Origin of the sequence: Pseudoalteromonas sp. NGC95, from assembly GCF_015864705.1 — a bacterium.
Taxonomy (GTDB): domain Bacteria; phylum Pseudomonadota; class Gammaproteobacteria; order Enterobacterales; family Alteromonadaceae; genus Pseudoalteromonas; species Pseudoalteromonas arctica.
In genome coordinates this window covers 1-56,090 of record NZ_JADYWR010000016.1, presented here as the reverse complement: position 1 = coordinate 56,090, position 56,090 = coordinate 1, and the positions used below count along the sequence as shown (strand labels likewise).

The following is a 56,090-nucleotide window of genomic DNA, read 5'->3' as shown; positions in this document are numbered from 1 at the left end:
CACCACTTTGAATTTATAAAATCTGAGCTTGTACCTGCTCTCTTAAAGGCAAATAAAAATAGTAAGCGAGTAAGAATCTGGTCTGCAGGTTGCTCAACAGGAGAAGAACCCTACAGTTTGGCGATGATTTTAAATAATGCATTTCCGAGCAATTGGGATGTAAAAATACTAGCAACCGATTTAGATTCTAATGTATTGGCAAAAGCACAAAAGGGTATTTACACCGCAGCGAATGTTAACGGCTTAGATGACGTGCAACTTAAGCGTTGGTTTTTAAAAAGTAAAGACGGTGAAAACTATAAAGTTAAAGATAGGCTAAAAGAGTCTATTTCATTCAAGCGTTTAAACTTATTGCAAGATTGGCCAATGAAAGGATCATTTGATCTTATTTTATGTCGTAATGTTGTTATTTACTTTGATAAAGAAACAAAAGATCAGCTTTTTAAACGTTACGCCAATATATTAAATGAACAAGGTTATTTGTTTTTAGGTCACTCAGAAAGTATGGGAAAAGAGCATACGCAATTTAAAAATTTAGGGAAAACTATGTACCAAAAGGGACAAAATGCACGCAGAGTTTAGGCCGGTATTACCTAACTTTGAACATATTAAACGATATTGGGACTCGGGCCGAGGTAGCGTTGTTGCTAAAGTGCTTCCGGGTGAGTTTTATGTTTCTAAAAATAATGAGCTGATCTCTACAGTTCTGGGTTCGTGTATTGCGGCTTGTGTTTACGATGAAGTACTAGGGATTGGGGGCATGAATCACTTTATGTTACCAATTCAAAAGGGAGTAGAACTTAAGAATGCGCATAGTTTAAGTTGTCGGTATGGCAATTGGGCTATGGAGTATCTTATAAACGAAGTTTTAAAAAATGGTGCATCTCGCCGTAACCTAAAAGTAAAACTTTTTGGTGGGGGTAAAATTATTAGTGCGATGACTGATATAGGGCTGGGTAATATTAGTTTTGCAGCGGCGTATATTAAAGAAGAGGCATTAAACCTAGTTGCCCACGATATGGGTGGACCATGGCCACGAAAAATATTTTTTCATCCGAACACCGGTAAAGTTCATATGAAAAAACTTAAAAACCTACATAATAATACGATTGAAAAACGCGAAGTCCGTTACTTACAAAACCTTAAAAAGCAAGAAGTAGTAACTGATATAGAGCTGTTTTAGGAGTATGCATGATTAAAGTATTAATAATTGACGACTCCCCCTTAATTAGGCGTTTACTCACTGAAATATTACAGCAAGCTAAAGATATTACGGTAGTGGGGAGCGCTGAGGATCCCTACGAAGCTCGCGAAATGATAAAAAAGTTAAATCCTGATGTATTAACGCTCGACGTAGAAATGCCAAAAATGGATGGCATTAGTTTTTTAAAAAACTTAATGCGATTAAGACCAATGCCAGTAGTGATGATTTCAACACTGACCCAAAAAGGCTCTCCTATTACACTCGAGGCACTCGAATTAGGGGCTGTTGATTTTATAGCTAAGCCTACTAATAACGTAAGAGAGCAATTGAGCCAATATGCATCACTTGTTCAACAAAAGGTGCGAATAGCTGCTGGAGCAAGAGTAAGAAGCTATAAAAAAACGGTCGTCACAAATGAGCCTATTAATACCCATTCTCAATTTTTACTTAATAAAGTAATTGCGATAGGTGCTTCCACGGGGGGTACTGAGGCTATCAAAGAAGTACTTATTAAAATGCCACAAAATTGCCCGCCCATTGTAATTACTCAGCATATTCCTCCTGTGTTTAGCGCCTCATTTGCTGAGCGAATGAATCGTACATGCACGATAAATGTGAAAGAGGCTGAACATGGCGATAAGCTTAGCACTGGCTGGGCTTATATAGCACCAGGTGGTTTTCATTTAAGTATTAAAAAGCGAGGTGTTAGCTTGTATTGCCAGCTTGATGATGGCGAGCCGGTCAACAGACATAAACCTGCGGTAGATGTGCTGTTTAACTCATTAGTTGAGACAGGAGCTAAAAACGTAGTTGCAGCCATACTAACAGGGATGGGGAGTGATGGCGCAAAAGGGTTACTTGCACTAAAACAAAACGGTGCGTATACCTTGGCTCAAGATGAGTACTCATCGGTGGTATGGGGTATGCCTAAGGCTGCCGCTGAGTTAAATGCAGCAGACGAGATCGTTGCGCTGGATAAAATAACCCAGCGACTATTACATCAGGCAGTTAAGGTTTAGGCGCTTCAATTACCCAAGGCTGCGAAAACCAAAAATAATCACCAGGGCTAGAAATAGAAGGGGCCGTACAATTAAAACGAGAGCGTCCTTTATTAAGCACCTTTGGTGAGGTTATTTCGACTGTATTTTTATTTACCCATTTTAAATCTGCTTGGCCTACGCTTGATACGTAACAGGCAAATTGGCTTTTATGAAAGTCACCCATTTTAAATTCAATTGTGAGCGTGGGTGGATTTTGTTGTGTAACGCTATCTTGATAAGTTAAATTGGTGATATTAAACGCGCGTGAGTTAAGCTTAGTAATAAGAGTTTCTAGTTTGCTGTAAAAGCCTGATGCAGGAAAACGTGGTAAGCGGCTAAAATTAGAGTCTTTATTTACAGCGCCGGAGTGCTGACCAATACCCACAAAACCAAGCTCTGTCACAAGTGCTTGCAGCTCGTTATTAAACTCACCATACGGGTATGCTAAGTATTTATAGTCGTGGCCTATTTCTTCTTTTATACGCTTTTGAGAGCTAATAATATCTTGCTTAATACGTGATTGCCATTGTGCATCGGTTTCGTTTTCAAGCTTAAGGTGTAAGTAATCATGTTGTCCGCTATGATTGGCTATTAATGCCCCTTTTTTAGATAATTCTTTGAGCTTATCCCACCCCATTACGTAGCTCATGCCCTCGTCTATTAATTTAGGATTTACAAAGATAGTGTACGGGTAGCCAAACTTTTCTAAAATAGGCGCGGCTTGTTCATAGTTATTGTTATAACCATCATCAAAGGTGATGGCGACAGTTTTATCAGGTAAGGTTTCACTTTGCTGAAGTGCGTTTATTAAGTCATTAAGAGGAATAACGTTAAAGTTGTGCTCTTTTAAATAGCTCAAATGTTTAGTGAATGTATTGGCGCTAACGCTTGTTACAGCGGGTAGGGTTTCACTAACATGATGATACTGTAAAATAACGGCTGCTTGAGCCCGCACAGATACACTAATGAGGATAAATAATACTAAATGAAACAATTTCTTATACATAATAAGGCACACCATAAAAGCTTGCTGTTGTTAGCGGGTCCGATGATACTATCAAATATCACAGTGCCGTTGTTAGGAATTGTTGATACTGCTGTAATTGGGCACTTAGGAAGCGCTCATTACTTAGCGGGTATTGCCCTTGGCTCTGCAGTTATATCTATTTTATTTTGGCTTGCTGGTTTTTTAAGAATGAGCACCACGGGACTCGTGGCACAAGCATACGGAAAAAACGATTTAACCCAACTTGCCGCTTTACTTAAACGAAGCCTATTGCTTGCAAGCGCAGTGGCCGTGCTATTAATTGTGTTATCCCCATTAATAAAGCACGCTATAGCTTACCTCTCCGCCGCCAATCGCGACGTACTTACCCAAGCGTATCAGTATTTTAGCATTCGTATTTTTAGTGCTCCAGCAGCATTATGTAATTTAGTGTTACTGGGGTGGATGCTTGGTGTGCATTATGGTCGAGGTCCATTTTATTTATTACTCGTCACTAATATCGTTAATATAGTACTCGATATTTATTTTGTTGTTTATTTAGATTGGGCAGTTGCAGGCGCTGCGTGGGCTTCACTTATTGCTGATTATACGGCTTTAGTATTTGCACTGTTTTTAGTGGTTAAACTAGCTAAAAAACAAGACATTGATCTAAATGTACCGAATTGGTTGAGTATTAGCAAAATGGCTGAATTATTGAGTTTGAATAGAGATATATTTATTCGCTCTTTAATACTGCAATTATGCTTTAGTTTTATGACGTTTTACGCAGCGCGTATAGGCGAAACCACATTAGCTGCTAATGCTGTTTTACTTAACTTTCTAATGTTGGTGAGTTTTGCTCTTGATGGCGTTGCTTACGCGTCTGAGGCAAAAGTAGGGCAAGCTAAGGGCCAAGGAAGCGTTAAAAATATAGAGCTTTGGGTTAAAATAAGTGTATTTTGGGGCATGCTTTTTGGCGTCTTATATAGCGCTTTTTTTGCATTATTCGGCAGCGGTATAATCAAGCTTTTAACCAATGTGCCAGAGGTTATTCAAGAGGCAACACACTATTTACCATGGCTAATAGTGTTGCCTATTTTGGCCATGAGTTGCTTTTTGTTTGATGGTGTTTTTGTAGGGCTTACGCGAGCAAAGAACATGCGTAACAGTATGATACTTTCAGCTGGAGTTGGCTTTTTTGGTGTGTTTTGGGTGTTTATAGACTTGCAAAATAACGGGTTATGGCTGGCTATGAGCTGTTTTATGTTAATGCGCGGGCTTACATTAATAATTAAATATCACCACTTAAAAATAAATAATCAGCTATTAGATTAAACTAAATAAATGGTTTATTTCCAGAGATCGGGGTCGTGGTGTTTAGGGCCCATATCTTTTAAAACTTGTGAAAAACGATTAGCAAAAATACCGCAGTAGCCCCAACCGGCAAAAAATAATGCGGGGAGTAAAATTATAACGCCAATTATTTGTAAGCTGTAGTGAGTGTAATACCCAATAGATATGAATATCACGGCTAGCACAAACAGTGCTAAGCCGCGAAAAAAGCGCTTTAAGCTCAGCTTAGGGTTGCTCCCTAAGCGATAAATAAGCTGCTTTAGCATTTACAAGGCCTAATAGTAAGAGTGATCGCCCGCTTCGTGCTCTGTTATATCAGCAACACCGGTGATTTCTTCAAACTTAGCTATCATTTCTTTTTCAATGCCTTCTTTTAGCGTTACATCGATCATAGAACAACCGTTACAACCACCACCAAACTGAAGTATAGCAATACCTGCAGCTGTAATTTCAACAAGGCTTACTTGGCCACCGTGGTTAGCAAGTTGTGGATTTACTTCGGTTTCTAGCATGTGCTGTACACGTTCGTTTAACGATGCATCGTTACCTATTTTACGCGCCTTTGCATTTGGTGCTTTTAGCGTTAACTGAGTACCCATTTTGTCGGTAACAAAATCGATTTCAGCTTCTTCTAAAAATGGAGCACTTTCAGCATCTACAACGGCATCAAAACCGTTAAAGTTTAGGCGAATATCGCTCGCTTCTACAGCGTCTTCTGGACAATAAGACACACCACATTCCGCTTGTGATGAACCAGGGTTTACAACAAACACACGAATATTGGTTTGTTGTGATTGATCTGCTAATAGTTTAGCAAAATGCGCTTGCGCTGTTTCGGAAATAGAAATCATAAAACCATCTATACTTGACTAAATTACTCGGATACTGCGTATCATACTCCGCTCATCGTGTTGCGGCTAGTGTTGAGCGTAAAAAGTTGGCATCTATTTTAAGCAATGGTAGCGTGCAAACAACGAACATTTTTTGAGTGATTTATATGCGTTTGGTATTAACATTAATGGTGGTGTTGCTTAGCTTTTCAAGTGTAGCTAAGCCACTTTCGTATTATTTTGAACAAGATGTAAAATTTGACCCTTCAATTCCTACTCCTGAGCAAGTACTCGGTTACGAAGTAGGAGAGTGGCACGTGAGACACGATCAGCTCGTACGTTATATGGAAATACTTGCTGATAAAAGCGACCGTATAAATTTTGAGGTGATTGGCCGCACGCATGAACAACGCCCGTTAGTAATGCTAACAATTACTGCTGCTGATAAGTTATCAAGCATAGAGCAGACACGCCAAGCTCACTTAGCACGCTTAAGTAATAACAGTGGTAAAGCACAAGACGACCCTGCTGTTGTATGGATGGGATACAGTGTGCATGGTAATGAGTCATCAGGTAGTAACTCATCTTTGCTGGTGGCATATTACTTAGCTGCTGCACAAGGTACTGAAATAGATGAGCTATTAAATAACACGGTTATTTTACTCGACCCTTCACTTAATCCTGACGGGCTTGCTCGTTTTGCTAATTGGGCAAACAGTAACCGAGGCATGAACTTATCAAGTGACCCTAAAACCCGTGAACATGTTGAAAACTGGCCAAGTAGTCGTACCAATCATTACTGGTTTGATTTAAATCGCGATTGGCTACTGCTACAGCATCCTGAATCGCGTGCACGTATTGCTAAATTTCATCAGTGGAAACCAAATATTTTAACTGACTTTCATGAGATGGGTCCAAACAGCAGTTACTTTTTTCAACCAGGTATTCCAAGCCGTAAACACCCAATAACACCTGATGAAAATGTAACGTTAACTAAAGCGATTGCTAACTATCACGCAAAAACGTTAGATAAAAACAACGCACTTTATTTTACTGAAGAAAGCTTTGATGACTTCTATTACGGTAAAGGTTCAACCTATCCCGATGTAAATGGCGGCATAGGCATTTTATTTGAGCAAGCAAGTTCTCGTGGACATATTCAAGACACTATAAATGGACCTTTGAGCTTTCCTTTCACTATTAAAAATCAACTGTTAACGAGTTTATCTACCTTTAAGGCAGCAGTTGATAACCGCCAAGCATTACTTGATTACCAGGCTAAGTTTTACAATCAAGCTACAGATTTAGCCAGCGATGAAAGCTTTGAAGGTTATGTTGTTGAAGATGCAAGCGACAACACCCGTATTATGCACTTTTTAGAATTGTTAAAGCAGCATCAAATTAACGCTTACCCACTTACTAAATCATTAAAAGCAGATGGTAAGAATTTCAGTACACATAGCTATTTTGTACCATTAGCACAACCACAATATCGTTTAGTAAAAGCGATTTTTAGTGAGCAAAAAAACTTTGCCGATAATACTTTTTACGATGTATCTGGCTGGACATTAGCGCATGCGTTTAATTTGCCATTTTCTAAAGTTAAAAGTAGTTGGGGATTAAAGGTTGCTGATAAAGCATGGGAAAAAGTAGCAACCCCATCATTTTCTTCACTCACCGAAGGTTACGCATTTGGTTTTTCGTGGGATGATTATTTAGCACCTAAAATGTTAAATAGCTTATTACAGCAAGGTATAAAAGCACGTGTAGCGCTAAAAGCATTAACGGCTAAATCAACATCAGGAGAAATTAATTTTAAACCTGGAAGTATTATTATACCGGCTGGACTACAAACAAATACAGATTGGATTACCTTGCTAAATAAAGCACAAAATGAGTTTGGTATTGCAATCAAACCTATTACATCAGGTTTAACAAGCAAAGGAGCCGATTTAGGGTCGCGATCAATGGCGGTTGTTAGTGCTCCAAAAGTACTGCTTATTGGCGGGCAAGGCGCAAGCCAGTACGAAGTCGGCGAAGTGTGGTATTACCTAGATCGATTTGTAGGTGTTGCACCAACAATTGTTGAAATGAACCGCTTTAGTTCACTCGAGTTAAGTGAATACAGCCATATTGTGCTTGCTCATGGCAATTACAATAGCTTATCTGATGCCGACAAAGTGGCTATTAAAAGCTGGGTAAGAAAAGGCGGCGTTATTTGGGGTCACAAAGGCGGCGCTAAATTTTTAGCTGATCAGCAATTACTCAAAGCAAGCTATCTATCACGACAAGATGTAGCAAGTGCATTTAAAACGACAGGTTTAAGTTATGGCGATAAAGATCATTTAGCAGGACGTCAACGCATTGCAGGTGCTATTTTTAATACTAATGTAGACTTAACTCATCCGCTTACATTTTCACTTAAGCGTAATACATTGCCCGTATTCAAAAACAGTACTTGGTTGCTAGAAGCTTCCGATGCTCCGTTCGTAAATGTACTTACCTACACTAAAAATCCATTATTGGCAGGCTTTACCGATGCCGTTAATGTTGAGCAAGTTGCTGGCGGCGCAGGCTTAATTGCTCACTCATACGGACGAGGTACAGTAATAGGCATGACCGATGACCCTGTATTTAGAGGTTACTGGTATGGGACTAGTCGACTACTAAGCAACGCTTTATTTTTTGGCCATACGTTTCGTGCAAATGGCGAATAATACTAATTCGCTTAAATTAAGTGATCTATTTTGAGGATGGAAAAACGTGTTGATAGCTAGGCAAAAAATTCGCTATTTAGTTGTTCTCGGCAATTGCTCCTGCATTGCTCTACCTTCTGCATCCATGCAGTCGTAAATGAGAATTTTTTAACTCAGGTAGCGACACGTTTAGCCCCGTAAAATGATTAAGTATTATTGCGGATTGGTATAATACTTTTTAATAATTAAATAGGCGTTAAGCAAGTTGTAAAAGCCCACACTTGTTTAGCGCCTGCTTGTTTTAGTGCACTAGTAGCTGCGTTTAATGTTGCCCCTGTCGTCATCACATCATCAACAATAGCGACTGTTTTACCGCCCATATCCTCTGTACAAATAAAGGCATTTTTTAAGTTTTTAATACGCTTTGCTTTAGATAGCTCCGACTGAGCTTGTGTTTTTTTATTGCGAATAAGTACGTTACTCACTGATGCGTAATTAGCTAAACATGGTTGCCAAACTTGGCTTACCTGATTAAACCCGCGAGTAATGAATCGGCTTTTATGAAGAGGTAAAATAATAAAGGTATCTGGCAAAGTAGGGCTTTGCTCAAAAAACTGTGTTAATTGTTTTTGTATAACTTGCTGCAGTGCCTTTTTATAATGAATTTGATTATTAAATTTTAGCCTTTTAAGCCAATGTTCAAAGGGAGGTTGATAAAAAGCACAGGCAAATAATTTATCAAACTCGCAATTAGGAAACATCTCAACAATATCGGGTCGATGCAGTAAATTCTTATGCTTACTAAAATCAAACAATGGTAAATCTTCAAGGCAATAATCACAAAGCCCTAAAGAGGTCGTAATCGTATTTTGACATTGCACGCAATAAGAGGGAAATAACCAATTTAAAATGGCTTGTTTCACTGACTCGCTCCTTGCATTGCAATCGCCTTTTTAAACGTTATGATGAGCCTAAGTTTGGTAAAGGTTAGGCAAATATGCAAAATGAGTTAGTGTTATTACATGGTTGGGGAATGAATCAGGGCGTATGGCAGTTAGTACAGCCAGAACTTGAGTTTTTATATTCAGGAAGTGTACGTAGCCTTGACCTACCTGGGTTTGGTAATAGCCATGTTTGCCCAAGCCCTTATACTTTGCATGATGCAGCAGAAACTTTAAGTAAGCAGTTAAAGCCGAAGACCATTTTAATGGGGTGGTCGTTAGGTGGATTATTTGCACTTTATATTGCTAAGCATTGGCCTGAAAAAGTATCAAAAGTTATTTTAATTGCATCGACTCCTTTTTTTGCGGAGGCAGATAATTGGCCCGGAATAAAAGCGAATGTATTGGCGCAGTTTAAAGAGCAGTTAGTTAATCATCGAGAAAAAACAATAGAGCGCTTCTTAGCTATTCAAGCGATGGGTAGCGAGTCGGCGCGTGATGATATAAAGCTGCTTAAACAATTACTAAATCAGTACAGCGCACCACAAAGCGACGCCCTGAGCGCTGGTTTAGATATTTTACAAAACGACGATTTACGTGATTTATTTGCTCATTGCCCAGTACCTATCAAAGGAGTATTTGGCCGACTTGATGCCTTAGTGCCTTATAAAGCAATTAGTGAAATGTCAGTACTAAATACTGAGTTTGAATACGAAGTGCTAGATAAAGCGTCGCACGCGCCATTTATTTCTCATAAAAGTGAGTTTTTATCTGTCGTTAAATCAATGCTTTAAAATAGAGCTAAGAATAGCGCTGTTTAAAGCTTTATTTTGAGCAGAACCTGAGCGATAATTAAACAATGTTTATTTGGTGGAGGTTTTAATATGCCAATCGGATCTGTATTTAATAGTGGTGTAGAAGGGTTTAATCGAGCTAGCCAAGGTATTGAAAAGGCCAGTGCTGAGATTAACCGTGCCAGTATAGAACAGCAAGATGACGCACAATTAGCGCAGCAACGTCAGCTTACAGCAGCACGCCCTGAAGAAGCTATTACTGCACCTGTAGCACAGCCAGCTCGTGTTGATGAAGCGCTTGTTAACTTAAAAGTTGAAGAGTTTAATGCCAAGGCAAATACGCAATCAATTCAAACGGCCGATGATGTACTTGGCACGCTAATCGATATTAAAGTTTAGTATTATGAATATTGTCACGCCATTTCCGTCTATCAATATAAACACTGCAAATGTTTATACGGAAACTGCACGGCGTGACAACCAACTACGCGAAGTTATTCCTGCTCCCGCATCTAGTAGCGCAAGCAATACAGAAACCAAAGCGCAAAGTGATTCTGAAAAAGCAAAATTACCAGGCAGTAGCGATGGTGCGACGTATAACGCAACGGGAAAAATAGCAGACGAAAAGTCAGTTCAGCAGCGCGATGGAAACTCAGAAAACCCTGAGGGCTCTGAGGAAGAAAGTGAAGCAATTGAGAAAAAAGAATCTGAGCAAGAAGAGCTGCAATTAGAACAAGAACAACAACAAATTACAGAGCTAAAAGCACGAGATACTGAAGTACGAATACACGAGCAAGCGCACGCTTCTGTAGGTGGGCAACATGCTGGCTCGCCAAGCTATGAGTATCAACGTGGCCCAGATGGTACTAACTACGCAGTTGGCGGAGAAGTACAAATAGATGTGTCAGAAATTCCGGGTGACCCGCAAGCGACTATAGACAAAATGCAAACGGTACGCGCTGCCGCATTAGCGCCTGCAGAGCCTTCGGGAGCTGATCGCTCTATTGCTGCAGATGCTACGCAAAAGCTAGCAGCGGCTCAGGCTGAGCTTGCACAACCTGAAAAAGAAGACGACGAAGACGCAAAAAGTAAACTTGAAGCGTCATTCTCTAGCGATGAAAGCAGCGATACAAAAACAGCTAAAAGTGACGAGCAAACACGTGATGCCGATGTTGAGGCACGGGCGGGGCGTATTGCTAACTTTTATCAAATGGCTACATCGCCAGCGAGACAAAGTAGTTTTTCAGCGTTAAGTTAATAATTTAGTAAAACGTAACCACAAAAAAACCGCTTACGCGGTTTTTTTCGTTTTAGCTTAGCTGTACAAGTATTATTTTTTCACTTTAGCATTAGCGAACGCATCGGCAAATGCATTACCCATTAACGCATTACCGTTGTCACGTTTAGGCTTTGCAGCGCGAGGTTGCGAATTATTAGCACGTGCTTGTGGTTTTTGCGTAGCTGGCGCTGCTGACTTATTACTTGTGTCAATGTCGTCATCTAAGCGCATAGTAAAGCTTATACGTTTACGTGCAGCGTCTACTTCAACAACTTTAACCTTTACAATATCACCAGCTTTAACAACTTCACGCGGATCTGATATAAATTTATTCGTGATTGCTGAAATATGCACTAAACCATCTTGGTGAACACCTACATCAACAAACGCACCAAAATTAGCAACGTTTGAAACCACGCCTTCTAAAATCATACCTGGTTTTAGGTCACTAATTTTTTCAACACCGGCTTTAAACTCAGCTGTTTTAAATTCAGGACGAGGATCTCGACCTGGTTTATCAAGCTCAGTAATAATGTCGGTAACGGTTGGTAAGCCAAACTTTTCGTCAGTGTAATCGTTAGCAGCAAGTTTAGTTAAAAAGTCGCTGTTACCAATTAGGTTACTGACATCTACGCTATTGCGTTCACAAATACGTTTAACAACAGGGTAAGCTTCAGGGTGAACTGATGAGTTATCTAGAGGATCGCTACCATTGTTAATACGTAAAAAACCAGCCGCTTGTTCAAATGCTTTTGGCCCTAAACGCTCAACCTTTTTAAGCTCACTACGTTTAGTAAATGTGCCGTTAGCATCGCGATAATTAACGATATTTTGCGCTAATGTTTTGTTCAAACCAGATACGCGTGTAAGTAGCGGTACCGATGCCATGTTTAAATCTACGCCTACTGAGTTTACACAGTCTTCAACAACTGAAATAAGACTTTGGCCTAATTGGCTTTGCGATACATCGTGTTGGTATTGGCCAACACCAATTGATTTTGGCTCAATTTTAACAAGTTCAGCAAGAGGATCTTGAAGGCGGCGCGCAATAGAGACAGCCCCTCGTATAGAAACATCTAAATCTGGGAATTCATTAGCTGCAAATTCAGAAGCTGAGTAAACCGATGCACCCGCTTCGCTAACCATAATTTTACTAAGCTTAAGTTCGCTGTTTGCTTTCATAAGCTCAGCAACCAACTTATCTGATTCGCGTGATGCAGTACCGTTACCAATCGCAATTAGCTCAACTTTATGCTGACGACAAAGTTGCTCTAACGTACGCACTGATTTATCCCAATGATTTTGTGGTGCATGAGGGAAAATAGTTTGTGTAGCTAGTAATTTACCTGTGCTATCAACAACGGCAATCTTACAGCCAGTACGAAGGCCTGGATCAAGACCTAAAGTAGTACGAGGGCCTGCAGGTGCTGCCATTAATAAATCTTTTAAGTTTTTAGCAAATACGTCGATTGCACCAGCTTCTGCTTTTTCGCGCATTGCTGCAAAAAATTCATTCTCTAGGTGTAATCCTAACTTAATTTTCCACGCCCATTGCACAACGTTTAATAACCAAGGACTTGCCGCTTTATATTTAATATCTAAACGGTAATGGTCAGCAATCATGTTGGCACATAGTTGCGCTGAATTTTCAGCGCTAGGCTCTGGATTAACATTTAACTGAAGTACACCTTCATTTCGGGCTCTAAGCATAGCAAGCGCACGGTGAGAAGGTACTTTTTTGAGAAGTTCTTGATGCTCGAAGTAGTCACGGTATTTTGCACCCGCTTGCTCTTGGCCTTTAATTACAGTGCTTTCAATTGCGCCGTTTTGGCTTATGTGACTTCTAAATTTAGCAAGTAATTTTGCGTCTTCAGCAAAGCGCTCCATCAAGATAAATTTAGCGCCTTCGAGTACAGCTTTTGTATCTGCAAAGCCTTTTTCAGCACTTACAAATTGATCTGCTTGTTGCTCTGGGTCAAGGTTAGCATCTTTAAATAGTGCATCTGCAAGTGGCTCTAAACCTGCTTCAATTGCTATTTGGCCTTTAGTACGGCGCTTAGCTTTGTAAGGTAGGTATAAATCTTCAAGTTCAGTTTTACTTTGTGCATTAGTTATATCGGCACTTAGCTCTGGCGTTAATTTATTTTGCGATTCGATGGTCGATAAAATAAAACTACGGCGCTCTTCTAGTTCACGTAAATACGATAAACGCTGCTCTAAAAGGCGTAATTGGGTGTCGTCTAGGCCGCCGGTAACTTCTTTTCTGTAGCGGGCAATAAAAGGAACAGTTGCGCCTTCATCAAGTAATTTTGTAGCTGCAACAACCTGTTGCTGCTGTGCGTTTAACTCACCGGCTAAACGTGCAGAGATATCGCTCATGCAAAAACCTTTTTATACAATAAAATAAGACCAGAAGCGTGTTACTGGCGCCGTTAATTGCTTGAATAATATCACAGGAGGTAGTAATAAAAAGCTCTTAAAGCAAGCTATTTCACTTGCTTTAAGATGGTTGGGAGGGGAGTAAATCAATTCAACTAAAAGAGCGCCCTAGTGAGGATGCTCAATGTTTTCTAATACTTCACTGAAAGAGTGAGCAATAGGGCTAATATGTAGTGGAATATGTAATGTTTTAGCTATTTGGCGAGCTGAAATTAAACCACAAATTTCGCTACTTGCTGTTGTTACTAATAAAAACATTACACCTTGATGCTCCATTGTTTGCAGCGCATCACCAATGCATGCATAGCTTAAGCTTTGCATGCTTACACCTGTAAGTCGGCTAATTGGCGTCATAATATCGCGCAAGCTTACTTCACTTCGTGGGGTATTTAAACGCTCTGCAATAATAGTAATTTTAGAGCTTTGTAAATCGGCGCTAGAAACAAGACCAATCAATTTTTGGTTCTCGTCGGTTACTAAAACAAAATCAGATTGTTGTGCACTAACTTGTTTAAGTGCATCTGTAATCGTTGTTGTATGCTCTGCACGAATGGGCGTTTTTTGAGTAAAGTTATTTACCATTTTTAGCGCTGGAGATGATAAATCAATCAATGGTTGGTCATCTGCAAATGTGCTTGCAATAACGCCGTGAGAAACATTTTGAGTACGTAATTCTTTAAAGTTAGACATAGTAGTCACCTTAGTAATTATAAAATTTAATTAAGTTGTAAAATAATGAATTAAATTAAATAGCTAGGTGGTCCGCGTTGGTACGCAGTGCTAAAAGGTCTGTTTAGGTTGGTGCTCTTATAAAAAGAATCTACGACATTAGGAAGTGGTTGAGGCGACCTAAAGGTAATAGTATTAACGTGAGAGTCTACGTCAAAATCGAGGTTTGCTTGGTCAGGAATGTCACAAGCAATAAAGTGATTAGATAGTTTAGCGTTATCAAGGTTTACTTCAGTGTTACTGGCATGCAGCGTCAAACTTACACTCATTAAAAGTGCAAACAATACGGCATTATTTAATATGCGCTGTACTATGTTTGACATAACCACGACCTTAATTAACTGCTTTCAAATTAAACAAATCAACTTGAATAATTCAGTTATAGCTTATTGGTTTAATTTACACAATCAAAAGTTAACATGATCTGAATCAAAACTTTTTATTTCCTTTTTTGGTAATCGATACTGTTTACATACCACTGTTTTTTACCCTGAGGAGTAGGTACCTCAAAATCGTCATCTACTTGTTTTTTAATCAGCGCCCGCGCCATAGGTGAGTCTATCGATATGTAATCTTTTCGGTCGTAAATTTCATCAGGTCCGACAATTCTGAATTTTTTAGTTTCACCTTCTTCGTTTTCAATTTCGACCCATGCACCAAAAAACACTTTTCCATCTTGAACGGGAGAGTAGTCGATGATTTTTAAATCAGGTATGCGTTTGCGTAAATAGCGTACACGACGGTCAATTTGGCGTAACAAACGCTTGTTATATTGATAGTCTGCGTTCTCAGAGCGATCTCCGAGGCTGGCTGCCCAGCTAACTATTTTTGTTACTTCTGGGCGTTTAACGTTCCATAGTTGGTCGTGTTCTTGTTGTAATTGTAAGTAACCTTCGCGGGTGACTAAATTTGTTTTCATGGTGAATTCTTTATTAGCTCTAATGGTGTGCACGTTATTAAATTTGCCAAAACTTGTCGAGCGTAAAATGTAATAAAGTACGAGTAAGTAAGCTTTGAAATGTTCAGTAACAATCTAAGCAAGTAATTAGTTTTTGATTATTAAGTTTTTCATTTATATTAACTAGTAATTGGATATAAAAATAAGAAAGAGATTATGGGACACGAAACCACAAAAGTATTAGTTGTTGATGACGATATGCGCTTACGCAGTTTGCTTGAACGTTATTTAGTAGAGCAAGGCTTTATTGTTAGAACCGCAGGAAACTCGGAGCAAATGGATAGACTCCTAGAGCGAGAAAACTTTCACTTAATGGTTCTCGATTTAATGCTCCCAGGCGAGGATGGCTTATCTATTTGCCGCCGTCTACGCCAAAAAGAAAATGAAATTCCTATTGTTATGCTTACTGCAAAGGGCGACGAAGTAGATCGCATTATTGGCCTTGAACTTGGCGCTGACGATTACATTCCAAAACCATTTAATCCACGAGAGCTACTTGCTCGCATAAAAGCCATTTTACGTCGCCGCGCAAAAGAAGTGCCAGGCGCACCTGCTGCTGAAGAAAACTTAATCGCTTTTGGTAAATTTACGCTTAATTTAGCAACGCGCGAAATGAATGAAGGGGATAAAACAATATCGCTTACCAGTGGTGAGTTTGCAGTGCTTAAAGCGCTTGTTTCGCATCCACGTGAGCCACTTAGCCGCGATAAGCTAATGAACTTAGCGCGTGGCCGCGATTACAGTGCGCTTGAGCGAAGCATTGATGTGCAAGTGTCGAGACTTCGCCGCATGATCGAAGTAGATGCTGCCAATCCACGATATATTCAAACCGTTTGGGGTTTGGGGTATGTGTTTGTTCCCGACGGTGAAAAGTAATATTTATGGGCATGTTTCCGCGCAGTGCTTTTGGACAAACTGTTTTTTTAGTGGCGGCTCTGCTGCTCATAAATCAAATAGTGTCTTATGTTACGGTTAGTTTTTATGTTGTAAAACCAACCATTGAGCAGGTTAACTTGATGCTTGCTAAGCAAATTAAAACAGTATTCATTGACTGGGAAGATGGCGTTGAAATAAACGACGAAGTATCTGCAAAGTTTTTTGAAATTACTGGTATTGAAGTCATGACGCAGCGCGAAGCAATGCGCCAAGGGCTTGGGCAAAGCCGCGAATATTCTATGCTATCGCGCAGCATGACTGAGCAACTTGGTGGTTATTCTCGTGTACGTATTAGCCAAACTGATCCGTTGATTTATTGGGTTGAAGCACCGCAAGCGCCAGGTTATTGGGTGAAAGTACCGCTTAAAGGCTTTAAAGAGAACAACTTAGAGTTTTTAACTTTTTACTTATCAAGTATTGGCTTTTTAAGTGTGCTGGGTGGGTGGTTGTTTGCAAGGCACCTTAATAGACCATTAAAAGCACTGCAACAAGCTGCAGTGAAAGTGGGTAAAGGCGACTTTTCTACCAAGTTAGAAGAACAAGGCTCAACAGAAGTAATAGAAGTAACGCGCGCGTTTAACCAAATGTCGCGCGGAATTGCCGCACTTGAAAACGACCGCCGTTTACTAATGGCCGGTGTATCTCATGATTTACGTACGCCGCTTACGCGTATCCGTTTAGCCACCGAAATGATGGTTGATGAAGATGATTATCTTCGTGAAGGTATTATTTACGATATAGAAGACATGAACGGGATTATTGATCAGTTTATTGAGTATCTACGCCACCATAAACGTGAAGAACTAAGTTGCGAAGATATCAATGCTTTAGTTGCCGAGGTTGTCAATTCTGAGCTTCAGCATCAACGTACTATTACGTTTAAAAGTAATCCAAATATAGGCAATATACCGTTAAGCTCTGTGGCTATTAAACGTGTAATTACCAACATGATTGGTAATGCGCTGCGTTATTCTGAGGGCGATATTGAAGTACTTAGCTACTTTAATTCAAACAAAAAATATGTAGTTATCGCTGTAAACGATAGTGGCCCCGGCATTCCTGAAAACGAATTAGAGTCTGTTTTTGAGCCCTTTAAACAAGGCGATGCAGCTCGCGGAAGTGAAGGCAGTGGTTTAGGCCTTGCTATTATTAAACGCATTGTTGATATGCACGACGGTAAAGTAAAGCTAGAAAACCGCCCAGAAGGCGGTTTAAGTGCACAAGTATATTTGCCAATAAAGGTATCAACCCCTGCATAGTAAATGCAGGGGCTTTATTATATTAAAGTGCTTTAAAACGAATAGCTGTACCGCCACTAGTGGCTAATTTAAGCGTTAGTTTATCGTTTGCAGTTACAACACGTTTTTCGATAGCTAGATCGTACGGATTATTTTTCCACTCTGCGCTTTTACCATCTTTATAAATTTGTGCTTCAAATTTTTTGCCTTGCTCTAAAAAGTCGAGTTTCACCTCAATAGTTCTGGCTTGTTCGTCAGTAACAGCGCCTAGGTACCAATCATTTCCTGAGTATTTAGTGCTTTTACGTTCTTTACGAGCGAATACAATAAAGTCGCCTACTTCACCATCAATAGCAATACTTTGCTGCCAATCTGTTGGTACGTCTTGAATGAATTGAAACGCATCGGGCTTAGCCAAATAGTTTTTAGGTAAGTCGGCAGCCATTTGAATTGGGCTATACAAAACAACATAAAGTGCAAGTTGTTTGGCAAGTGTAGTTTGTGGGCGGTTTGTATCGCCTCCTAAACCATTAAAGCTCATATCAAAAATACCTGGCGTAAAGTCCATTGGTCCTGCAAGCATGCGGGTAAAAGCAAGCATTGGTACATGCTCTGGTGGATTAGGTGGTGAACCCCATGCATTATATTCTTGTCCGCGTGCACCTTCGCGCGCAATCCAGTTTGGATAAGTACGGCGCAGGCCTGTATCTTTAATTGGCTCGTGAGTATTAATGCTAATTTTATGCTTAGCCGCAAGTTTTACGTTATAAAGGTATTCGTTAACCATAAACTGGCCGTCATGCCATTCGTGGCGAGCAATACCGTTTTTGTCTATACGTTTTATATTTCCGCCATCGGCTACATAACCTGTTTTTACTTGGCTTACGTTTGATTTTTCGTAAAGGGCAAAAGCATCTTCCATTTGGTCACGGTAGTTGCTTACATTGCCTGATGTTTCATGGTGGCCAATGAGCTGTACGCCTTTTTCTTTGCCGTATTGAGTCAGTGCTGCTATATCAAAGTCGTCGTACGGTTTGGTAAAGTTAAATACATCGCCATTAAAATACCAATCGCCATCCCAACCAATATTCCAGCCTTCAACGAGTACGCCATCAAAACCATACTGCGCTGCAAAATCCATATAGTATTTTGTGGTTTGCGTAGTGGCGCCGTGTTTTTTACCGCTACCCCAAGTTTGCGTGTTTATATGCATACCCCACCAAATACCCACGTATTTGCCAGGCTTAACCCACGACACGTCACCGAGTTTATTAGGCTCGTTTAGGTTTAGTATTATATCTGAATTAACTAAGCCAACAGCGCTGTCGGCTATTTGAATGGTGCGCCATGGTGTTTTAAAAGCACCTTGTTTTTTAACTGCAACACCATCTGACCACGGTGTTAAATCGGCAGTGAACGTACCAGAGCGGCGTTGATTAAGCACCATGCCTGCGTAATCAACAAGTGCGGCTTCATGAATACTAATATGAGTACCGTCACTTGTTTTAAACGTAAATGGTGTGTGAGCTAGTGGAGCTTCGTTAAGTGGGGTAGTGTTGTAAACATATTCGTAGCGGTTCCAGCCACGAGCAGGTATCCACCATGCTGTTGCATCATGGCTATTGTTTATTGCAAATTCAGTTAACTCTTTGGTGATTTCTGTATGTTCGAACCCGGCTTGTTGTGGTACTTCGTATCTAAAACCTACACCACTATCAAATGCTTTAAATCGAATAGTGTAGGTACCTTTATTTGGCTCGTTTTTTGTAAAGGTAACGGCTACTTCGTTATATTCGTCAACAACGTTTTGGCGTTCGCCCCAGGGTTGTTGCCACTGCGAGTTAACGCTTTGTTGTTCAATGCTTTTAATTTTAAAGCCATCGCTAAAAGCTGCTTGTGTTTTAAATTCAAACCCCAGTAAAGATTTGTTTATAACCGCTTTGTTTTTAAATTTTATTGCGTAGCTTGGCGTGTTGTTTTCGTCAGAGATGCTTACTGTTATTTGTGTGTCTGGCGATTTTAGCTCTACGGTTTGTCCGTAGCTATTACTAGCAAAGGCTAAAAGCACAAGTGCTGGTATTCTCATGGTGTGTCCTTAGATGAGTCGGTGGTGACATTTAAGGATAATGACTGTTGATGATTAATACGACTGCTTACATACGTATTCAATGTTTTAAAAAATAGAAAGAATTTGGTGGCTTAATCGGTCTATAATGTAAACAAATTGATAATAGCGACAAGAAAATGATAAAAAGCTTACTTTATGTATTTTTACTAAGTGTTAGTACTGGAGTTTTTGCAGCAAATATTACAATTAAAAATGCTAATAATGACCCATTACCTAATGCTGTTGTATGGCTAACTGCAGGAGACACCTCTAGCGTTATTCCTCCAGAAGCACCTTATGCGATGACCCAGAAAAATCGAGAATTTAAGCCGCGTATTTTAGTTGTCCCACAAAATGCAAAGGTAGAGTTTCCGAATGCGGACTCAATCATGCATCATGTTTATTCATTTTCTAAAGCCAAAACGTTCGAATTAAAGCTATATAAGGAGCACCCAAAAGCGCCCATTACTTTTGATCAAACGGGTGTTGTTGAGCTTGGCTGTAATATTCATGATTGGATGTTAGGTTATATTGTGGTGGTAGATAGTACTATTTTTGCAATCACTGATGAAAACGGGAATGTTGATTTAAATGCCAATGCAGGCGAATACACGTTAAGTGTTTGGCATTCTGGATTTAGTGATATTAGTAAGGTTGAATCTCAAACTATTACTGTGGCTACTAACCCGATCACTTATAAAGTAAAGCAGGAAATTGCGGAGCAAATTGACTTTGCTACGGATGAATTTGATGACTATTAATCGCTTAATGAGGCTGGCATTTTTAGCCGGTGCTTTATGTTTTAGTAATGCATTGTATGCACAAGTAAAAGGCTTGATACAAATTAGAGCCGTGCAGGGGGACGATATACGTAGCTTCCAAGAGGGCGGCCTTGGGCTATATCGGCACGATACTAAAAGCGACGAACTTATTTTATCCCAAGGTATTTTAGATTTTAATGTTGATTTAGCATCTAGTTGGTCGGCTCATGGGGTGTTAAATGCGAATCAAGATCCTGACGTTGGCCTTGGTTTTACGCAGGCTTATATAAAGTATCAGCCACTATCTAACAGCAACTATAAATGGCACATGCGCGTGGGGGGCTTTTACCCACTTATGTCGCTTGAAAACCCTGATATAGGGTGGACTTCTCCTTATAACTATACAAACTCAGCTATTAATAGCTGGATTGGCGAGGAAGTACGCACTGTTGGCGCAGAGGTAACTATTAAGCGCCCAGCAAAACGTTTTAACAGCGCTCATAGCTTTAGTTTTGTAGGTGCTACATTTAAAGGCAATGACCCTGCAGGTACTTTACTTGCGTGGCGTGGTTTTGCATTACACGATAGACAAACTACATTTAACGAAAGTGTTAAATTTGCGCCTATAGCGGCATTAAATGCATACGAATTACGTTGGCAGGCTAATCAGGTTTTACCGTTTGAAGAAGTAGACGGGCGTTTTGGCTATTACGCTGGCGTACATTGGGATTACTTAAAAAAATCACAATTTCGAATTTATTATTACAACAATAATGGCGACCCAACCACACTTAATATTAGTACGGGGCAGTATGCTTGGGATACTCGCTTTACAAGCGCCGCTTGGCTTTATAAGTTTAATAGTAAAACACGTTTAATAGCACAGGTACTTAATGGTAAAACTGAAATGGGCAGTAACGCATTAATTGATAATGCTTTTTATAGCCATTATTTAATGCTGAGCCATAAAGAAGGCAAACATCGAGTTTCAGTACGTTATGATTATTTTAAAGTTACTGACAACGACACAACCGCGTTTGACCCTAATGCAAGTAATGGGGAAGGCTTAACCGCAACATGGCGCTACCAGCTCACTAATAAACTACAAATAGGGGTTGAAGGTTCTGCACTTAAAAGTGTTGCAAAAAATAGAGAGCCAATTGGATTTAATGAACGAATCTCGCAGCAGCAAATAATGCTAAATGCGCAATGGCGTTTTTAAAAGTATAAAAAAGGGAGCATTTAAATGCTCCCTTTTTAGTTTAATAAAATTGGTATAGNTAGATTATACCAACCTGCATAAATCTTTGATCAATTTAACGAATTAAATTGCACTATAACGTCGTTAAAAATTTTTTATTTAGAACAACTAGATACAAAAATTTTTGCCTAGTTCTAGCGTAATTTTCTTAACGTTAAATAGACCCTATATATAAGCAGATTGGTATTATTTTTTATCGAATGCGCGTTTCATGTAGTTAGGTGTAGCGAGTGCACCATGGTGAATACCGTTGTTATAGTACTCGCTGTGCTGTGCAATATTTGCAGCAGCGTCTTCTCTAAAACCGTCAAATGCTTGTGATTTACGCGCAAGTGTTACTGACCATAAGCCGCTTGGGTAAATTGGTTGTGGGAATGGCAGTGTTTGTAAATCCTTAAAGCCTACGCTTAGCATTGCTTCGCGCATTTCAACTAATAATGGCATGTGCATAAGTGGCGATTCACTTTGTTGTACTAAAATACCACCTGGGCGCAGTGCATCTAAACAGCTTGTGTAAAACGCATGGTTAAATAAACCCTCACCTGGACCTACCGGATCTGTGCCATCAACAATCACTACGTCGATAGATTCGCCAGCGGCTTCGCGCATGTATTTAATACCGTCGTCAAACATAACCGTTGCACGGGCGTCGTTATTAGATTCACAAAGCTCTGGGAAGTATTTTAACGACATTTGCGTTACTACTTCGTCGATATCTATTTGCGTTACAGTTTCTACGCCTGGGTGTTTTAATACTTCGCGTAAAGTACCGCAGTCGCCGCCGCCAATAATAACGACGTTTTTAGGGTTTGGATGCGCTAAAAGTGCAGGGTGGCTGATCATCTCATGATAAAAGAAGTTTTCGCGGGTTGTTACCATAGTACACCCGTCGATGATCATTAAATTACCAAAGTCTGTGGTTTCAAACATTTCTACCTTTTGAAAAGGAGACTGTTTTTCATCTAACTTTTTATTAATACGTAATGAAAATGCGCTGCCATCGCGGTCGCTAATTTCAGTAAACCACTTACTTTGATCTAAATTTGCCATAGTTACTATTACACTTTTTAGGTTGAGTATGAAAAAGGGGCAATTCTGCCAGTGCTTGGCGTTTTGCTCAATGACATTTTAACTGATTTGACGAATAAAGTTAGTTAGGAGTGAGTGAAAGTTCAATTTTTGTTAGCCTAGTGGATAGTGACGTATTAAAATGCGCCTTTATACCTAATTGACTAAAGAAGAGTTGCCATGACCTGGGGTTTAGAAACAGCACGCGCCACTTATAACGTTGCTCATTGGAGTGATGGTTATTTTGATATTAACGCACAAGGCGAACTGGTGGCTTACCCAGATGGCGACCAAACAAAACCGGCCATTTCTTTAACGCAATTAACTGAGCAGTTTAAGCAACAAGGTTTAACGTTGCCGGTTTTAGTACGCTTTACCGATATTTTAAAAAATCGTGTAGACACCCTTACTAACGCGTTTACGCAAGCGCGAGCAAATCGTGAATATAGCGGTAAATACACCTGTGTTTACCCAATAAAAGTAAATCAGCAGCGCTCCGTAGTAAGTAAACTATTAGCGCATCCAAGCGGGCTTGTTGGCCTAGAAGCAGGCTCAAAGCCAGAACTTATGGCTATTTTGGGCGTAGCAAAAGAGCCAATCACTATTGTGTGTAACGGCTATAAAGACAGTGAGTTTTTACGCTTAGCATGTATTGGTCAAGCTATGGGCCACAGCGTAAAAATTGTGGTAGAGAAGCTTTCAGAACTGACCACACTACTTGAAGAAATAGACAACCTAGGCATTGAACCGGCTATTGGTATTCGCATTCGCCTAAACTCAGTAGGCAAAGGCAAGTGGCAAAACACGGGCGGCGAAAAAGGCAAGTTTGGTTTAACAGCAGGCCAAGTACTAAGTGCTGTTGAAGTGCTTAAAAAGCATAATAAACTGCACTTAATGCAAATGGTGCATTTTCATATTGGTTCTCAAATTGCCAACATTCGTGATATTCACCGTGCTTTACGTGAATGTGCACGCCACTTTGCTGAGCTTACACAATTAAACGTACCGTTAAATACCGTTGATGTGGGCGGCGGCTTAGGCGTTGATTACGAGGGCTCTGGCTCGCGTAGTGCGTGTTCAATGAATTACACCGTAGAAGAGTATGCGCGTAACGTAGTGAATGCATTTGCAGAAGTGTGCGATCAGCATAACCTTACGCATCCGGCCATTATCACCGAGTCGGGGCGTGCTTTAACTGCTCACCATGCGGTATTAATTACCGACGTAATTGACGTAGAAAAAGCGCCTAATCATTTAAATCCAGAGCCACCGCTTGAAAATAGCGCATTAGTGCTTGATGAAATGTGGCAGTGTTTACAGCGTTTGAACCCGCGTATGGCACTGGAGATTTATCACGACGCTATGCACTTATTTAGCGAAGCGCACGATCAGTACGTGCATGGCTTAGTAAGCATGCTAGAGTGGGCGAAAATAGAGCAGCTTTACTTTACTATTTTACATCGTGTGCGGGCATCACTTAGTAATAACGCGCGCGCGCACCGTGAAGTACTCGACGATTTAAACGAAAAACTTGCAGATAAACTGTTCGTTAACTTTTCATTATTTCAGTCGTTGCCTGATGTATGGGGTATTCAGCAGTTGTTTCCGGTGATGCCAATCGAAAATTTAACTCAGCCACTTACTCAGCGCGCGATTATTCAAGATATTACCTGCGATTCTGACGGGCAAATTCGTGAATACGTTGAAGGCGCAGGTATCGAAACCAGCCTACCAATACCAGAATATAAGCATGGCGAGCAATACCACATTGCTATGTTTATGGTAGGTGCATATCAAGAAATTTTAGGCGATTTACATAACCTATTTGGTGACACTGATTCAGTGCATGTAGAGCTTAACGATGAAGGTTATGTGTTAACCAATGCCATAAAAGGTGATAGCGTTAAGGATGTATTAAAGTTTGTTGACTATGATAGCGCCATTTTAGCTGACAACTTTGCGTACCAAGTTAATAAACTTGATGTATCGACGCAGTGTAAAGAAGGTTATTTAGCTGAGCTTAATGCAGGCCTTGAAGGCTATACCTATTTTGAAGATTAATTTGTAAGCAACTGAAAGCGCAGTATTAGTGGCTGCGCAATGTTTAAAGGAATGGAAGTAATGTCAGTTATTCGCAGTGTATTTAGTATTGTTTTTTACACAATAAACACACTTTTTTGGTTTGTGCCTATTTTTGTTTGTGGGCTTATAAAGCTTATCCCTATTAAGCCTCTACAAAAGCTTATGAGCTGGGCAGCTAAGCAATTTGCAACTATTTGGGTTACCTTTAATAGCTTAAATCAAGCGTTATTTACGCCAACTAAACTTAATGTAACTGGCCTTGAAGACCTTAAACTAAAAGATTGGTACCTAGTAATTGCAAATCACCAAAGCTGGGTCGATATTTTAGTATTGCAGCGCGTGTTTAACCGTAAAATTCCATTTTTAAACTTCTTTTTAAAGAAAGAGCTTATTTACGTGCCTATTTTAGGTTTGTGTTGGTGGGCGCTTGATTTTCCGTTTATGACTCGCACGAGTAAAAGCCAATTAAAAAAGAATCCAAAGCTGCGTGGCAAAGATTTAGAAACCACACGTAAAGCCTGCGAAAAATTTAAAGAGATGCCAGTAAGTGTGGTTAACTTTGTAGAAGGCACTCGTTTTACTACGCAAAAGCATGAGCGCCAAAATAGCCCGTTCCCACATTTATTAAAACCAAAAGCGGGCGGTATTGCTTTTGTAATGCAAGCAATGGGCGAGCAAATTACTAAAGTGGTTAACGTCACCATTCATTACCCAGATGGTATTCCTACTTTTATGGATTTTGCTGGTGGTAAGGTAAAAAATATCAACGTACACGTGGAAGTAAGGCCGGTAAGCGAAGAGCTTATTGGTGACTACACAGGTGATTCTGAATTTAGAGTTCGCTTTCAAAGCGAGTTAAACCGCTTATGGGAAAACAAAGAGCAAACACTACAATCGCTCGAAAAAAACCATAAGTAAAAGGTAAAAATATGAGCTTACAGTTATGCTAAAAAAGTGGTTACCAAATTGGCTTAACGGCTTAATTGTAGGCTGCGTATTGTTTTCTAATGTAATGCTTTTTGGCTCGCTAGTATTTGTACTGGGTCTTATTAAGTTATTACTGCCTTTGCCTGTGGTTAACTCTATATTACACAGCGCTTACCGAGGTTGGTGTAACGGCAACCGTTTAGGGCTTTGGTTAGGTTGCCCTAACATTGTGGTTGATATAAGTGGCGACTTAAACTCAAAAAGTTGGTATTTACTTATTTGTAACCACGCGAGTTGGTTAGATATAACTGTACTTAGCTCATTACATGCATTGCCTGCCCCTAAGTTCTTTTTAAAAGACGGGTTAAAATACATGCCTTTTATTGGCACTGGTGCGTGGGCTATGGGTATGCCGTTTATGAAACGGGTAAGCAAAGCGCAGCTTGCTAAAAATCCAAAGTTGAAAGGGTTGGATGTAGAGCGCACGAAGCGTAGCTGTCGTAATTTTCGTCATCATCCTACTACCATCATTAATTTTGTTGAAGGTACACGCTATACGCCAGCCAAACATAATCTGCAACAAAGTCCTTTTAAACATTTATTAAAGCCCAAAGCGGGCGGCATTGCTTTTGCGCTTGAAGTATTAGCCGATCAATTTGATGCCATGCTTAATACAAGTTTAGTATATAGCGGTAAGACAGATCACGTTTGTCGTAACTTGCTAAAAGGTGAGCTAGATTCTATTTATGTTTCAATAGACGTAACGCCCATTAATGACAATATGCAGGGCAGCTATCAAAGCGATGACGTATTTAAAGTTAATTTTCAACATTATGTGAATGAGCTATGGGTTGCTAAAGATCAGCAGCTTGCCGACATTTATGCTCAACAAGATTTACCTGAACCACAAATCAGTAAGGAAATTGAAACACTATGACCAACACCCATCTTCAGGAATTAATTGCTCCTTGGTTTGAAAAAGTACCCGACGCGGATTTTCTTAGCTCAATTACCGCAGTCTCAATAGGAATATTCTCTTTATTAATTGTTTACTTATTTACTCGTAGATTAATGTTACCTGGCATTCAAAAAATAGTGACGAGGCTTTCTCCTGAGCGAATTGGTGCGCTTTCTCCTATGCTTAATAAGCTAAATAAGCGTATTGCCGGAATGCTGTGCTGCGTATTGTTTTTAGCTACGTTTGATAGCGTATACCCAGTTAATGAAATTGCAGGAGAAATACTAAAAACGATAGGACAAGCTTTGCTTATTATTTATGCTGGTTTTATTTTTAGCAGTATTGTGAGCATTGCGGGTACTATTTATAACCAGTTAGAGTTTGCCCGCGAGGTCCCTATTCAGGGCTTAATTCAGGTTGTTAAGCTAATAACCTTTATTGTGTGTGCAATTTTAATTGTGAGCATTTTTCTTGAGAAGTCACCTACTTATATTCTCTCTGGCTTTGGTGCTATTGCTGCTGTTACGTTGTTAGTATTTAAAGACACTATTTTAGGCTTTGTAGCCAGTATTCAAATAGCAGCAAATCGCCTAGTAACCTATGGTGATTGGATTCAAGTAGAAAATTACGGCGCCGATGGCGAAGTAATTGATTTGGGTTTAAATACTGTAAAGGTACGTAACTGGGATAACACCATAACAACTATTCCAACTTATATGCTAGTTGCGGGTTCGTTTAAAAACTGGCGCGGGATGCAAGAGTCGGGCGGTAGACGTATTAAACGCTCACTCAATATTGATATGCACAGCATTTGTTTAGTGGGTGATGAGTTTAGAAAGCAAATCGATGCGGCTATTCCGCTGCACGACTATATTCGAGTGACGACATTACCTGCTCAGGTTTCTAATTTAGGGTTATTTCGTCGCTATGCGGAAGGCTATTTAAAGCAGCACAGTAAAATTAATACGTCGCTTACGTTAATGGTACGAGAGCTACAACCACTAAACCATGGTTTACCTATTGAGTTTTATTGCTTTAGTGAAGACAAACGCTGGATTTCGTACGAGCATTTACAAGCCGAAATAATGGACCATTTACTTGCGGTATTACCCGTGTTTGGGCTTAGAGCGTATCAAAGTGTAAGTGGGCAATTAAGCCCACCGAGTGAGCAACAAACAGATAAGCCAACATTTAGAGTGATGGCAAATAGTGTTGTAAAAGACCCACAGCAATAAATAAAGCTAAGAGCCACCAAATAGGTGGCTTTTTAAATCGCAGCCATGCAAATGTAATTATTACTAACGCAACTTGCCAAAGGTTATGCACCGCTGATGTCCAAATTGGCGAATACAGTGCAGCCGCTAAAAAACCGACTACCGCGGCATTAAGCGCTGCTATTGAGCTTGCAAAGCGTGGCTTACTTGCCAAGTTAATCCAGCTCTTCTGAAATGCCAAAATAAGTAAAAAACCAGGCATAAATATAAGCAGTGTAGCTATAAGAGCACCCACTAAAGGTTGTTCTGTAGTAAGTTGTGCGCCTAAGTAAGTAGCAATAGTAAACATAGGCCCAGGCACTGCTTGTGCACTCGCGTAAGCACTTAAAAACTGATCATCACTCAATGCTGGCACGCCAGCTTGAAGTACCGGCAGTACTACGTGTCCGCCGCCAAACACCATTGCACCCGCTTGGTAAAAAGGGGTAAACAAATCAAACTTATGCCCTAGTGGAATAAAGCTAACACCAAGTAAGATCGCAAATAACCCCAGTGCAATCCAGTTAATATTACTTTTTGTACTGCTAACATTTTCTGTGGCTGTACCCAGTTTTAATAAAGGCCATATAGCACCTATTGTTGCAGCGGTTATTAAAATAGCGATTTGAGTACCCATCATTGGAAATAACACCAAAGCAAGCGTACTCATTACAGCAAGTAACTTAAGCGCAGCACTTGTACAAAAGCTTTTAGCCATACTAAGTGTTGCATCAGCAACTATAACAACGGCAAATAACTTTAAGCCCGCAATAATAGCAAAGTAAACAGCGTCAAACTGATGAGCACTCACCGCAAGTAGCACCATTATTAAAAACGAAGGCAGAGTAAAACCTACAAAGGCAGCTATACCGCCCAGTACTCCAGCACGCTCAACACCAATAGCAAAACTAACTTGGCTAGAGCCCGGCCCAGGCAGTGCTTGGCTTAAACTAATAAGTTGTGCGTAACGCGTGTTAGTTAACCAATTTAACGAGTCTACAAAGTGGCGTTTAAAATAACCTAAATGCGCAGCAGGGCCGCCAAAGCTCATACACCCTAGTAAAAAAAACTGTCTAAAAATAGCAATTAACATTGCGCCAATATCCTTTGTAAAATTCATTAAATTGTCACAGCGTAGTATGACATTTTTATTAAAATGGCACATTAGTTTGAGGTCTGTTTAACAATCAAGCAAGATGCGTTGCTTTTAACACTCTCTTCATAGTTTGTTCATACATGTATTTGCATACTCTTGCTAAATTCTTAATGAATAGGGTATCACCATGACTTTAACTAAATCACTTTTAAGCGTAACCGTAGTAGCTGTATTACTTTCTGGTTGTGAAATGAATAACACAGGTAAAGGAGCCGCTATAGGCGCCGCAGCCGGAGGTGTATTAGGTAAGGCTACGGGTAATCATAAAGATAAACGTATTTTTATTGGTGCAGCTATTGGTGCACTGGCGGGCGCTGCTGTTGGCGACTACATGGATAAGCAAGAAGAAGCATTTCGTGATGAGTTAGCGGGTTCAGGTGTTGAAGTAGTGCGTGAAGGCGATAACTTACGTTTAGTAATGCCATCAAACATTACGTTTGCGACTGCTCAGTCTTATATTTCATCAGGCTTTAACGATACGTTAGATGCGATTGCTAAAGTAATGAACAAGTACGAAAAAACCTACCTTAGTGTGCAAGGGCATACTGACAGTACGGGTAAAGATAGCTTCAACATGAACCTATCGCGTGAACGCGCACAAAGTGTGAAAGACTACTTAGTGAACCAACAAATTATGGCTACACGTGTTAGCACTATGGGCTATGGCGAAACACGCCCAATTGCAACTAATGATAGTGCAAATGGCCGTGCTCAAAACCGTCGCGTAGAAATTCAGATAGTGCCAAATACCGAAGAATAATTAGTCTTTATTGAACTGTAATTCACACAGTTTTTGATACAACGGGTTACTTGCTAACAACTCTTGGTGAGTACCCGTTGCTATGATTTCCCCATTTTCCATTACTACAATTACATCTGCATGTTTTACCGTTGCCAGCCTATGGGCAATAATTAACGTTGTTCTGTTTTGCATTAAATGCTCAAGTGCAGCTTGCACATGGTGTTCGCTTTGCGCATCCAGCGCGCTGGTGGCTTCATCAAGAAGAAGTATTTCAGGGTCTTTTAATATGGCACGTGCAAGCACAATACGCTGCTTTTGCCCACCCGATAACCTCACACCCTGCTCACCTAAAAAGCTGTTATAACCTTGCGGTAACTGTTTGATAAATTCATCGGCATGCGCATACTTTGCTGCGGCATATACTTGCTCATCGGTTGCACTTGGGTTGCCGTAGCGGATGTTATGCATTACGTCGGAGCTAAATAAAATAGGGTTTTGCGCTACCATGCCCATTTTATTACGCAGAGTATTAAGCGATAAATCTTTAATGTTTACATCTTTAAATTTAATAGCTCCGCTAGCCGGATCGTAAAAGCGTTGTAGTAATTCAAATAACGTTGTTTTACCTGCGCCAGAAGGGCCAACAATTGCCACGGTTTGGCCTTGATTTATATTTAGGCTTATTTTATTAAGCGCACTCACGTCTGGACGAGAAGGATAGTTAAAGCTTATATTTTCAAGTGTAATAGCAGGGCTGTTAATGTTTTGCAGTAAGCTATCGTCTTGTGGATCTAGCGGGTTTTCTATCTCACTTTTAACAGCAAGTAACTCAAGTAACCTTGCCGCAGCACCAGCTGCACGTTGTAGTTCACCATATACTTCAGCAACGGTTGCCACCGACATTGCAACCATAATAGCGTAAAACACAAACGCACCTAACTCGCCGCCGCTCATGGTGCCTGCAAGTACATCGTTGCCACCTACCCATAGCATAGCGCTAATGGCACTAAAGGTTAAAAAAATCACTACAGCTATTAAAAATGAACGTTGCTTAATGCGTTTTTTAGCCACGTTAAAGGCTTTTTCGGTCTCAAGCGCAAAAGCATATTGCTCTTGTTCCTCATGGCTATAGCTTTGCACTACTTTAATATTTTGTATGATTTCTCCGGCATAGGTACTTATGTCGGCAATGGCATCTTGGCTAGAGCTTGCTAGTTTACGTACCTTGCGACCAAATATCATCATAGGAACAAGTACCAGCGGTACACAGGCTACAACCACTAAGGTAAGTTTTAAATTAGTAAACAACAGCATAGCTAAGCCACCAATCAACATAAGTACACTGCGCAGTGCCATAGAAAATGATGAGCCGATAATTGATTGCAGTAATGTGGTGTCGGTGGTTAAACGCGACATAAGTTCGCCACTGCGGTTTTCTTCAAAGTAGCTAGGGTGTAGCGTTACAATGCGATTAAACACTGCTTTTCTAATATCGTTACTGACCCGTTCGCCAATCCACGACATTAAATAAAAACGGCTAAAGGTACCGATCGCTAATAAGCTGATTAAGCCAATGAGTACCAGTACAGCTTGTTGTAATTGATCTTTGGAGCCTGCAATAAACCCATGATCAATAACAAACTTAACCCCCTGACCTAGTGATAAGTTAACACCCGCAGTGACCAATAGCGCGGCTAGCGCAGCTACTACCATCCATTTGTAAGGTTTTATAAAAGCAAAAACAGGTAATAAACTGCTAAAAGCGGCTTTTTCGGATGCAGAGGTGTTTTTTGACATAGTAGATTCTTTTTAAAGGTTAAGGTATAGATATGGCATCATCGGATTAAAAATCAATAGTATTAAATATCATCAATAAGGAATTGTTATGACAACAAAAATAATAAGCGGTGAATTTACAGTGGCTTTAGCGCCTATTGAAGGTTATGCCAAAGGGCAGCAAGGTATTAACTTAGGACGTATGTCGATCGATAAAACATTTAAAGGTGACTTAAATGCTACAAGCCAAGGCGAGATGCTTAGCGCAATGACGCCAACCCAAGGCAGTGCGGGTTACGTGGCAATAGAGCAAGTGATAGGTGAGCTTGAAGGTAAGCAGGGCAGTTTTGTACTGCAACACTTTGGCACTATGAATAAAGGACAAGACAGCCTAATTTTAACTGTTATTCCTGATTCAGGCACAAATGAGCTAAAAGGATTAACTGGCAGTATGAAAATACGCATTGAGCAGGGCATTCACTATTACGACTTTGACTACCGCTTATAAAATGGATAACAAACAATGCAAAAAATAGTAGAATTTAAAAAGCGTGGTTTTTTTAGTAACGGCATTGATGTAGATGCTTTGAATGAGCGCATATACCACTTAAATCAAGAAGGTTGGAAAGTAATAAGTATAAATACCGCGACTGCTTTTCAAGGCCAAATAACGGCCTGTATATTATTAATAGAAAACGATGAACTATAAGGACAAAAATGACATTAGCAGCATGGTTTAGTTTAGTACTTGTATGCATGATGGGTGCAATGTCGCCAGGCCCAAGCCTTGCAGTTGTACTAAAGCATACAATGAGTGGCGGAATGAAAAACGGTATGCTTGCTGCACTTAGCCATGGCGTGGGTGTTGGGCTTTATGCGGCAGCTTCGTTACTTGGTTTGGGGACATTGATGGCTCAATTTCCAACGGTATACCAAGTGCTTGTATATTTGGGCGCTGGGTATCTAGCCTATTTAGGTTTAAAAATACTATTAGCAAAACCCAGTAATGACGAACTGCAAGTACAAAAAAGTGAGATAAGCGCAGCCAAAGCGTTGCAAGATGGATTTGCCATTGCGTTTTTAAACCCTAAATTGGCAATTTTCTTTTTAGCGTTGTTTTCGCAGTTTATAGACCCGCAAAACCTTACTTTAAGCATTGGTATTATTATGTGCTTAACGGTATTTGTAATTGATACCGGCTGGTATTTACTAGTTGCAGTACTTACTGAGGTTTCAAAAAACCGCTTTGGTTTTACTAAGCAAAACCTGTGGCTTGATAAAATACTGGGTGTTGTGTTTATTGCCCTTGCTATAAAAGTCGTTATTAGTTTGTAAGATTGAGTAGAGATTATTGAAGTTTGCAGAGTGTATTTTTAGTTATATAGATAAAGGATTAAAACAATGACAAAACATATTTTAAAAAGTGCATCTTTCGACCCGAAGGTTCAGCAATACTGGATGCTAATGGCCGCTTTTTTTAGTGTACTAGCGCTGGTGACTATTCCGTTGTTACCCATTGTTTTAGCGATTGTATGGCTGGTGGGCGGGCGAATACTCGCAGCTATGTCGGCTGACTTATTACCACAAAAATTGGTAGTTAAACGTGGCATATTATTTAAAGAAGAAAAATCTATTCCGCTTGAAAAAATAACAGATGTAGGGTTAAGCCAAGGGCCGCTCATGCGAATTTTTGGATTATATCGTTTAAGCTTTGAAACGGCAGGGCAGTCAGGAAATGGTGCTTTAGTGTCTTTGCTTGGTGTGGTTAATGCGAGTGAGTTTAGAGAGGCGATACTTGAGCAAAAAGATGTATTGGCTAATCAAGGTAAAACGTCGCAGCAGGCAACAGAGCAAAGTGAGAAAGAGCTACTGAGAGCACTTACTTATAGTGTTAAAAATATTGAGCAGATACTACTTGTTTTAGTTGATGAAAGGCAGCAAAAGTAACCTGTTTTAAACTTGTAATACTTATAAGGATATTTTTATGAATACGGATATAAAAAATATATTTAATAATCATCCTGAGGCAGCTAAAAGTACGCTTATACAATTACGAGAGCTAATTTATACCGTAGCACAAGAGCAAAACTTAGGAGCTGTTGAAGAGTCTTTAAAGTGGGGAGAGCCAAGTTATAACACAATAAATGGTAGCCCCATTCGCGTAGGCTTTAAGGGCTCATCGTGTTATTTGTTTTTTCATTGCCAATCAAAGCTAGTAAGCACATTTAGAGAGTTGTACTCTCATAATCTTACCTTTGAAGGAAATAGAGCAATTGTATTAAATAGTGAAAAGCCATTACCAGAGTACCCACTTAAAGCGTGTATTAAATTAGCACTGACTTATCACAGCGTTAAACACCTACCTTTGTTAGGCGCATAATTATAAGTACTTAGTAGATACTTAAAATACGCTACATATTTGGTTTGCGTCACAGGTAATAACAGTCACGTTTTCATAACCCACACGCGTTAATGCTTCTGCTCCCAACGTTGCGCGTGCACCACTTGCGCAGTGCACGTAAATAGGGCGAGCTGCGTCTTTTTCTATTTCCATTAGTTTCATCTCGAGTAATCCACGCGGAATATTTATAGCGCCAGTAGCTGCTTTTGTCGCGTGCTCTGCAGGTTCTCGCACATCAATAAGTAAACCTTTATTTTGTTCAAGCTCGAGTTTTGCTTGCGCTGCGTCAATACGGCGTTGGTTAGGTGTGATAATTTTTAGTAAATCAGGGATTGATGTAAGCATTAGTTTGTAAATCCTCTTTTTCTTAAAAAAGACATTAATGAGTGCTACTTGGTATAAGTAGGTTGAATTGAGTTAATACTTATAAATAACGTTAAAAACTGAAAGTTACTTTATATAAAGTAACTTAATAGTGCGGATACTGCTACAGCACTTCCGCCGATTAATAAAATGGCATCGTTAATTTTGTGATTGCCTTAATATTAGTAAAGTCTAATGTTAATTATATTAGAACTTACTAATGTAAAAGTCTATACTTAAAAAGGTATCAAAAAGAGAAATAATAAAAATGAATATTGAACAACTAGCTGTCAACGCAGAGCAAGCCGAACAGTTTTTAAAATTAATGGCTAATAAAAATCGGTTAATGATTTTATGTAGTTTATTACAAGGTGAGCAAAGTGTAGGTGAGCTAAACACAAATGTACCTTTAGCGCAGTCGGCGCTATCTCAGCATTTAGCAAGTTTACGCAAGGCGAATATGGTTGTTACTCGCCGAGAAGGGCATACTATTTATTACTCATTGACCGACCCAAAAGTTGAGTCGATCATTGCTTTGTTATATGAGTGGTTTTGCCGACAAGAAAATACTAAATAAACGTAGCTATTTCATCGAGTGATTTTTTATCCAGTGCATGAGCCGGTATTGTTGCATCATCACTTGGGTAGCCTGCAATAAGTAGCATGTATGGGCGTTCATTATCTTTATCACGATTACATATGTCGGTTAAAAAGCTCATTGGCTTTGGAGTATGAGTAAGGGTTGCCAAACCACTGCGGTGCAAAGCTTGAATTAAAAAGCCGGTAGCTAAACCAACAGACTCATGCACATAATAATTCGTATTTTTATCATCGGTGCTTACACCGCCCTTTTTTTGACTAAATACAGCTATAAGCCAAGGTGCATGCTCTAAATAAGGTTTATTGGCGTCGGTACCTAACGGCTTTAGCGCATCTAACCATTCTTCACCTGCTCTGCCTTCGTAAAAAGAACGCTCTAGCTTTTCGGCGGCTTCTCTTATTTGTTTTTTTACATCGCTACTGTTTATAGCCACAAAATGCCAAGGCTGATGATTCGCTCCACTAGGTGCTGTGCCAGCTGCTTTTATACATGCTTCAATAATATTTTTTGGTACTGGGCGATCGCTAAAGCTACGAATGCTATGGCGGCGTTGGCTGGTTTGTAAAAACTCGTTAGCACGATTTAGCATTTCGTCGTGTGGATATTCTATAAAGTCGTTTAATGGTTGGCTTTGGTGATCTTGCATGGCTTTTCGCTTCTTATAAAAAGTATATGTGGTTTTTATACCGAGTGAATACAGTGCAGGCAAGTGTTATGAGTTTAAATTGTGTTTATTTGTTGTTACAAATTTAACCAATAAGTAACTTATGTTCCTGTTTTGCTTGTGATATAAAGCATCATAAAAATAATTACTTATACTCAAGGAAGTAAAAATGCTATCAATAACAGGGTTATCTAAAACCTACGATAACGGCGTACATGCACTACAAGGTGTTGATTTATCTATCGGTAAAGGGATGTTTGGATTACTTGGGCCAAATGGCGCAGGTAAATCATCGCTTATGCGTACCATTGCAACACTGCAGTCGGCTGATTCAGGTTCAATTACTTTTGATGGCATTGATGTATTTAAAGACCCACAGGCACTGCGCCAACGCTTAGGTTACTTACCACAAGATTTTGGTGTGTACCCGCGTGTTAGTGCTTACGACTTACTGGACCATATGGCTGTTTTAAAGGGTATTCATAATAAAGCAGAGCGTAAAGAGTCGGTTGAAGGATTACTTGCGCACACTAATTTATATCAACATCGCTCAAAAGCGGTCAGTGGCTTTTCGGGCGGTATGCGCCAGCGTTTTGGTATTGCACAGGCATTACTGGGTGACCCTGATTTACTAATAGTTGATGAGCCAACAGCGGGGCTAGATCCAGAGGAACGTAATCGTTTCCATAACTTATTAGTAAGCTTAGGCGAGCAAAAAGTAGTTATATTATCGACCCATATCGTTGAAGATGTTGCAGAGCTTTGCCCAAATATGGCGGTGTTGGCTGGCGGTAAGATTTTACTAGAAGGTAACCCAATAGCGCTTACCGATAAGCTCCAAGGACAAATTTGGCGCAAAGCCATGAGCCAAGAAGAAGCGCAAGAACTTGAGCCGCAATTACCGGTTATTTCTAAGCGCCTATTTGCAGGGAAAACAATTTTACATGTAATAGCAGAGCAAGCCCCACAAGGGTTTGAAGCAAGTAATGCAAATTTAGAAGATGTGTATTTTTCTACTCTGCTTAATCATCGTAACAGCCAAGTAGCATAAGGAGGCGTTATGTTTTTTAATATGCTCGCGTTTGAGCTGCGTTATTTCGCGCGTCAGCCTTCGTTTTATGTGACCTCATTAATATTCTTTTTTATGGCGTTTTTTATAAGCTCCAGTAGTAAGTTTCCGTTAGGTGGGGCGAATGTTCATATGAACTCGCCTTTCTCTATTATGCTTTTAACCGTTACATTTTGTACGTTTGCGATGTTTTTAGTGGTTAACTTTGTTGCCAGCTCTGCTATTCGCAACAGTGAAAGCAAAATGGATGAGCTGGTTTTTAGTAAGCCTGTTAATCCTGTGCCTTATCAAGCAGGGCGTTTTTTTGGTTCCTACTTAGTTGTACTTATTGTGTTTTTAAGCGTGCCATTGGGTGTGTTTTTAGGGTCGCAATTTGGTTTATTAGTTGGCTGGCTCGATGGCGAATTGATTGGTCCTAATAAGCTAATGTACTACGCTGCGCCTTATCTTTATTTAGCAGTGCCAAGTTTACTGGTGCTTTCGGCTATTTTTAATAGTGTAGCGGTCTATTTTAAAACCATGATGTCGGTGTATGTAGCAGCTGTTGTGATTTTTATAGCCTATCAAATTGCCGGCGTTTACTTTGATGATTTAGCATTTAGAAATATTGTTGTTTACGCCGACCCATTTGGCTCTGGTTCGTTAATTGATTTAACACGTTATTGGACTGTAAATGATAAAAACACAGAAGTGCTAACGCTCACAGGTGACCTTTTAGTTAACCGTATATTGTGGGTGGCAATCAGTGTTGCAATGTTTTTTGGCCTTGGAAAGCTAAGCAATCGCATAGTAACTAAAAAACAGAAGAAGCAATTTAAAGTCTCTGCTTTTGTACAAAATAAACAAGCTGCACTTATCACCAGTGCTAAAAATTATAAATCAGCGGGGGTTAGTACTAAATCTCAGCTAATAATGCGCAGTATATTCGAACTTAAACAAGTTATATTTAGCGCGCCATTTATGATTTTAGCGGGTGTAAGCATTGTAACGCTTATGATTCCTTTGTTTGCGCCTATTGGTGCTTATGGCACTACTAACTGGCCTTTAACTCAGAATATGGTCAATATTATTAGTGGTATTTCCGGTTTATTTTTGTTTGTTATTATCGCTTTTTATAGTGCTGAGCTTGTATGGCGAGAGCGACAAAGTGGCATGGGCGATATTGTTGACAGCTTTCCGGTGCATAATAGTGTTTTTTGGGTGTCAAAAATACTGGCTTTAATCGCCGCTATTTCTGGGTTGTTTCTAGTGGGAATGATACTCACAATTACAGTTCAGTTATTTAAAGGTCAATTTAATTTAGAGCTAGGACAGTATTTATTTAGGATTGTTTATTTATCGATTTTACCGTTGATTATGCTGACGGTACTTGCCTTCTTTTTGCAGATTATTAGCCCGAATAAATATGTAGGAATGGGTTTGTTTATTTTGTATTACATAGCGCAAAAAGTGATGGGTTCTTATGGGTTTGAGCACCATATGTATCATTTTTCTCAAAGCAGTAGTGTACCGTATTCTGATATAAATGGTTATGGGCACTTTTTACAAGGCGCGCATTGGTACACATTATATTGGGGTGCGTTAAGTCTTGTTTTAGCGATTGTTGGGTTTGCGTTATGGCATCGTGGTCCTTCACAAACGCTGCGCACACGCCTGTCTATGCTTCGTTATAATATGTCGTTAAAAGGGCAAGCGGTTGCGGTTATTAGTGCATTAGTGTTTGTTGGTGCAGGCTACAATATTTATAACAACACGCGAGTTTTGAATGAGTTTACTACGAGCGATGAGTTTCAAGACAAGCAAATAAGTTATGAGCAGCAGTTTGCACAATACAAAGACTTAGCAGTACCTATGGTCACCGATGTTGACTTAACTGTTGATATTTATCCAAAAAAGCGTGCTTTAAGTGCTGTGGCAAAAATTAAATTTACCAATACCTCTAACGAGCCAATTCTGCGAGTGTTAATAAGCTCACCTCAACACGCTAAAAGTTGGGATGTAGCCATGGCTGGCGGAAAGATAGTTGAAAAATTACCAGCGTTTTATTCAGCATGGTTTGAGTTTGAGCAGCCGCTTATGCCAAACGAAGTAAGAGAAGGGCAACTGTCGGTTACTCGCGATCATACAGCCTTTACTGATCAAGACTCTGATACACAATTAGTTGCCAATGGCACTTTTATTAATAATTGGGAACTCCTTCCTAACTTTGGTTATAACCGTGGTTTACAGGTAGCTGATAAATTTGAACGTCGTAAGCATAATTTACCTGAGCTTGAACGCGCTCATAAGCTAGAAGACAGTCAGTACTATACACAAAGTGATTTAGGTGCAGCTAATGGGTTTATTAACTTTAAGGCAACGGTAACAACCGACGAGTCGCAATTTGCTATTACCCCAGGGTATTTACAAAGTGAAAGTGTAAAAGAGGGGCGCCGTACCTTTGTTTATGAAATAGATGCGCCTATTTTAAACTTTTATGCGGTGCTTTCAGCAGAGCTTGAAAGTAAAAAGGTTGAGCATAATGGGGTAAATATTGAGGTGTATTACCACAAAAATCATGCATGGAATATTGATCGTATGATTGAGTCGGTACAAGACTCGATAGATTACTTTACACAAGCCTTTGGCCCGTATCAGCATAAACAACTACGTATTATTGAATTTCCTAAGTATCGCTCGTTTGCACAAAGTTTTGCCAACACAGTGCCATACTCCGAAAGCATGGGGTTTATTACAGACTTAAGAGATGAGAGTAAAGTTGACTACCCTTACTATGTTACCGCACATGAAGTAGCGCACCAATGGTGGGGGCATCAAGTATCGGCGGCTAATGTAGAGGGGAGCGCGGTTATTTCTGAAACGCTTTCACAGTACAGTGCGCTTATGGTGCTTGAGAAACGCTTTGGCGCAGAGAAGCTGCGTAAGTTTTTAAAATATGAGCTTGATAGGTACTTAATAGGGCGTACAGGGGAAGCCTTTGAAGAAATGCCTCTATATAAAACACAGTCGCAACAATATCTTCATTACAATAAAGGATCAGTTGTGATGATGGCGATTTATGATCGTTTAGGTGAAAAACGTTTAAATAATGCACTCAAAGCATTTTTAAATGAATTTCAGTACCAGTCAACGCCATACCCAACTACGCTTGATTTACTTAGCTATTTAAAACAAGACGCAACGCAAGCAGAACAAAGTTTTATTGACGATCAGTTTAAATATATCACTTTGTATGAGCTTGAGATGAAAGACGTTTCAGTTACAGATAGCGTTGATAGCGAAGGATTTTATACTGTAACACTTAGCGTAGAAGCCGTTAAACAGCGTGCGGATGGCCAAGGTGAAGAAACTGAACAGCCGCTCGATGAGCTAGTTGATATTGCATTGTTTAGCGACGACCCTGAAAACTTACTAGCTGAAGACTTTGTTATTTACTCGAAAAAGCATCAAATAGTATCTGGTACCAATACTATTGAGCTTAAAGTAAAAGAAAAACCATTATTTGCGGGGGTTGATCCTTACATTAAGCTGGTCGATAAAGACAGTAAAAACAACTTAGCTAAGTTTTAACTGCTATTTAAATAACTATTCTTTTAGTTAACTAATCTGTACACAGGTTAACTACTTCAAAGGCCGCATTTATGCGGCCTTTATGTGTAATAAATTGTATAAAACTTCATAGCGATTCTACATATTCCTCACAGCTTTTTACGCTAATATTTTATGTTTTCTTATAAAGTTACCTTACTGGTATTTAGTTTATAAGGAAGAGTATGAAACCATTAATTATAGGGGCGATAGCATTAAGCCTCAGTGCTTGTTCTGTGGTAACCATTCAGCCACAGGCAACAGCAAAAATAACGAGCCAAGCTAATTTCGAAGATAGCCGCCCATTTTATTTATGGGGATTAGTGGGTGAGCAGCGGGTAGACGTAAAACAAATATGTTCAAATACACCGGTTATTCAAATGCAGTCACAACAAACGTTTAGCGATGGAGCGCTGAGTTTAATTACGCTTGGAATATACTCGCCCCATACCATTAAAGTGTGGTGCCAAGAGCAAATACTAGGGGAGACATTATGAGCATCAAGCTATTTGCAGCCGGTTGCACACTGATTATTTTAACGGGGTGTACAAATATTTACTTTGATAACGGTATACAGAGCAAAGTAAGCAATAAAACGCTAAAAAGCTCACAGTGGCATCATAATTTTGCACTTGCGTTGTACGAGGGATCAGAGCCGTTAGATTTAACAACACATTGCCCACAAGGGGAGTGGCAAAGCGTTCATACGTATAAATCGTTTACTAATGGTTTAGCTGAGGTGGTTGTGAATCAAATCGGCCCAGCTTGGTACCCTAAAACAGTCGAAGTACAATGTAATAAGGTACCCTTTAAAGCAAAACAGCTATAAAACGAGAAAAGGGCCAAAAGGCCCTTCGTGTCGCAGCAAGTAACACATTCTTTCTTATAAATTAAAGTCTACAGAATAAGCAACGTAAGCTTTAATATCTGAATCATCCATATCTGTATCAGATAAACCAAAAGTGAAACCATCTTTCGAAATTGATACACCGTAATCTAAGATATTATCATCGCCAATAAAGTCACCAGAGTAGTGGCCTAAGTGAAGTGCCATTTCAGTGCCGTTACTGCCAACAGCAAAACCGTAATCAGCTGTCAGGTAAAGTGAATCACCAAAGTCTGTACCATCACCACTTGCAGCTGATGTTGCAAGTACTGAAGCACCAAATGTAAAGCCTTCAACACTGATGCTACCGTAAATTTCAGAGAAATCTGCGTCAGCCTCAGAAGCGGCATCTGGGTAAGCGTAATAAATATAGCCAACATCGTAGCTAACGCTTTCGTTAATGTCGCCACCAAAGCCTGCGTATAAATCAAGCTCATAGGTCATTTCATCTGCCCACGATGCATTTGAAGCCCAAGTACCTGCATAAAAGCCCGATTCATTGGCGTAATCAATACCGCCTGAAATAGCTGCATCGCCCCCAGTTTGCTCTTGACCACGCCATAAGTAGTTTGATGTTGCCGCTGCGTTTGCTGTTACTTCAGCATGTACGGCTGTTGACGTTAAAGATGTTGCGCCCATTAATGCTATAGCACTTATAGCGATGGTTTTTTTTAGTTTTAGCATGTCCATTTCCCGTTATATGATTTTTGCTCGCCAAGGTTTTTATTATGTATTCGGAACCTTTAGGCTGACGGCTTTTTATTGTTTAACTAACGGGATAATTGCACTGTATGTGCCAGCTTCATTATTTTTTATTAAAAATTATTTTTTATTTATTAAAAACATGAGCTTGAATTTTATGAATAGGATGGGGATATAACATGAAGGAAGATGTTGCGCACATTGCTGGTGCATAAATTAACCTAGCCGCACCATAAAAGTACGGCTAAATTAGAAGATTTTAACCGAATATAGTGCGCATAAGGCTAATTGTTTCGTTTACGCTGCGACCTTTTTGTACTTCACTCACAATTGAATCACGTTTACTGCGAATGTGTTCAGGAATATCGTCAGCAGCAAGAGCACGGTCTACTAGAATTTCTGCAGACTCTTTACCTCTACGCTGAGTTTTACCTGTTGTAGTTGTAGTACGTTTAGGCTTGGTTAGCAGTTTAATGTAGTTAGAGTTATCTGGTGTTTTAGCATCAGCGTAGTGAAAGAAACATGGAATTAATGCTTTAATAGCAACCAATTGTTCTTCTAACTCGTTACTAGGTTTAGCCATTTTGTACCATGACATAGCTTGAATACCTTTTACGATATCTTGCCAGTAACGCTCAAAATCACTATTTTTAAGTTTAGAAACACCAAGAGCACCACATAATGCATCTAATCGATTATTTGTAATCGGAGTAAATAAATCAGGGCGACGCATTGCAAGCAGTCGTGTTGCAGGCGCAAGTGTTGGTTTTTCGTTGTTGTCGGTGAATATTTTTGAATAAGCAGCAACAAATTGTTGATATTCGTATTGAGTAATATCACCTTCAAGTGGAATATTCACTAGTGCATCGTCAAAAGCACCTGGTAAATCACCAAGCATTTGATGGAAGCTCTTTGCACTCTTTGTAGATGCAAACCATTCAACGTCAAAGTTGTATGTGCTTGGATCAAGTGATGCCATGTGCTTACCGCTAAACGCAAGTAAGTCTTCAGGAATCATATCTTTAAGAGACTGTTCACGAATGCTTTTGATGTAGTCTACCAAACGAAGCTGTTCATCAAGTGCAATAACGTCTTTGTGTTGTTCTACAAATACACTTACAACAGGCCACGGAGCAATACGTAAAGTTTTAACCTGTAAAAAGCTGATAGCTGAAATAAGCTGATCGTGTAGCTTCTTAAGTACTGGTAACTGCTGTGGCTCTAGCAAATCGTAGTTCATACGATCTCTGCTTGCACTTAGCAATTCGTAACACCAAGGTAAAAAATCATCAGGGTGGTTTTCTACTTTCACGGCCATAAGGTTAAGGCTTAACTCTGAAGATTGCTTCAGAATGTTCTGATAGATTTGATTTTCTTGTTCGCCTAGCGTCATTTTTGACGGTGAAATTAGCAGTTTTTTCATGCCTTGTAGAATCTCCGGTTTAGATATATATTTTTTTGCTGGTCTATTTTAGCGCAATTACGCTAATAACAACAGCGCTGTCCTCCATACGTTGTAATTGAAGTGACTAAATCGATATTTTTGCTAATAAAATGAGACTAATGCTTTAACATGTATCAATCATTTTCATCCAGTACAAAGAGGCTTTCGACTGAGATATTAAAATGCTTTGCCATTTTTAGAGCAATTATTACCGACGGCGTAAACCGGTTTGTTTCTACGGTACTTATTGTTTTGCGCGACACGTTAATAGCATCAGCAAGTTCTTGCTGTGAAAGCCCAGCCTCTTTTCGATACTTTGCTATGTTATTTTGCATATCCACTCCTAATCACGACTTTGCCAAAGCAATGAAGCGCCATATACCAAAAGCACGATACCTAGGTAGAATACCGCCATAGTTGCATGCGAGACCTCACTAGCTATTTCATCGCCTTTATAAAAAACACCCAGAAGACAAAATCCAAATGCAAAACTTGTATGTTTAAAGGCATTAGTATCGATGGTGTTTAGAAACTCATCTTTACAAGCGTATTGAAAATACATTTTTAACGGAAAGCCTCCTTTAATGAGGTAAATAATCACTATAACTACATAAAAAGAAACGGCCAATCCAACAAATAATAACCCTTCGTTATCGTGCTTTATTAGTGAGTAAACACTGAGAAGTAAACAAACCATGGCTGTGCTTATACTAAGGCATATATTTTGACTCATAAATTTTTCTTCAGTTTTAATATCCTGTTGTTTCATAATATTCATCCTGTAATAGTATTTGATGTTTTGTAACCTCTAGGTATCAATGTAACCTTGGGGTATCACCGGGTCAATATTTATTTGTAACCTAAAGGTATCAAAATGTTTCAGGAAAGATTCATATATAACAGGTAAAATGGTTTTAGTGGCTTTTTTACATCAACTACAATGATTTTAAGGCTAACACTCGCTATGATAAGAACATTATTTGCACGTTTGAAAGGACGATCATGAAAACCTTACTTAAAATTGTAGGTGTAATACTTTTATTATGTATAGCACTAATTGTTGCCGCACCGTTTTTAATCCCTACTGATACTATTTTTAATAAAGTGTCTGAGCAAGTAGAACAAACAACTGGGCGCACTCTTACTATTAAAGGTGATAAAACACTTAGCGTATTCCCTGCATTAAAGTTAGAACTTAACGACGTGCATTTTGCAAATATGGAATCAGGTTCGCGCGCCGATATGGCGAGTATGAAACAGCTTGCTGTACACATACCTTGGTTTTCATTATTTGGTGGTGAGTTTAAATTAGATAAGTTTGTTATAAACGAACCAAATATCCTATTAGAAACTGACAAAAATGGTAAAGCTAATTGGCAGTTGTTTGATGCAGTTGCAGAGCAACCTAAAGAGCAAAGCCAATCAGGTGAAGCGATAAAGCTTCCAGATAACTTTGATATTGAGTTAGGTGAGGTTGCTATTTATGGCGGCACATTTACTTATCTAGATGGTCTAACAGGTGTTAAGCAACAAATTAGTGATTTAGAGCTCGCTATTTTACTTCCATCACTTCGTAAAACATTAGAAGTAAAAGGGGGTATTACTTATATGCAGGAGCGTTTTGAGCTTGATATAAAATTAGATACTCCTGCTAAAGCAATTGAAGGTGCTACTTTTAATGTTAAACAAACCTTAGATTCTCGTTTAGTTGATCTAACGTTCGAAGGGAGCATCGCTGGGCAAGGCCAAGATATTAAGGGTCAGTTATCACTAAGCGGTGAGTCTGTTAAAAGTATTGCAAAATGGCAAGGTGTGGAGTTAGACGCTAAAGACAATGCTTTTAACGCATTTAGTGTAAACGGTAAAATGCACCTAGCAGGTGAGAAATTTAATTTAGAAGATTTAGTTGCGACGTTAGACGCATTGGAAATAAAAGGTAAGAGCGAGCTTAACCTAGGTAAGCGTTTAGCTGTAAATGCTGATATTGATTTAGGTATGCTTGATTTAAACCCGTACCTACCTGAAGCAGTAGCAAAACAAGAAGAGCCAGTAGAGCAAAATGATAAACCTGCAGAGCCAATAGTATGGGATGACACTAAAATTGATCTAAGTGCGTTAAATTCACTAGATGCGAATGTAGTTATTCGTTCAAGTGGATTAAAAGCTAACGATATTAAGTTGGGCGCCAATCAATTTACTGTTGCTTTAAAAAATAGCGTTGCAAAACTAAGCCTAGATAGCTTTTCTGCTTATGAAGGGTCAGGTAAAGGCGTTATCAATGTAAACGCACAACAAGTGCCTTATAAAATATCAACTAACTTTGACTTAGCTGGTATAGATGCACAGCCTTTATTAACTGATGCGGCAGGTTTTGACAAGCTAATGGGTAAGGGGTCTTTAAATTGGAACCTAAACACAACTGGCCAAAGTCAAAAGTCGTTTATTGGTGCGCTTAACGGAAAACTTGGATTTGAGTTTGCTGATGGAGCCGTAAAAGGTGCGAATATAGCTGAGATGGTTCGTAAAGGTAAGGAACTCATTTCAGGAAACTTTGGTGCTGCGTCTGAAGGGCTGGATACCGGGTTTGAAGAATCAGAGCAAACAGATTTCTCTGCACTAACAGGAAGTTTTAACTTTACTAATGGTGTTGGTAAAAATACTGATTTATCACTTATTAGCCCACTCGTTAGAATATCAGGTGAAGGCGATGTTGATTTACCACAAACAACAGTTAATTACCGTTTGGTTACAGGCATAGTTGGATCAATCGAAGGACAGGGGACCACTGATGACAGCACTGGTTTTAAAATACCACTACGTATAAAAGGGCCTTTCCACGATGTTGGTATAAAGCTTGATGTAGGCAATGCGCTTAAAGATGAAGCTAAGCAGAAGGTTGATGAGGCAAAAGAAAAAGCCAAAGACAAAGCAAAGGATAAGATTAAAGATAAATTAAAAGGTTTATTCGGTTAATCATCTATAGTTAAAACAAACAAGGCACTTATATAGTGCCTTGTTTGTTTTGTAACCATCTGTAAAATAGCTACATAGCCGTAATTACTCAACTTTAATAACCATACGCTCTAAATTAATTAAAAAATAACCTATCACTACCCCCTCAATGCTGGTACAATTGCCCGCCCTTAAGAGACAACTCGTTTGTTTTTTGATTGGGATTTAATCGAAATGTCTGATTTTTAAACGAATTTTAGACACGTTGTAATTACTACACCGGAGGTCATTAACATGATCCAAATGCAAACTCAGCTGGAAGTTGCTGATAACAGCGGCGCTCGCAAAGTGCAGTGTATAAAAGTCCTTGGTGGTTCACACCGTCGCTACGCAGCGATTGGCGACATCATTAAAGTTTCTGTAAAAGAAGCTATTCCTCGCGGTAAAGTGAAGAAAGGTGATGTTAAAAACGCGGTAGTTGTGCGTACCAGAAAAGGTGTTCGCCGTCCAGATGGTTCTTTGATCCGTTTTGACAGCAACGCGGCTGTTATCTTAAATGATAACTTGCAGCCAATTGGTACACGTATTTTCGGCCCTGTGACTCGCGAACTTCGTAATGATAAGTTCATGAAAATCGTTTCACTAGCCCCAGAAGTACTGTAAGGAGCCAATCATGGCAGCAAAAATACGTCGTGATGACGAAGTAATCGTACTAGCAGGTAAAGACAAAGGTAAGCGCGGAAAAGTGCTTTCAGTTGTTACTGAATCTGGTCGAATCTTTGTCGAAGGCATAAACTTGATCAAGAAACACCAAAAGCCGGTTCCACAATTGAACCAAGCTGGCGGCATTGTTGAGAAAGAAGCATCTATGGATGCATCAAACGTTGCGATCTTCAACTCGGAAACGAGTAAAGCTGATCGTGTAGGTTTCAAGATTGAAGATGGTAAGAAATTACGTATCTTTAAATCTACTGGTAAAACTATCTAATAGTTGGAGTAGAATGATGGCGAAACTGCATGAAGTATATAAAGACAAAGTAGTTGCGGAACTTCAAGAGAAGTTTGGTTTCAGCTCTGTCATGCAAGTCCCTCAGATCGAAAAGATCACATTGAATATGGGCGTGGGCGAAGCCCTAGCTGACAAGAAGATTTTAGATAACGCAGTAGCGGATCTAGCAGCAATCTCTGGTCAGAAACCTCTAATCACTAAAGCACGCAAATCTGTTGCTGGCTTCAAAGTGCGTGAAGGTTACCCGATTGGTTGTAAAGTAACCCTACGCGGCGAGCGTATGTGGGACTTTTTTGAGCGTTTGGTATCAATCGCTATCCCACGTATTCGTGACTTCCGTGGCGTAAGTGCTAAGTCTTTTGATGGACGTGGCAACTACAGCATGGGCGTACGTGAACAAATCATCTTCCCAGAAATCGATTACGATAAAGTAGACCGTGTACGCGGTATGGATATTACTATCACTACTTCTGCGAAATCTGATGAGGAAGGCCGTGCGTTGTTAGAAGCGTTTAACTTCCCATTTAAGAAATAAGGGTAGGGTTATGGCAAAGAATTCTATGAAAGCGCGCGAAGCAAAGCGCACAAAACTAGTTGCTCAGTTCGCTGAAAAGCGCGCGGCACTAAAAGCTATCATCAGTGATGTTAATACATCTGAAGATGATCGTTGGGACGCGGTACTTAAGCTACAAGCTTTACCTCGTGATTCTAGCCCTGCACGTCAACGTAATCGTTGTAACATTACGGGCCGCCCACATGGTTTCCTTCGCAAATTCGGCATGAGCCGTATTAAAGTTCGCGAAGCAGCTATGCGCGGTGAAATTCCTGGCCTTAAAAAGGCTAGCTGGTAATAGAATCATGGGAGTAAGACTATGAGCTTGCAAGATCCTATCGCGGATTTGTTTACACGAATTCGTAACGGTCAATCAGCGAAGAAAGTATCTGTAACGATGCCAACTTCAAAGCTGAAAGTAGCATTAGCTAAAGTACTAAAAGACGAAGGTTATATCGTAGATTTCGCCGTTAACGGTGAAACTAAACCTGAGCTTTCTATCGAGTTGAAGTACTTCGAAGGCAAAGCTGTAATTGAAAATATCCAGCGTGTAAGTCGCCCTGGTCTACGTATCTATAAGAAACGTGACCAATTACCTAAGGTAATGGGTGGTCTTGGTATCGCTATCGTATCAACTTCTAAAGGCCTAATGACAGACCGCACAGCACGTAGTGCTGGTGTTGGTGGTGAAATCATTGGTTTTGTAGCTTAATCGGAGGGGAACTATGTCTCGCATAGCAAAGGCACCAATTACTGTTCCTGCCGGTGTAGAAGTTACATTAAAAGGCCAGGAAATCACAGTTAAAGGCAAAAACGGTGAACTTACTCGTACTATCAACAACGCTGTTGAAGTACAAGTTAATGACAACGTTATTACTACTTTACCTCGTGATGGCGTAGCTAATGCATGGGCTCAAGCAGGTACTGCTCGCGCTCTAATCAACAACATGGTTGTTGGTACGCATGAAGGTTACGAGAAGAAACTTCAGTTAGTAGGCGTGGGTTACCGTGCTGCAGCTAAGGGTAAAACATTAGATTTAACTCTTGGCTTCTCACACCCAGTTAATTTCGCAGTTCCTGAAGGAATTACGATTGAAACTCCAAGCCAAACAGAAGTTCTAGTTAAGGGCGTAGATAAGCAGTTAGTTGGTCAAACAGCTGCTAACATTCGTGCATACCGTAAACCTGAGCCTTATAAAGGTAAGGGTGTTCGTTATTCAGATGAGAATGTACGCCGTAAAGAGGCTAAGAAGAAGTAAGGTAAGACGATGGATAAAAAAACAGCTCGTCTACGTCGTGCTAAACGCACTCGTAGAAATTATATTGAACAAGGCACAACGCGTCTTGTTATCCACCGCACGCCACGTCACATATACGCTCAAGTAGTAAATGCTGAGGGTAATGTACTGGCTGCTGCTTCTACTGTTGAAAAGGCTATTAGCGAAACAGTTAAAGGCACCGGTAACGTTGAAGCTGCGCAAGCAGTTGGCAAAGCGGTTGCTGAACGTGCGGCTGACAAAGGCATCGAAAAGATTGCTTTTGATCGCAGTGGCTTTAAATATCACGGCCGTGTGAAGGCGCTAGCTGATGCTGCGCGTGAAGCCGGTTTGCAATTCTAGGAGTAGACTATGGCTAACGTAGAAGCAAAGCAACAACAGCCTGATCTAGCTGAAAAGCTAATCGCGGTGAACCGTGTGTCTAAAGTAGTTAAAGGTGGTCGTATCTTTAGCTTTACTGCACTAACTGTAGTTGGTGATGGCGCAGGTAAAGTAGGTTTCGGTTATGGTAAAGCACGTGAAGTTCCAGCTGCTATTCAAAAAGCAATGGAAAAAGCACGTCGTAACATGATCAACGTAGACCTAAATGGCAACACATTACAGCATCCTGTTAAGGGACGTCATGCTGGCTCACTAGTGTTCATGAAACCAGCATCTGAAGGTACTGGTATCATTGCAGGTGGTGCTATGCGTGCAGTACTAGAAGTTACTGGTGTGCAGAACGTACTTTCTAAATGTTACGGTTCTACTAACCCGATCAACGTGGTACGTGCAACGATTTCGGCTCTTGAGAATATGAATTCTCCACAGTCAATCGCTGCTAAACGTGGCCTTCGCGTAGACGAAATACTGGGGTAACCATGGCAAATCAAACTGTAAAAGTAACACAAGTAAAAAGCTCTATCGGTCGTTTACCGAAACATAAAGCTACATTACGCGGTCTTGGTTTACGTCGTATCAACCACACTGTTGAGTTAGAAGACACAGCATGTGTACGTGGTATGATAAACAAGGTTTCTTACATGGTTAAGGTAGAGGGTTAATTCGATGCATTTGAATACACTTTCACCTGCTGCAGGTTCAAAAACTGCTCCAAAACGTGTTGGTCGTGGTATCGGTTCTGGTCTAGGTAAGACTGGCGGCCGTGGTCACAAAGGTCAAAAATCACGTTCTGGCGGCAAAGTACGCGTTGGTTTTGAAGGCGGTCAAATGCCTATGCAACGTCGTCTACCTAAATTTGGTTTTACTTCTCGCAAATCTTTAGTATCTGCAGAAATAAACCTTTTTGAAATCGCTAAAGTAGAAGGCGATGTGGTAGACCTAAGCGCGTTACAAGCAGCTGGTCTAGTTAAAAAGAACGTTCTTTTCGTTAAAGTTGTTAAATCTGGCGAAGTTTCACGCGCTGTTACCGTTAAAGGCCTTAAAGCCTCTAAAGGTGCTCGCGAAGCTATTGAAGCTGCCGGAGGCAAGGTAGAAGACTAAGGAAGTACTAATGGCTAAACCAGGTCAAGATACAAAAAGTGCACAAGGTGGACTTTCGGAATTGAAGCGCCGATTACTCTTCGTATTGGGTGCTATCATAATTTACCGTCTAGGTTCATTTGTGCCGATCCCTGGGATTGACGCCGCTGTACTTGCCGATTTCTTCGAGCAACAAAAGGGCACCATTGTTGAGATGTTCAACATGTTCAGTGGTGGTGCACTTGAGCGAGCTTCAGTGTTAGCACTGGGTATTATGCCGTATATCTCGGCTTCGATTATTACGCAACTATTAACGCATATGTATCCTCCGTTTATAGAGCTTAAGAAAGAAGGTGAGCAAGGGCGTAAAAAAATTAGCCAGTACACACGCTATGGCACGCTTGTGCTAGCTACTATTCAATCAATCGGTATTGCTTCTAGCTTACCGGGCATGATGGAGGGGTTAGTTGTTAACCCTGGTATGGGTTTCTATTTCACCGCAGTGGTGAGTTTAGTAACTGGTACTATGTTCCTTATGTGGTTGGGTGAACAAATAACAGAGCGTGGTATCGGTAACGGTATCTCTGTTCTAATATTTGTTGGTATTGTAGCTAACTTGCCGTCTGCTATTGGTTCGACAGTCGAAATGGCGCGCCAAGGTGATTTGAATGTTTTTGTACTGTTGATGGTTGCGGTAATCGTATTCGCTGTTACTTATCTTGTAGTGTTTTTCGAACGTGGACAACGTCGTATTGTTGTTAACTACGCTAAACGCCAACAAGGTCGTCAAGTATTTGCTGCTCAAAGCACGCATTTACCACTAAAAGTAAATATGGCGGGTGTTATTCCACCAATCTTCGCTAGCAGTATAATTCTGTTCCCTGGTACAATTGCTAGCTGGTTCGGCCAAGGTGAAGGTCCAGTCGCTGATGTATTACAAGCTGTTGCTACTACGCTGACCCCAGGTCAACCGTTGTACTCACTTGTTTTAGCTGCGGCTATTATCTTCTTCTGCTTTTTCTACACAGCGTTGGTTTTTAACCCACGTGAAACAGCAGATAACCTTAAGAAATCTGGCGCATTTATCCCAGGTATTCGTCCAGGTGAGCAGACATCTAAATACATTGATAAAGTGATGACACGCCTGACATTGGCAGGTGCTTTGTATATAACCTTTATCTGTCTGGTGCCTGAATTCATGACGATGGCGTGGCAAACGCCATTCTACTTCGGCGGTACATCAGTTTTGATTATCGTTGTAGTGATCATGGACTTTATGGCACAAGTACAGACTCACCTGATGTCTCATCAGTATGATTCTGTGCTGAAAAAAGCGAACCTTAAAGGCTACGGTCGATAAGGTCAGTTTACGGAGTTGAGCAATGAAAGTACGTGCTTCCGTTAAGAAAATATGCCGTAACTGTAAAGTTATTAAACGTGCTGGTGTAGTACGCGTAATTTGCAGTGAGCCTAAGCATAAGCAAAGGCAAGGTTAAGTAAACAGCGTGCAGGCTGAGTTTTCTCGGCCTGTGTTTTTAGTAGTAATTTGGTCTTCGTTTGAGTATCCTTACGGGCTTTTCAAACAGATGATTACCAAATTCGAATATAGGAGATGTGTTAGTGGCCCGTATTGCTGGCATTAACGTCCCTGATCATAAACATGCAGTTATTGGTTTAACAGCTATTTATGGCATAGGTAAGACTCGCTCTAAGGCTATCTTAGTAGCGACTGGTATCGCCGAAACCACAAAAATCGGTGAACTTTCAGACGAAATTCTTGACGTACTGCGTGATGCAGTTGGCAAGTACACTGTTGAAGGTGATCTTCGTCGTGAAGTTACTTTAAATATCAAGCGCCTTATGGACCTTGGTTGTTATCGTGGCCTACGTCACCGTCGCTCTTTACCACTACGTGGTCAAAGAACTAAGACTAACGCGCGCACCCGCAAGGGTCCTCGTAAGCCTATTAAGCGATAAGGGGATAGTATTATGGCTAAGACACCAATTCGTCGTAAAAAGGTTAAAAAACAAGTTGCTGATGGTATGGCTCATGTTCATGCGTCTTTCAACAACACTATTGTAACGATTACCGACCGTCAAGGTAATGCACTATCATGGGCTACTGCCGGTGGTTCAGGTTTCCGTGGTTCACGTAAATCTACACCATTTGCTGCTCAGGTTGCTGCAGAGCGTGCAGGTACTGCTGCTCAAGAATACGGTTTAAAAAATCTAGAAGTTTTCATCAAAGGTCCAGGTCCAGGTCGTGAATCTGCTGTACGTGCTTTGAATGCTGCTGGTTACCGTATTACCAACATTACTGACGTGACGCCTATACCACATAATGGTTGTCGTCCACCGAAGAAACGTCGCGTTTAACAATAGGTTAGGAGAAATAACATGGCAAGATATTTGGGCCCTAAGCTCAAGCTGAGTCGTCGTGAAGGTACTGACCTGTTCCTTAAGAGCGGCGTAAGAGCTATCGACTCTAAGTGTAAACTTGAGACTGCACCTGGTCAGCACGGCGCCCGTAAAGGTCGTTTATCTGATTACGGTTTACAATTACGTGAAAAGCAAAAAGTACGTCGTATATACGGTGTATTAGAAAAGCAATTCCGTAACTACTACAAAGAAGCTGCTCGCCTTAAAGGTAATACAGGTGAAAACTTGTTACAGCTTTTAGAGCAACGTTTAGACAATGTTGTATATCGCATGGGTTTTGCTAGCACACGTGCAGAAGCACGTCAGTTAGTAAGCCATAAAGCGATTTTAGTTAATGGTCGTGTTGTGAACATTCCTTCATACGTAATTACTCCAGAAGATACTGTTGTAATCCGTGAGAAGTCTAAGACACAAGCACGTATCATCGCTGCTCTAGAGTTGGCTGAGCAACGTGAAAAGCCGACTTGGGTTGAAGTTGACGGTAAGAAATTGGAAGGCAGCTTTAAGCGTCTACCTGAGCGTTCAGACCTGTCTGCGGACATTAATGAACAACTAATCGTCGAACTTTACTCTAAGTAAAGTTAAGAGTTAAGAGAGGATAAAATGCAGGGTTCTGTTACAGAATTTCTAAAACCAAGGTTAGTCGACATCGACGCTATCAACCCAACGCGTTCTAAAATAGTTTTAGAACCATTAGAGCGTGGCTTTGGCCATACTCTGGGTAATGCTTTACGCCGTATATTACTTTCATCTATGCCTGGATGTGCAGTAACTGAAGTTGAAATCGACGGTGTATTACATGAGTACAGCGCGAAAGAAGGCGTTCAAGAAGACATCATTGAAATACTATTAAACCTTAAAGGTTTAGCAGTAACGTTAGAAGGCAAAGATGAAGTTTTTCTGACCCTGACTAAATCTGGTGTAGGCCCTGTTACTGCGGCTGATATTCAGCACGATGGCGATGTAACAATTGCTAATCCAGATCACGTTATTTGTAATTTAACTACAAATAACAGCGAGATCAGCATGCGTATTCGTGTTGAACGTGGTCGTGGTTATGTGCCGGCATCTAGTCGTTTATCCTCTGATGACGATGAGCGTCCAATTGGTAGATTGTTGCTTGATGCATCATTTAGCCCAGTTGAACGTATTGCGTACTCGGTTGAATCAGCTCGAGTTGAGCAACGTACAGATTTAGACAAGTTAATCATTGATATGGAAACAAACGGCACTTTAGATCCAGAAGAAGCGATCCGCCGTGCGTCTACTATCTTAGCTGAGCAATTAGATGCATTCGTAGATTTACGTGATGTAACTGAGCCAGAAGAGAAAGAAGAGAAGCCAGAATTCGATCCTATTCTACTTCGTCCAGTTGATGACCTTGAATTAACAGTACGCTCAGCAAATTGTTTGAAAGCCGAGCAAATTCAATATATCGGTGATTTAGTTCAGCGCACTGAAGTTGAGCTTCTTAAAACACCTAATTTAGGTAAGAAGTCTCTAACTGAAATTAAAGACGTGCTAGCTTCACGTGGACTTTCTCTGGGCATGCGCCTAGAAAATTGGCCACCTGCAAGTTTAGCTGAATAATCTAAATCACTATATTAGTTTAGTTAGAAGGATAGGGTCATGCGCCATCGTAAGAGTGGTCGTCAATTAAACCGTAACAGTAGCCATCGTAAAGCGATGTTTAGCAATATGGCAGGTTCTTTGGTGAAACATGAAATCATCAAAACTACTTTGCCTAAAGCGAAAGAGTTACGTCGTGTAATTGAACCTTTAATCACACTGGCTAAGACTGACAGTGTAGCAAATCGCCGTTTAGCGTTTGCTCGCACGCGTGATAATGAAGTTGTTGGTAAATTATTCAGTGAAATCGGTCCACGTAACGCGGATCGTCCAGGTGGTTACACTCGTATTCTTAAGTGTGGCTTCCGTACTGGTGATAATGCACCAATGGCTTATATTGAACTAGTTGGTCGCCCAGCGACTAGCGAAGCAGTTCAAGAAGACGCACAGTCTGCAGAGTAAGTCTTAAAGAAACCTAAAAGCCGAGCCTATGCTCGGCTTTTTCTTGCCTAAAATTTGTCAAACTATATGAACCAGTAATTACCTTCTATTATGGGCAATGACTCATAGATTCTGAATTGATAAGTTGTTTTGACAGCTGCTTTAATAGCTCTATCTAATTACTCTTTATTTACCATTCATTCAAAATAGCCTATCAGATTCTAGTTAAAGATCATTTCCACTATATATTGTGATTTACAGCTATTAATAATACCGCCGCGAATTGAGCTACAATTAGAGCAATCCCTAACGAAGTTTCTACTTATAGAGCTGATTAAAAGATATAACGTGCGTACTCTTATAAATATACCGGTACTAAGAACCTCAGAGTAAAGTTAACCATTACGGCCTAAGTAAACTTCCTCCTAAAATATGTAAAACTATTATTAAACATAGGCTGATCAATTTAATTCTCAGCTTTTGATTAATTTAAATGATTATAGGAATACGACTCTTGCTCTATTGGTTGTTTTTTCCGCATCGATGATCGAAATGTGTCTCTACCCGTTAGTAGTTGCCACAACTTTCATTTCAAATAGCTCTATGAACCTATTAATAATGGTAGTTTAGTTGTGTTTTTGAGCGTTTAGCTCAAATACTCAGCGAACAGCACATTATTTAAAGTTTTCTTCAAAAAAGGGTTGATCTGTTTTCGGATCTCCCTATAATGCGACCCCACTGAGACGGGAAACGCCAACGCATAGCGAGGCACGAACAACTCAGGGTGTTAAGTAAAACTTAGTTTGAATCCTTTTTAGAAAGTTTAAATTTAAGTGTTGACAAAAAAATAGGAAAGCGTAATATGCGCAGCCCTAGCGAGATAAAGTTTAACTTTATAATCGCAACGTTCTTTAACAATATAAAGCAATCATCTGTGTGGGCACTCGTACAGATTGAGTTCTAACAGCCAACCTACTTAGGTAGTGAGGCAAACAAATTAGAGTCTCAATTGAAAACTGAGTGACCAACAGAATAGCTATTTCGGTAATTATTCGGCACAGTCAATTCAATATCGAAAGATATTAAAATAAATTCAGAATTCATTGAGCTGTCGAAAGACATAAAACTTTTTAATTGAAGAGTTTGATCATGGCTCAG

Annotated in this window: 63 protein-coding genes (1 of these 63 running past the window's edge); 45 read left to right on the top strand and 18 right to left on the bottom strand. The window is 40.1% G+C overall.

Annotation, left to right across the window (positions count from 1 at the left end):
• The 3 genes in view from I6E70_RS14800 to I6E70_RS14790 are tightly spaced (at most 8 nt apart) and all read left to right on the top strand, a layout consistent with a single transcriptional unit that may run on beyond the window.
• Positions 1-582: the 3' portion of a CheR family methyltransferase gene (locus I6E70_RS14800; RefSeq protein WP_197189024.1), read on the top strand. Its footprint begins 249 nt before the window's first position; 582 of the gene's 831 nt are visible here — the last part of the coding sequence; its start codon lies off the left edge, out of view; it ends in the stop codon at positions 580-582.
• Positions 566-1,183, top strand: a complete 618-nt coding sequence (cheD, locus tag I6E70_RS14795) for a chemoreceptor glutamine deamidase CheD (RefSeq protein WP_007584962.1) — start codon at positions 566-568, stop codon at positions 1,181-1,183. The genes I6E70_RS14800 and cheD overlap by 17 nt, the downstream gene beginning before the upstream one ends.
• An 8-nt stretch (positions 1,184-1,191) precedes the next feature.
• Positions 1,192-2,223 carry a protein-glutamate methylesterase/protein-glutamine glutaminase gene (locus tag I6E70_RS14790; RefSeq protein WP_007584963.1) on the top strand — a complete coding sequence of 344 codons (1,032 nt, stop codon included), beginning with the start codon at positions 1,192-1,194 and terminating at the stop codon, positions 2,221-2,223.
• On the opposite strand, the gene I6E70_RS14785 is transcribed toward I6E70_RS14790, so the two are convergent.
• A complete protein-coding gene (locus I6E70_RS14785; protein ID WP_197189023.1) occupies positions 2,213-3,250 on the bottom strand; it encodes a polysaccharide deacetylase family protein in 1,038 nt (345 codons plus the stop codon). The genes I6E70_RS14790 and I6E70_RS14785 overlap by 11 nt on opposite strands.
• A gap of 42 nt (positions 3,251-3,292) precedes the next feature.
• Between I6E70_RS14785 and I6E70_RS14780 the strand changes: the two genes are divergently transcribed.
• A complete protein-coding gene (locus tag I6E70_RS14780; protein WP_010554948.1) occupies positions 3,293-4,564 on the top strand; it encodes an MATE family efflux transporter in 1,272 nt (423 codons plus the stop codon).
• A 14-nt stretch (positions 4,565-4,578) separates the two neighbouring features.
• Here I6E70_RS14780 and I6E70_RS14775 read toward each other — a convergent pair whose 3' ends face one another.
• Both I6E70_RS14775 and nfuA read right to left on the bottom strand, forming a co-directional pair.
• Entirely contained in the window at positions 4,579-4,848 is a 270-nt protein-coding gene (locus tag I6E70_RS14775) for a hypothetical protein (RefSeq protein WP_002959572.1), read from the bottom strand.
• Between the two features lie 9 nt (positions 4,849-4,857).
• Positions 4,858-5,433, bottom strand: a complete 576-nt coding sequence (gene nfuA, locus I6E70_RS14770) for a Fe-S biogenesis protein NfuA (protein WP_007584966.1) — start codon at positions 5,431-5,433, stop codon at positions 4,858-4,860.
• A 146-nt stretch (positions 5,434-5,579) separates the two neighbouring features.
• Here nfuA and I6E70_RS14765 point away from each other — a divergent pair, with 146 nt between their 5' ends.
• The gene (locus tag I6E70_RS14765) at positions 5,580-8,129 is read left to right on the top strand and encodes a M14 family zinc carboxypeptidase (RefSeq protein ID WP_197189022.1); all 2,550 of its coding nucleotides are present in this window, start codon (positions 5,580-5,582) and stop codon (positions 8,127-8,129) included.
• A 224-nt stretch (positions 8,130-8,353) separates the two neighbouring features.
• Here I6E70_RS14765 and I6E70_RS14760 read toward each other — a convergent pair whose 3' ends face one another.
• Entirely contained in the window at positions 8,354-9,031 is a 678-nt protein-coding gene (locus I6E70_RS14760; RefSeq protein WP_010554946.1) for a ComF family protein, read from the bottom strand.
• Positions 9,032-9,105: 74 nt separating this feature from the next.
• Here I6E70_RS14760 and bioH point away from each other — a divergent pair, with 74 nt between their 5' ends.
• From bioH to I6E70_RS14745, 3 genes are all read left to right on the top strand, one after another.
• Complete coding sequence (bioH, locus tag I6E70_RS14755) at positions 9,106-9,843, top strand: pimeloyl-ACP methyl ester esterase BioH (RefSeq protein ID WP_010554945.1); 738 nt, start codon at positions 9,106-9,108, stop codon at positions 9,841-9,843.
• Positions 9,844-9,933: 90 nt separating this feature from the next.
• Complete coding sequence (locus I6E70_RS14750) at positions 9,934-10,242, top strand: hypothetical protein (protein WP_007584971.1); 309 nt, start codon at positions 9,934-9,936, stop codon at positions 10,240-10,242.
• Between the two features lie 4 nt (positions 10,243-10,246).
• Positions 10,247-11,101, top strand: a complete 855-nt coding sequence (locus I6E70_RS14745) for a putative metalloprotease CJM1_0395 family protein (protein WP_165722793.1) — start codon at positions 10,247-10,249, stop codon at positions 11,099-11,101.
• A 72-nt stretch (positions 11,102-11,173) separates the two neighbouring features.
• Here I6E70_RS14745 and I6E70_RS14740 read toward each other — a convergent pair whose 3' ends face one another.
• The 4 genes from I6E70_RS14740 to greB all read right to left on the bottom strand — a co-directional run bounded on the left by I6E70_RS14740 (position 11,174) and on the right by greB (position 15,209).
• Complete coding sequence (locus tag I6E70_RS14740; RefSeq protein ID WP_121955225.1) at positions 11,174-13,501, bottom strand: Tex family protein; 2,328 nt, start codon at positions 13,499-13,501, stop codon at positions 11,174-11,176.
• Positions 13,502-13,669: 168 nt separating this feature from the next.
• Positions 13,670-14,251, bottom strand: coding sequence for a CBS domain-containing protein (locus I6E70_RS14735; protein ID WP_024594284.1), 582 nt, complete (start codon positions 14,249-14,251; stop codon positions 13,670-13,672).
• 50 nt (positions 14,252-14,301) lie between these two features.
• Positions 14,302-14,613, bottom strand: a complete 312-nt coding sequence (locus I6E70_RS14730; protein ID WP_007584977.1) for a hypothetical protein — start codon at positions 14,611-14,613, stop codon at positions 14,302-14,304.
• A 116-nt stretch (positions 14,614-14,729) separates the two neighbouring features.
• Entirely contained in the window at positions 14,730-15,209 is a 480-nt protein-coding gene (greB, locus tag I6E70_RS14725; protein WP_197189021.1) for a transcription elongation factor GreB, read from the bottom strand.
• Positions 15,210-15,404: 195 nt separating this feature from the next.
• Here greB and ompR point away from each other — a divergent pair, with 195 nt between their 5' ends.
• Both ompR and envZ read left to right on the top strand, forming a co-directional pair.
• A complete protein-coding gene (gene ompR / locus I6E70_RS14720) occupies positions 15,405-16,124 on the top strand; it encodes an osmolarity response regulator transcription factor OmpR (RefSeq protein ID WP_197189020.1) in 720 nt (239 codons plus the stop codon).
• 5 nt (positions 16,125-16,129) lie between these two features.
• A complete protein-coding gene (envZ, locus tag I6E70_RS14715; RefSeq protein WP_024607434.1) occupies positions 16,130-17,443 on the top strand; it encodes a two-component system sensor histidine kinase EnvZ in 1,314 nt (437 codons plus the stop codon).
• 22 nt (positions 17,444-17,465) lie between these two features.
• On the opposite strand, the gene I6E70_RS14710 is transcribed toward envZ, so the two are convergent.
• Positions 17,466-19,508: a glycoside hydrolase family 97 protein gene (locus I6E70_RS14710; RefSeq protein WP_197189019.1), complete on the bottom strand. Its 2,043-nt coding sequence runs from the start codon at positions 19,506-19,508 to the stop codon at positions 17,466-17,468.
• Between the two features lie 158 nt (positions 19,509-19,666).
• Between I6E70_RS14710 and I6E70_RS14705 the strand changes: the two genes are divergently transcribed.
• A complete protein-coding gene (locus I6E70_RS14705) occupies positions 19,667-20,290 on the top strand; it encodes a methylamine utilization protein (protein WP_165722790.1) in 624 nt (207 codons plus the stop codon).
• Positions 20,280-21,512, top strand: a complete 1,233-nt coding sequence (locus I6E70_RS14700) for a hypothetical protein (protein WP_197189018.1) — start codon at positions 20,280-20,282, stop codon at positions 21,510-21,512. Before I6E70_RS14705 ends, I6E70_RS14700 begins: the two co-directional genes overlap by 11 nt.
• Before the next feature lie 225 nt (positions 21,513-21,737).
• Here I6E70_RS14700 and speE read toward each other — a convergent pair whose 3' ends face one another.
• On the bottom strand, positions 21,738-22,601 hold the full coding sequence (gene speE, locus I6E70_RS14695; RefSeq protein WP_024608074.1) for a polyamine aminopropyltransferase: 864 nt from the start codon (positions 22,599-22,601) through the stop codon (positions 21,738-21,740).
• Between the two features lie 198 nt (positions 22,602-22,799).
• On the opposite strand from speE, the gene speA reads away from it, so the two are divergent.
• Genes speA through I6E70_RS14675 form a run of 4 tightly spaced genes read left to right on the top strand, consistent with a single transcriptional unit; the run spans position 22,800 to position 27,821 of the window.
• Positions 22,800-24,680 carry a biosynthetic arginine decarboxylase gene (speA, locus tag I6E70_RS14690; RefSeq protein WP_197189017.1) on the top strand — a complete coding sequence of 627 codons (1,881 nt, stop codon included), beginning with the start codon at positions 22,800-22,802 and terminating at the stop codon, positions 24,678-24,680.
• A gap of 60 nt (positions 24,681-24,740) precedes the next feature.
• A complete protein-coding gene (locus I6E70_RS14685) occupies positions 24,741-25,619 on the top strand; it encodes an acyltransferase (protein WP_007584592.1) in 879 nt (292 codons plus the stop codon).
• A 25-nt stretch (positions 25,620-25,644) separates the two neighbouring features.
• Positions 25,645-26,565: an acetyltransferase gene (locus I6E70_RS14680; protein WP_165722788.1), complete on the top strand. Its 921-nt coding sequence runs from the start codon at positions 25,645-25,647 to the stop codon at positions 26,563-26,565.
• Positions 26,562-27,821: a mechanosensitive ion channel family protein gene (locus tag I6E70_RS14675; RefSeq protein ID WP_007584595.1), complete on the top strand. Its 1,260-nt coding sequence runs from the start codon at positions 26,562-26,564 to the stop codon at positions 27,819-27,821. Before I6E70_RS14680 ends, I6E70_RS14675 begins: the two co-directional genes overlap by 4 nt.
• Here the strand turns inward: I6E70_RS14675 and chrA are convergent.
• Positions 27,778-28,932 (bottom strand): chromate efflux transporter, encoded by a 1,155-nt coding sequence (gene chrA, locus I6E70_RS14670; protein ID WP_197189033.1) that lies wholly within the window; start codon positions 28,930-28,932, stop codon positions 27,778-27,780. The two genes, I6E70_RS14675 and chrA, sit on opposite strands and share 44 nt — an antisense overlap.
• A 190-nt stretch (positions 28,933-29,122) precedes the next feature.
• Here chrA and I6E70_RS14665 point away from each other — a divergent pair, with 190 nt between their 5' ends.
• Positions 29,123-29,755, top strand: coding sequence for an OmpA family protein (locus I6E70_RS14665; RefSeq protein ID WP_165722786.1), 633 nt, complete (start codon positions 29,123-29,125; stop codon positions 29,753-29,755).
• Here I6E70_RS14665 and I6E70_RS14660 read toward each other — a convergent pair whose 3' ends face one another.
• Positions 29,756-31,534, bottom strand: coding sequence for an ABC transporter transmembrane domain-containing protein (locus I6E70_RS14660; RefSeq protein WP_197189016.1), 1,779 nt, complete (start codon positions 31,532-31,534; stop codon positions 29,756-29,758).
• An 88-nt stretch (positions 31,535-31,622) separates the two neighbouring features.
• Here I6E70_RS14660 and I6E70_RS14655 point away from each other — a divergent pair, with 88 nt between their 5' ends.
• From I6E70_RS14655 to I6E70_RS14635, 5 genes are all read left to right on the top strand, one after another.
• Entirely contained in the window at positions 31,623-32,021 is a 399-nt protein-coding gene (locus I6E70_RS14655) for a DUF3224 domain-containing protein (RefSeq protein WP_197189015.1), read from the top strand.
• Between the two features lie 15 nt (positions 32,022-32,036).
• Positions 32,037-32,222, top strand: a complete 186-nt coding sequence (locus I6E70_RS14650; protein ID WP_165726603.1) for a hypothetical protein — start codon at positions 32,037-32,039, stop codon at positions 32,220-32,222.
• 8 nt (positions 32,223-32,230) lie between these two features.
• On the top strand, positions 32,231-32,848 hold the full coding sequence (locus tag I6E70_RS14645) for a LysE family translocator (protein WP_197189014.1): 618 nt from the start codon (positions 32,231-32,233) through the stop codon (positions 32,846-32,848).
• Positions 32,849-32,914: 66 nt separating this feature from the next.
• Entirely contained in the window at positions 32,915-33,460 is a 546-nt protein-coding gene (locus I6E70_RS14640; RefSeq protein ID WP_197189013.1) for a PH domain-containing protein, read from the top strand.
• A 37-nt stretch (positions 33,461-33,497) separates the two neighbouring features.
• Positions 33,498-33,893 carry a DUF1801 domain-containing protein gene (locus I6E70_RS14635; RefSeq protein ID WP_197189012.1) on the top strand — a complete coding sequence of 132 codons (396 nt, stop codon included), beginning with the start codon at positions 33,498-33,500 and terminating at the stop codon, positions 33,891-33,893.
• 21 nt (positions 33,894-33,914) lie between these two features.
• Here the strand turns inward: I6E70_RS14635 and I6E70_RS14630 are convergent, their stop codons facing one another.
• Positions 33,915-34,259 carry a rhodanese-like domain-containing protein gene (locus I6E70_RS14630; RefSeq protein ID WP_002959525.1) on the bottom strand — a complete coding sequence of 115 codons (345 nt, stop codon included), beginning with the start codon at positions 34,257-34,259 and terminating at the stop codon, positions 33,915-33,917.
• A gap of 286 nt (positions 34,260-34,545) precedes the next feature.
• Here I6E70_RS14630 and I6E70_RS14625 point away from each other — a divergent pair, with 286 nt between their 5' ends.
• Positions 34,546-34,854 carry an ArsR/SmtB family transcription factor gene (locus I6E70_RS14625; RefSeq protein ID WP_197189011.1) on the top strand — a complete coding sequence of 103 codons (309 nt, stop codon included), beginning with the start codon at positions 34,546-34,548 and terminating at the stop codon, positions 34,852-34,854.
• On the opposite strand, the gene I6E70_RS14620 is transcribed toward I6E70_RS14625, so the two are convergent.
• The gene (locus tag I6E70_RS14620) at positions 34,847-35,524 is read right to left on the bottom strand and encodes a nitroreductase family protein (protein WP_165726607.1); all 678 of its coding nucleotides are present in this window, start codon (positions 35,522-35,524) and stop codon (positions 34,847-34,849) included. The two genes, I6E70_RS14625 and I6E70_RS14620, sit on opposite strands and share 8 nt — an antisense overlap.
• A gap of 187 nt (positions 35,525-35,711) precedes the next feature.
• Here I6E70_RS14620 and I6E70_RS14615 point away from each other — a divergent pair, with 187 nt between their 5' ends.
• The 4 genes from I6E70_RS14615 (at position 35,712) to I6E70_RS14600 (ending at position 41,028) form a co-directional block, all read left to right on the top strand.
• Entirely contained in the window at positions 35,712-36,593 is an 882-nt protein-coding gene (locus I6E70_RS14615; RefSeq protein ID WP_007584623.1) for an ABC transporter ATP-binding protein, read from the top strand.
• A 9-nt stretch (positions 36,594-36,602) separates the two neighbouring features.
• Positions 36,603-40,181 (top strand): ABC transporter permease/M1 family aminopeptidase, encoded by a 3,579-nt coding sequence (locus tag I6E70_RS14610; protein WP_197189010.1) that lies wholly within the window; start codon positions 36,603-36,605, stop codon positions 40,179-40,181.
• A 203-nt stretch (positions 40,182-40,384) separates the two neighbouring features.
• Positions 40,385-40,696, top strand: coding sequence for a Bor family protein (locus tag I6E70_RS14605; protein ID WP_166378888.1), 312 nt, complete (start codon positions 40,385-40,387; stop codon positions 40,694-40,696).
• The gene (locus tag I6E70_RS14600) at positions 40,693-41,028 is read left to right on the top strand and encodes a Bor/Iss family lipoprotein (RefSeq protein WP_024591364.1); all 336 of its coding nucleotides are present in this window, start codon (positions 40,693-40,695) and stop codon (positions 41,026-41,028) included. Before I6E70_RS14605 ends, I6E70_RS14600 begins: the two co-directional genes overlap by 4 nt.
• A gap of 54 nt (positions 41,029-41,082) precedes the next feature.
• On the opposite strand, the gene I6E70_RS14595 is transcribed toward I6E70_RS14600, so the two are convergent.
• From I6E70_RS14595 to I6E70_RS14580, 4 genes are all read right to left on the bottom strand, one after another.
• The gene (locus I6E70_RS14595) at positions 41,083-41,769 is read right to left on the bottom strand and encodes a TorF family putative porin (protein ID WP_024591363.1); all 687 of its coding nucleotides are present in this window, start codon (positions 41,767-41,769) and stop codon (positions 41,083-41,085) included.
• A gap of 277 nt (positions 41,770-42,046) precedes the next feature.
• Positions 42,047-43,210: a hypothetical protein gene (locus tag I6E70_RS14590; protein WP_024591362.1), complete on the bottom strand. Its 1,164-nt coding sequence runs from the start codon at positions 43,208-43,210 to the stop codon at positions 42,047-42,049.
• A 155-nt stretch (positions 43,211-43,365) separates the two neighbouring features.
• Entirely contained in the window at positions 43,366-43,566 is a 201-nt protein-coding gene (locus I6E70_RS14585) for a helix-turn-helix transcriptional regulator (protein ID WP_197189009.1), read from the bottom strand.
• 8 nt (positions 43,567-43,574) lie between these two features.
• Positions 43,575-44,000, bottom strand: a complete 426-nt coding sequence (locus I6E70_RS14580) for a hypothetical protein (protein ID WP_197189008.1) — start codon at positions 43,998-44,000, stop codon at positions 43,575-43,577.
• A 233-nt stretch (positions 44,001-44,233) separates the two neighbouring features.
• On the opposite strand from I6E70_RS14580, the gene I6E70_RS14575 reads away from it, so the two are divergent.
• From I6E70_RS14575 to rplQ, 18 genes are all read left to right on the top strand, one after another.
• A complete protein-coding gene (locus tag I6E70_RS14575; RefSeq protein WP_197189007.1) occupies positions 44,234-46,204 on the top strand; it encodes an AsmA family protein in 1,971 nt (656 codons plus the stop codon).
• Between the two features lie 273 nt (positions 46,205-46,477).
• Positions 46,478-46,846 (top strand): 50S ribosomal protein L14, encoded by a 369-nt coding sequence (gene rplN, locus I6E70_RS14570; protein WP_002959498.1) that lies wholly within the window; start codon positions 46,478-46,480, stop codon positions 46,844-46,846.
• Positions 46,847-46,856: 10 nt separating this feature from the next.
• Entirely contained in the window at positions 46,857-47,171 is a 315-nt protein-coding gene (gene rplX / locus I6E70_RS14565) for a 50S ribosomal protein L24 (RefSeq protein WP_002959496.1), read from the top strand.
• Between the two features lie 16 nt (positions 47,172-47,187).
• Positions 47,188-47,727: a 50S ribosomal protein L5 gene (rplE, locus tag I6E70_RS14560; RefSeq protein ID WP_010554915.1), complete on the top strand. Its 540-nt coding sequence runs from the start codon at positions 47,188-47,190 to the stop codon at positions 47,725-47,727.
• 10 nt (positions 47,728-47,737) lie between these two features.
• Complete coding sequence (rpsN, locus tag I6E70_RS14555; protein ID WP_010554914.1) at positions 47,738-48,043, top strand: 30S ribosomal protein S14; 306 nt, start codon at positions 47,738-47,740, stop codon at positions 48,041-48,043.
• A 21-nt stretch (positions 48,044-48,064) separates the two neighbouring features.
• Entirely contained in the window at positions 48,065-48,457 is a 393-nt protein-coding gene (gene rpsH, locus I6E70_RS14550) for a 30S ribosomal protein S8 (RefSeq protein ID WP_007584660.1), read from the top strand.
• A gap of 13 nt (positions 48,458-48,470) precedes the next feature.
• Positions 48,471-49,004 (top strand): 50S ribosomal protein L6, encoded by a 534-nt coding sequence (gene rplF / locus I6E70_RS14545; RefSeq protein ID WP_002959488.1) that lies wholly within the window; start codon positions 48,471-48,473, stop codon positions 49,002-49,004.
• Between the two features lie 9 nt (positions 49,005-49,013).
• Positions 49,014-49,364, top strand: a complete 351-nt coding sequence (rplR, locus tag I6E70_RS14540; RefSeq protein WP_002959486.1) for a 50S ribosomal protein L18 — start codon at positions 49,014-49,016, stop codon at positions 49,362-49,364.
• A 9-nt stretch (positions 49,365-49,373) separates the two neighbouring features.
• The gene (gene rpsE, locus I6E70_RS14535) at positions 49,374-49,880 is read left to right on the top strand and encodes a 30S ribosomal protein S5 (protein WP_002959485.1); all 507 of its coding nucleotides are present in this window, start codon (positions 49,374-49,376) and stop codon (positions 49,878-49,880) included.
• Positions 49,881-49,882: 2 nt separating this feature from the next.
• On the top strand, positions 49,883-50,065 hold the full coding sequence (rpmD, locus tag I6E70_RS14530) for a 50S ribosomal protein L30 (RefSeq protein WP_002959482.1): 183 nt from the start codon (positions 49,883-49,885) through the stop codon (positions 50,063-50,065).
• A gap of 4 nt (positions 50,066-50,069) precedes the next feature.
• Complete coding sequence (gene rplO, locus I6E70_RS14525) at positions 50,070-50,504, top strand: 50S ribosomal protein L15 (protein ID WP_002959480.1); 435 nt, start codon at positions 50,070-50,072, stop codon at positions 50,502-50,504.
• A 10-nt stretch (positions 50,505-50,514) separates the two neighbouring features.
• Complete coding sequence (secY, locus tag I6E70_RS14520; protein WP_007584663.1) at positions 50,515-51,843, top strand: preprotein translocase subunit SecY; 1,329 nt, start codon at positions 50,515-50,517, stop codon at positions 51,841-51,843.
• A gap of 22 nt (positions 51,844-51,865) precedes the next feature.
• Entirely contained in the window at positions 51,866-51,979 is a 114-nt protein-coding gene (gene rpmJ, locus I6E70_RS14515) for a 50S ribosomal protein L36 (protein WP_002959476.1), read from the top strand.
• A gap of 124 nt (positions 51,980-52,103) precedes the next feature.
• On the top strand, positions 52,104-52,460 hold the full coding sequence (rpsM, locus tag I6E70_RS14510) for a 30S ribosomal protein S13 (protein WP_007584664.1): 357 nt from the start codon (positions 52,104-52,106) through the stop codon (positions 52,458-52,460).
• 12 nt (positions 52,461-52,472) lie between these two features.
• A complete protein-coding gene (rpsK, locus tag I6E70_RS14505) occupies positions 52,473-52,859 on the top strand; it encodes a 30S ribosomal protein S11 (protein WP_002959471.1) in 387 nt (128 codons plus the stop codon).
• Positions 52,860-52,880: 21 nt separating this feature from the next.
• Positions 52,881-53,501, top strand: a complete 621-nt coding sequence (gene rpsD / locus I6E70_RS14500) for a 30S ribosomal protein S4 (protein WP_002959461.1) — start codon at positions 52,881-52,883, stop codon at positions 53,499-53,501.
• Positions 53,502-53,525: 24 nt separating this feature from the next.
• A complete protein-coding gene (locus I6E70_RS14495) occupies positions 53,526-54,512 on the top strand; it encodes a DNA-directed RNA polymerase subunit alpha (RefSeq protein ID WP_002959452.1) in 987 nt (328 codons plus the stop codon).
• Between the two features lie 39 nt (positions 54,513-54,551).
• A complete protein-coding gene (gene rplQ, locus I6E70_RS14490; protein ID WP_002959450.1) occupies positions 54,552-54,953 on the top strand; it encodes a 50S ribosomal protein L17 in 402 nt (133 codons plus the stop codon).
• The last annotated feature ends 1,137 nt before the right edge of the window (positions 54,954-56,090 follow it).

Bases quoted from the DNA above. Each gene is read 5' to 3' on its own strand.
- cheD (WP_007584962.1), top strand. From the start codon at position 566: ATGCACGCAGAGTTTAGGCCGGTATTACCTAACTTTGAACATATTAAA.
- I6E70_RS14790 (WP_007584963.1), top strand. From the start codon at position 1,192: ATGATTAAAGTATTAATAATTGACGACTCCCCCTTAATTAGGCGTTTA.
- I6E70_RS14785 (WP_197189023.1), bottom strand. From the start codon at position 3,250: ATGTATAAGAAATTGTTTCATTTAGTATTATTTATCCTCATTAGTGTA.
- I6E70_RS14780 (WP_010554948.1), top strand. From the start codon at position 3,293: ATGATACTATCAAATATCACAGTGCCGTTGTTAGGAATTGTTGATACT.
- I6E70_RS14775 (WP_002959572.1), bottom strand. From the start codon at position 4,848: ATGCTAAAGCAGCTTATTTATCGCTTAGGGAGCAACCCTAAGCTGAGC.
- nfuA (WP_007584966.1), bottom strand. From the start codon at position 5,433: ATGATTTCTATTTCCGAAACAGCGCAAGCGCATTTTGCTAAACTATTA.
- I6E70_RS14765 (WP_197189022.1), top strand. From the start codon at position 5,580: ATGCGTTTGGTATTAACATTAATGGTGGTGTTGCTTAGCTTTTCAAGT.
- bioH (WP_010554945.1), top strand. From the start codon at position 9,106: ATGCAAAATGAGTTAGTGTTATTACATGGTTGGGGAATGAATCAGGGC.
- I6E70_RS14750 (WP_007584971.1), top strand. From the start codon at position 9,934: ATGCCAATCGGATCTGTATTTAATAGTGGTGTAGAAGGGTTTAATCGA.
- I6E70_RS14745 (WP_165722793.1), top strand. From the start codon at position 10,247: ATGAATATTGTCACGCCATTTCCGTCTATCAATATAAACACTGCAAAT.
- I6E70_RS14740 (WP_121955225.1), bottom strand. From the start codon at position 13,501: ATGAGCGATATCTCTGCACGTTTAGCCGGTGAGTTAAACGCACAGCAG.
- I6E70_RS14735 (WP_024594284.1), bottom strand. From the start codon at position 14,251: ATGTCTAACTTTAAAGAATTACGTACTCAAAATGTTTCTCACGGCGTT.
- I6E70_RS14730 (WP_007584977.1), bottom strand. From the start codon at position 14,613: ATGTCAAACATAGTACAGCGCATATTAAATAATGCCGTATTGTTTGCA.
- greB (WP_197189021.1), bottom strand. From the start codon at position 15,209: ATGAAAACAAATTTAGTCACCCGCGAAGGTTACTTACAATTACAACAA.
- ompR (WP_197189020.1), top strand. From the start codon at position 15,405: ATGGGACACGAAACCACAAAAGTATTAGTTGTTGATGACGATATGCGC.
- envZ (WP_024607434.1), top strand. From the start codon at position 16,130: ATGGGCATGTTTCCGCGCAGTGCTTTTGGACAAACTGTTTTTTTAGTG.
- I6E70_RS14710 (WP_197189019.1), bottom strand. From the start codon at position 19,508: ATGAGAATACCAGCACTTGTGCTTTTAGCCTTTGCTAGTAATAGCTAC.
- I6E70_RS14705 (WP_165722790.1), top strand. From the start codon at position 19,667: ATGATAAAAAGCTTACTTTATGTATTTTTACTAAGTGTTAGTACTGGA.
- I6E70_RS14700 (WP_197189018.1), top strand. From the start codon at position 20,280: ATGACTATTAATCGCTTAATGAGGCTGGCATTTTTAGCCGGTGCTTTA.
- speE (WP_024608074.1), bottom strand. From the start codon at position 22,601: ATGGCAAATTTAGATCAAAGTAAGTGGTTTACTGAAATTAGCGACCGC.
- speA (WP_197189017.1), top strand. From the start codon at position 22,800: ATGACCTGGGGTTTAGAAACAGCACGCGCCACTTATAACGTTGCTCAT.
- I6E70_RS14685 (WP_007584592.1), top strand. From the start codon at position 24,741: ATGTCAGTTATTCGCAGTGTATTTAGTATTGTTTTTTACACAATAAAC.
- I6E70_RS14680 (WP_165722788.1), top strand. From the start codon at position 25,645: ATGCTAAAAAAGTGGTTACCAAATTGGCTTAACGGCTTAATTGTAGGC.
- I6E70_RS14675 (WP_007584595.1), top strand. From the start codon at position 26,562: ATGACCAACACCCATCTTCAGGAATTAATTGCTCCTTGGTTTGAAAAA.
- chrA (WP_197189033.1), bottom strand. From the start codon at position 28,932: ATGTTAATTGCTATTTTTAGACAGTTTTTTTTACTAGGGTGTATGAGC.
- I6E70_RS14665 (WP_165722786.1), top strand. From the start codon at position 29,123: ATGACTTTAACTAAATCACTTTTAAGCGTAACCGTAGTAGCTGTATTA.
- I6E70_RS14660 (WP_197189016.1), bottom strand. From the start codon at position 31,534: ATGTCAAAAAACACCTCTGCATCCGAAAAAGCCGCTTTTAGCAGTTTA.
- I6E70_RS14655 (WP_197189015.1), top strand. From the start codon at position 31,623: ATGACAACAAAAATAATAAGCGGTGAATTTACAGTGGCTTTAGCGCCT.
- I6E70_RS14650 (WP_165726603.1), top strand. From the start codon at position 32,037: ATGCAAAAAATAGTAGAATTTAAAAAGCGTGGTTTTTTTAGTAACGGC.
- I6E70_RS14645 (WP_197189014.1), top strand. From the start codon at position 32,231: ATGACATTAGCAGCATGGTTTAGTTTAGTACTTGTATGCATGATGGGT.
- I6E70_RS14640 (WP_197189013.1), top strand. From the start codon at position 32,915: ATGACAAAACATATTTTAAAAAGTGCATCTTTCGACCCGAAGGTTCAG.
- I6E70_RS14635 (WP_197189012.1), top strand. From the start codon at position 33,498: ATGAATACGGATATAAAAAATATATTTAATAATCATCCTGAGGCAGCT.
- I6E70_RS14630 (WP_002959525.1), bottom strand. From the start codon at position 34,259: ATGCTTACATCAATCCCTGATTTACTAAAAATTATCACACCTAACCAA.
- I6E70_RS14625 (WP_197189011.1), top strand. From the start codon at position 34,546: ATGAATATTGAACAACTAGCTGTCAACGCAGAGCAAGCCGAACAGTTT.
- I6E70_RS14620 (WP_165726607.1), bottom strand. From the start codon at position 35,524: ATGCAAGATCACCAAAGCCAACCATTAAACGACTTTATAGAATATCCA.
- I6E70_RS14615 (WP_007584623.1), top strand. From the start codon at position 35,712: ATGCTATCAATAACAGGGTTATCTAAAACCTACGATAACGGCGTACAT.
- I6E70_RS14610 (WP_197189010.1), top strand. From the start codon at position 36,603: ATGTTTTTTAATATGCTCGCGTTTGAGCTGCGTTATTTCGCGCGTCAG.
- I6E70_RS14605 (WP_166378888.1), top strand. From the start codon at position 40,385: ATGAAACCATTAATTATAGGGGCGATAGCATTAAGCCTCAGTGCTTGT.
- I6E70_RS14600 (WP_024591364.1), top strand. From the start codon at position 40,693: ATGAGCATCAAGCTATTTGCAGCCGGTTGCACACTGATTATTTTAACG.
- I6E70_RS14595 (WP_024591363.1), bottom strand. From the start codon at position 41,769: ATGCTAAAACTAAAAAAAACCATCGCTATAAGTGCTATAGCATTAATG.
- I6E70_RS14590 (WP_024591362.1), bottom strand. From the start codon at position 43,210: ATGAAAAAACTGCTAATTTCACCGTCAAAAATGACGCTAGGCGAACAA.
- I6E70_RS14585 (WP_197189009.1), bottom strand. From the start codon at position 43,566: ATGCAAAATAACATAGCAAAGTATCGAAAAGAGGCTGGGCTTTCACAG.
- I6E70_RS14580 (WP_197189008.1), bottom strand. From the start codon at position 44,000: ATGAAACAACAGGATATTAAAACTGAAGAAAAATTTATGAGTCAAAAT.
- I6E70_RS14575 (WP_197189007.1), top strand. From the start codon at position 44,234: ATGAAAACCTTACTTAAAATTGTAGGTGTAATACTTTTATTATGTATA.
- rplN (WP_002959498.1), top strand. From the start codon at position 46,478: ATGATCCAAATGCAAACTCAGCTGGAAGTTGCTGATAACAGCGGCGCT.
- rplX (WP_002959496.1), top strand. From the start codon at position 46,857: ATGGCAGCAAAAATACGTCGTGATGACGAAGTAATCGTACTAGCAGGT.
- rplE (WP_010554915.1), top strand. From the start codon at position 47,188: ATGGCGAAACTGCATGAAGTATATAAAGACAAAGTAGTTGCGGAACTT.
- rpsN (WP_010554914.1), top strand. From the start codon at position 47,738: ATGGCAAAGAATTCTATGAAAGCGCGCGAAGCAAAGCGCACAAAACTA.
- rpsH (WP_007584660.1), top strand. From the start codon at position 48,065: ATGAGCTTGCAAGATCCTATCGCGGATTTGTTTACACGAATTCGTAAC.
- rplF (WP_002959488.1), top strand. From the start codon at position 48,471: ATGTCTCGCATAGCAAAGGCACCAATTACTGTTCCTGCCGGTGTAGAA.
- rplR (WP_002959486.1), top strand. From the start codon at position 49,014: ATGGATAAAAAAACAGCTCGTCTACGTCGTGCTAAACGCACTCGTAGA.
- rpsE (WP_002959485.1), top strand. From the start codon at position 49,374: ATGGCTAACGTAGAAGCAAAGCAACAACAGCCTGATCTAGCTGAAAAG.
- rpmD (WP_002959482.1), top strand. From the start codon at position 49,883: ATGGCAAATCAAACTGTAAAAGTAACACAAGTAAAAAGCTCTATCGGT.
- rplO (WP_002959480.1), top strand. From the start codon at position 50,070: ATGCATTTGAATACACTTTCACCTGCTGCAGGTTCAAAAACTGCTCCA.
- secY (WP_007584663.1), top strand. From the start codon at position 50,515: ATGGCTAAACCAGGTCAAGATACAAAAAGTGCACAAGGTGGACTTTCG.
- rpmJ (WP_002959476.1), top strand. From the start codon at position 51,866: ATGAAAGTACGTGCTTCCGTTAAGAAAATATGCCGTAACTGTAAAGTT.
- rpsK (WP_002959471.1), top strand. From the start codon at position 52,473: ATGGCTAAGACACCAATTCGTCGTAAAAAGGTTAAAAAACAAGTTGCT.
- rpsD (WP_002959461.1), top strand. From the start codon at position 52,881: ATGGCAAGATATTTGGGCCCTAAGCTCAAGCTGAGTCGTCGTGAAGGT.
- I6E70_RS14495 (WP_002959452.1), top strand. From the start codon at position 53,526: ATGCAGGGTTCTGTTACAGAATTTCTAAAACCAAGGTTAGTCGACATC.
- rplQ (WP_002959450.1), top strand. From the start codon at position 54,552: ATGCGCCATCGTAAGAGTGGTCGTCAATTAAACCGTAACAGTAGCCAT.